This is a genomic window from Halorubrum laminariae, from assembly GCF_024494655.1.
Taxonomy (GTDB): domain Archaea; phylum Halobacteriota; class Halobacteria; order Halobacteriales; family Haloferacaceae; genus Halorubrum; species Halorubrum laminariae.
On sequence record NZ_JANHDL010000014.1, the window covers coordinates 1 to 54514 of the forward strand.

Here is a 54514-nt window from a genome sequence, read left to right on the forward strand (position 1 = left end):
GAACCGGTGAGCGCGTTGACGAGAAAGTTAAGAAGCTGGTCTTCGTGGATTTCATCGTCTGCTTGGTGGTGTTTGGACACACTTCAACAAGCAGACCTCTCAACTAACAGGCTTTGCGAGGTACTGATGTTAGGCCTTGGACCGCGAACACGTGATCGCTCTCTTATGGGGTCTGTATCTTCGCCAAGTGGATATACCGGAGAGCGATCGATCACCATAAGGTCCGAATCATCGTTACCAACACCGAAAACAGGAATATAAAATCCGAGAGGATCCAAGAACTCAGCTCCCTCTAACTCATTCTCATGACGAGCCCAATCTAGCAGGATTTTTTGCAGTCCCTCCGGTTCGTATTCTTTTGCTTCAATAACCTCCTCTAGAATCTCGATCTGGTCAAATAGTTCAGATCTTTTTTGTTTGAGATTCCCGGCATCGACGCCAACATTGTCTAAGTAAAACTCGAAGTCCTTTGTATCCCAGTCATCGAATTTTTCGATGTAGAGATCAATAAGATGATCTAGAACAGATTTCAGCCTGTTCTGATCTTCTTTATCGATCGAGACATCCGGGCCCTCATGCACCAATTTGTTACGCTTTTTTCTAGCACGCTGAAGCCTAAACTGGAATAACTGAGGGTTTTCATGTTCTAAGGGCGCCGCTGCACGTTGAATCACCGTTTTCATATCATCATCTTCATCAGCTAGCGTGAGTTGCTCGGCGCATCGCCAATACTCTAGAAATGAATCCTCGCGGCTGGGTTCTGAGATGGCGGTTTGGAAGGTTCTAACAGCATTTACAAATGTTTCTTCAATGTCATTATACGGTTGTTCCGGCTCTGGGAATTCGTCGAGATATCGGTCGAACTGAGATCGGCGGATGCTATGAACAGAGAACTTATCTCTTGGTGTGAAATCCTCGCTGTAGTAGAATTGCGTGTACTCATCTCCCTCAAAAACGAAATAAATGAAAGGAAGTTTAAGATCACTCCAGCCAGAAGGCCAAAACGAATTATCTATGCTTATTCCCTCTGTGGTACCTGAGTGAGCAGCGAAATTTAACTTGCCTAGGAGATACTCAAGGACTATCTCCAATTGGTCGATGGCAAAGTTTTGATCGCGTGCTTCGATATTGAACTTCCAATAGGTATAATTTCGGCGGAACTCATTCGGAGACTCAGCCATAAAACTCGAAAGTGGATCGTCACTCGGACGTTGGTGCTTCTCTTCTTCCGCTTCCTCGGCCACTTCTTCGAATTGAGAAATCCACTCCCGACGAGGTACTCGTTCGATTCGATAGCCTAGCGCGGTCAGTTCCTCCCGTTTTCTCCCGGGTGAGAAGTTAAGATTTAGAGGAAATGCAATTGTGTAGTCTTCGCTCTTGATAGCACGAATTTGCTGCTTGAACTCTTCGAAATTTTCGGGAAAGTATTCACCTGGATCAGCTTTGGGCTTAAGCCCGTCCAAGAATTCACGAAGTTCGCTCTGGGTGTGGTTTGAGGAAATATTGTACTCAATCAGGTCTTCCTCTATTCGTTCTACTAGAATAGGCATCAACTGTTCAAAACGTCGAACGTTTTCTGATCCAGAAATCTTGGCCGAATCACTTTCTTCATCAAAACACTCGACAATTAAGTCCACAAGTTCAGCTATGTCAAGATCTGGACTATCCCAAGCGACGCTCATTCTTCAGAGATAGTTACGTCTGACAGAACTTCAACCCCCTCGGTGTGCGATACGGCCCGCCCCGCTCGCCGCTGCCGCCCTCCGCGTCGCTCGCGACCGACCATTCCGGGCGTGCGGGCGCTCTCCGCACCGCCCGCGCCCGTTCCGGGCTAAAGTGAATCTGGTCTCGACGCCAGCGGGTAAGCGCGAGGGGTTGCGCGGCGTAGCTGCTCACCCCCCACGCTTTCTCCGCTGGCCGCTCGCTCCGGGCGGGTCGGCGCGCGGTGCTGGTTGGGTGGCCTCCCTGAGGTGCGCTCTCGCTCGCGCCCGGTAGGGCGCTCGCGAAGGCGCGAGCGAGAGCGCACAGATGGGTCTGTCGGGTTGTCATCGAGGAAATCCGCGATGTTGGAGCATCGCGGTGTCGGGCGCGTGAGCGCCTTCAAGGGTACAAGTGAGTACCAATGTCTAGTACTAACTCCAGTCGCAAGGTCGTTACGGTCGATGAACAGGCGTTCGAACAAGCGGAAGACGAGGCAGTCGATGAAGAGGGCTTCCCGGTCGTCGACGAGACACCCGAGTTCGAGGCGACGGTCGAAGAGGAAACGCAGGCGAAAGTGGATGCGAACCACCCGGACGGGATCGCGGACACGAGCGAAGACCGAATTCACGGTGTGACCCTCGAACAGGAGGAGCGCATTCAGGCGCGGGAAGCCGAACTGGAGCACATCAGTGCTCAGGCGGAACTGGGGACGCAGGACGGTCGAGAACAACGGACGCGAGATATCGCGGCGAAACGGAGCGCTGAGCGGCGTGTGGAGTTCCAGAAGCGGGCGGCGAGCGTGAATCCGATAGCGGACCCGGAGCGGGCTGATCCCCGTGCAGAGCTCGAACAGGAACAGTTGGCGGCTGTGAACGAACAGTCGATGCGGTTGGCCGAGCAGCTGGATGGCTGGTCGCGAGCAGCGATTGGCCGGCGGCTGGGTGAAGCCGTCGTCGGTGGGAAAGACCTGACGAGTGCGGTCGTCGGGGTGTTCGAGAAGCTGCAGACGGCACCTGGGACGGTGATTCCCATCGGGAAGATCGAGGATGTCAATCGCAAAGAGGTGAGCATCGAAGGTCGGGTCGAGGTGCTCTGGGATAGTGACTCACCAGCCATCGCGCAAGTCGGGCTGATCGCGGACGACAGTGGAAAAACGAAGGTGACGATCTGGGAGAAGTCGGATGCGCCGTGGATTGAGGAAGGCGAGCAGGTGCGTATTCACAAGGTAGCCCGGAACTGGTACGAGGGACGCGTCTCACTGGCCGTGACCGGGTGGAGCACCGTTATGTTCCCAGAACGCGGCCGCTGGTGGGAATAGCCGGGGCGACGCGCCCCTTTTTTTGCTACGTGCCGAACCGACCCAGGCCCCGCCGCCCCCACCCTCCGCTCCGTGCTCGCTCCGTGAGACTCGCATTTGCTCGTCTCACATGCCCTCGTTCGCGATGCTCACGAGGACTTCGCTGCGCGCGCAGCCACAACCATTCCGGAAATACACGCAGTATCTGTACTAACTGATTTGCGCAAAATCAGGCATCGGTAGTGGTACCTAACACCTGCAAACCGCGACCTGTTCCGGCTCACCTGCACCGCTGCCAGGCGGCAAGTACCGCAAGATTCCCGAGGTACGTGACGGAGAAGGCGCCGACTGGAGCCACCCACGAGATATCGATGAGCGCCGTCCCCGCGAGATACAGTGCGGTGAATTCGACTGCCGCGACCGCACAGGCAGCGAGTACCCACGCGACTGCCTTCGACGTCTGGTCGTAGTGGGGCCAGTAGTCGTCGTAGGCCGATGGAACACCGACTGCCAACGTCATCAACAGGAAGAAACTCCCCGCGAACGCATCACCGTCAACGGCCGATTGGAACCCATACGTCGTCGGAATAGCGACGATAATCGCCGCGAGAATCGCCACCTGGCGCTGTGCCGTGGCCCAGCTTCGAATCGTGACCACTGTACTCGTTTCTGACATTGCGAGGAAGTACGGTCGGCGGTGTGTTACCGTCTTCGCTCGGAACACTGCCCACGAATTGGGAGAACTCTCGAATCACGAACTCGAACCGCAATCCGCGTCTCGGCCATCGCCTACTCTTCTGAGCGCTCTCAGTCGGCGTCTTCGCCCCAACAGCGCAGGTCGAAACAACACCATTCATTTTCGTACTCCCCAAGAACGGTACCATATGACGGACTTCGACGAGCGATTTCGGCGTGTCCTCGAACGGCGGTACGGGACACTCTCCCGTCTCGCTGACGCGCCAGCTACGAAACCAGAACTGGTCAATGAGTTAGAACGCTCCCGGTCAACTGTCGACCGTGCGATCGACGACCTGACCGACATCGATTGTGTTACAGCCGAGAACGGACAGTACCGCGCCACGACAACCGGCCGGCTCGCGCTCCGTGAGCAGACACACTACCGAGAGGCGGCCCACGCCGTACAGGAAACGACTGACCTCGTCAATCACTTGCCAGCGGACACCGCACTCGATGTGCGTCTCCTCGACGGTGCGACGGTCACGATGGCCGCCGACCACGCCCCCGACCAGGCGCTCGTGCCGACTATCGATATCTTCGAGCAAGCAACACGTCTTCGCGGCCTCGCTCCGGTCGTCCTGAATCTCTACCCGGATCTCATCTCGAAGCGACTCGCGGAGAGTGACCTCACGGTCGAGATCGTCGCCGAGTCGGACGTTCTTTCCACGTTACCTGACATCCCGAGCCTGAGCGACGAATCACTGTCCGACATGGACGACCTCACACTCCACGAATCGGACGGTGCGCTTCCGTACGCACTCTGGCTGATGGACACCCCCGACGAATCGTACGCAGGCATCACGGTGTACGAGACCGGTGGCGTCGCCGGTGTCCTCGTCAACGACGCTGATAGCGCGGTTCAATGGGCACAGGCACAGTACGAGCACTACCGTGAGAACGCCCGACCGGTATCTGTGCCGGACATGTAGCGCAGAGGCAACCGGCTTCGCGACTGGCGGTGAATTCACCACCCGTCGAAAACTGCACGATGCGTGCTGTTATACGACGCTACCCCAACCGTCGAACGTAGCAGATGGTCTCCCGCATCGCATTACTGTCCGAGAACGAGATTCTCCGAACTGTCGTCGGCACAGCTGCCGTACTTGTCGTACTCGTGCGGTTCACGGAGATGACGCTCCGGACAGTGGTCCCGATAGCGTTCATATTCACGGCGGTGATGGCACACGACGCTCTCGACGAGGGTACGGCCTCCCCGGGGGGGACGAACTGGCTCTTCTACGGGGGTTCGCTCGTCATTGCAGGCATCTATCTGGCTGTCGTCGACCTTACTCCGTGGGTCGGTGGGCTCTTGGCCCTCGCCGGGCTCTGGTTCGTCTTCGATGGCGCGACAACGATTCGATACGGAGCGTCCGAGACCACGCACGAGTACGTGTCCGACTTCGACGACGAGTTGGGTGAAACGATGCTTCGAATGCAGACGCTGAACGGCGTGTATCAAGCGCTCAAAAACGCCCCGGAACCACAGACCACCGAGGAACTTGCGACCGAGCTTGACCTCACCGAATCACGCGTCGAACGTGCGCTTGGGTTTCTGGAAAGCGACGGGCGTATTGAGCAAACAGCAAATCAGTATCGTGCAGACGCTTCCCGATGGGGACGGCTAACTCCCATCGTCGAGTTCTTCGTCTGGCTCCCGCGCCGGGCCCTCCGCCCGTTTCGCCGGGTCGCCGCTACTGTGTAGAGAGATTCGACGGATATTGTAGAAGTGCCCACAGTATTGAGTAAACTGACTTCACCGGTGAACCGTTCGATAAGAACGGTTGCGAATTGACCGCTATGGTTGAGGTAATGTCAAGTTCTTCAGAGCCAGTTAGTGGAAAGTCTTATTAACATTGAGTAAATATACTTTTACACGATGTCAGACCTGCCCTTTATCGGGAGAGAAGATGAACGGTCACAGAAAATTGGTGGCCGTGCCGCGATGTTGGCTTATACAGCCCTTTCAGCACTCCTTTTAGCGATTATCGTTATGCACATTATTGAGAACGGATTCACAAACCTTGGAGCCATCCGTCTCGAAATCGCAGGGTTCGTTCTCGGGTGGATAGTCTACTTTGGGGCGGGACTGTACTATACTCGGAAGATGTGACCGATGGAGAACGACCTCAAAGTGCGACGAGCGAGACACGAATTGACACAGAGTGACCTCGCGGAGGCCGTTGATGTGTCTCGGCAGACGATTGGCGCAATTGAAGCAGGCCGCTATAATCCAAGTCTCGAACTTGCCTTCCACCTTGCGGAATACTTCGACTGCTCTATTGAGGATATCTTTGAAGCGCCTACGACCGAGGGATAGTCTCCAACTGTAATACTTGTCTTTTTGCTGACAATTCTGCAGATAGTCGCAGAGGCTATCGCGGAACTGTTCTATGTCCCCTCGAAACTCTAACCGAGTACCCCGTTACGAGTTGCGCTGTAAATAGGGCATCCGCAAGCCGTACAGAATACATAGAAGACCGACAATCTGGCTGATCTCCCCCAGCATTCCGTAGACGAATGGACCGACGAGCGGGACGAGATACGGGCCGGCGACGAGGAGTACCGGCGTCCAGAAGACGAGGAAGAACCCAACGGCGATGAACAGCATCGGTCGTTGTCGGCTCTGCCAGTACCCACGCAGCGCGAGATAGCCCACCGCAAGCCCGAGAAGCGTCGACGTGACCGTGAGGACGAACGCGATCTGGGACTGGAGACTCGGACTCAACTGGAGCGGGATCATCGGTCACGCACCTCGTCGACGAACTGTGTGAAGCGAGCGGCCATCCGCTCACGAAGTGAGAGAGTAAGGGTGAATCCGTCCGACGTCAATGCGATGACGACGCGGTCGAGCGTCGCAGTGTATACCTTGTAGTGATGGCCGTCGTCGTCTAGTTCGAGCTCTTCGGTGATCATGTCGTATTCGATCAGATCCTCCAGTCGCCGGTAGACGGTCTGTGGCGAGACGTCACAGGCGTCGCTCAGTTCGTCTGCAGACATCGGTTCCGTCGTCGTTTCGATGAGAATCTGCTGGGTGGTCTCGTCGGCCAGCAGTGCACCGATATCACGGACGTCCTCATCCACTCGTTCCATGCAATCTTCCCCAGCTAGCAGGATAAACGGGAATCCACAGTTCCACGTCTTGGAGTCGTACAGTTTCTGTTTATACCGTGGGCTGGTAGTCGTTTCGTATGCTCCCCAAACGCGATACTTCGACGATCGGCACCATACTCGGCCTCATCGTGGTCGTCATCGCCGTCGGTGGCTCCGTTCTCTTCGACTGGGAATGGGGTGCATTTCCCAACCAGCCAGTTCCCCTCGCCATCGGCGCGATCGCAGCGATTGCCGCAGTACTCATCACGATTCGACGGAATACGTAATGTTTCCGATGTCTTCGGCGGCGGAGTATCCCGAACTCCCGGATGGCGGTGAATTCACCGCGGCGCGAATGAGTGGCCAAGCCATGCTGTTATACGAACACGCTACCAACCAGCGGACGTGCCCGCTGGCAAATGGCTCTCCAAGGATCGCACTATCGTCGATCCACAGCGATTTATCTCACTGGTTGTGTTGGCACTCATCGTCATCGCGCTCGACCTCGCCGGGATCGACGTACTGGTGGGGGTCGACACGGTCTCCGATGCGGTCGCCCCCTTCCTCGGCATCACCGTCGGTGGCTATCTCGGTCTGACGCTCTCGGACGTCGTCTGGAACCGGCTTTTTGCATCGGGAGACTGAGGAGTAGATACGTAGCTACTAGGTGAGTCGTCGTGAATAGGAAATCGTTGCTCCGACACAGCCGCCAGATCGCCCGAATCGAGGCCACGCGGAGCCGACGGCAACTCGCGCACTCGTCGGTCCTTCGGGCGCTCGTCGTCCTCGTCGTCGTCGGACTCGCAATCGGCAGCGGTATCGCCGCGTACGGCTTCGGAACGATGGTTCGATCCGGGCAGGCGACGCTCCCGCTCGATACGCTGTATCTGGTTGCAACGGGTGGGGTTCTCGCGGTGCTCGTCGGAATCGTCCAGCGGACGTCACGGCTCGCTGAACGCCTCAACACCGACCATCTCCTGACGACGGTGTCGGCGCGTGCGGTCGTTCTCGGCGTGGTGCTGGCCGTCGCCAGACGGACTGCCGTCCGAATCGCTCCCACCGCGGTCAGTGTGACGGTTGGCTTTGCCGTTGGAGTCGGATCCCCGGTGACTGTCCTTACGCTCCTCGTCGCTGTCGCTGGGCTGTTCGCGCTCACTGCACTCGTCGGGGTCTGTCTCAGTTTCGCCATCGAACTCCTCACGACGCGTTCACCGCGATTCCGCCGGTACAAGAACGTCTTCGTCGTGATTGGGTTCTTTCTGGTCATCGTCGGCTGGTCGACAGTCGGCGGAGACCTCCTGACGGGTGGCGTCCTGGGACGGCTGGGGTCCGCGATGCCCCCAGCGTGGTTCGTCGACCTCGGACTACTGGGGTCGCCAGCGGGACCGGAAGGCTGGCTCCGTGGGCTCGGTGCGCTCGCGCTGGTCGTCACCGGACTCCCCGTGCTGACTGTCGTGACCACCGTACTGGCGACCCGCGTCTGGGAGACGGAGCCGGTCAGTGCCGCAGTCTTGCACCGCTCGCGGTCGCTCGTCGGTGCTGGACTCGCGGAGCGACTGTTCGCCGGCCACGTCTCACGGCCCGTGTTAACAGTCGCTCGGAAACGGTGGCTCCAGGAACGGCGCGTCCCGCAGGCGCTCCTGATGGTGGGCTACCTTCCCTTGATCGTGTTGTTCGTCCTCTTTCCGGCGCTCGCGGCCGGTGGTGCATTGCTCGCCCCGATACTGTTCGCATTTCTCTTTGCTACCGGTACTGGATTCGCGTTCGGGATGCAGCCGATCTCGACCGAGTATTCCTCGCTCCCGATGACGCTCACGACAATCACGGGCGACCAGTTCGTCCGCGGAACGATGCTCTCCGGGGTAGCCATCGGAACGCCGGTCACCACTCTCGGGACGCTCCTACTGGCAACCCAAGCAGGTTCCCCAGTAGGCAACCTCGAAGCGGTGGCGCTGGGCCTCACCGGTGGCGTCCTCAGCATCTGTGGCGTCGCCGTCGCCGCCGTGATCGGAATGCGTGTCTCGTCCCGCGAGCTGGTGCCGGCCCCGGTCCCGCTCACGAGTGTGACGATGTACGCGGAGGTCGGGAGCGCGGGATTCCTCAGAATGGGCTCCCTGCTGGGGCTACTGGCACTCGTCTGTCTGCCGGCAGTTTGTGGCTATCTCCCGGTCGTGTTCGAGTCCGGGTCGACGATGGTCGGCGTCCCTTCGGTCGTCGTTCGCGTCGGCTCACTCGTCGTGACGACCCTCCTCGCTGGCGGCATCTCGATCATCACGTATCAGCGGGCAGTACGACGATTCGATCAGTATACGCTATCGTGATCACGCGAACGAATACACAACTATACAACGAACTTCCCAGGCGAAATCACCACTCCGACACAGCCAATGAACGACTCACTCTCGATCAGCACGGACGGGCTCACGAAACAGTACGGGGACACCACGGCCGTTTCGGACCTCAACCTCGACATCCCTCGCGGGTCGATTTACGGGTTTCTTGGGCCGAACGGTGCCGGCAAGACCACCACGATCCAGATGCTGACGGCGCTTACGCAACCAACCAACGGGACGGGAGCAATCGTGGGGCAGCCGATTACTGACCGAACGGCCGTTATTCCACATATCGGCTATCTCCCCGAATCACCGCCAATCTACGACGAGCTCACTGCCCGCGAACAGCTCGAATACCACGGCGGTCTCCGTGACATGGAACCGACCGATATCAAGAGCCGAATCGAGGAGTTACTCGACCGCTTCGACCTCGCCGCTGACGCCGATAGCCGGATCTCGACGTACTCGAAGGGGATGAAACAGAAGACCGGCCTGATTCAGGCACTGATGCACGACCCCGACGTGGTCATCCTCGACGAACCGACCAGCGGGCTCGACCCGCGAGCCGCCCGGACAGTACGCGATACGATCACCGAACTGGCTGCTGGCGACACGACGGTCTTCCTCTCGACGCACATCCTCCCCGTGGTGGCGGACCTCGCGACCGAAGTCGGCATCCTCTACGAGGGTGAACTGGTCGCGGAAGGCCCACCCGAGGAACTCACCGACCGACTCGAAACCGGTGGAGACAGCACGCTCGAAGATGTCTTCCTCGACGTCACGACCGAGGACGCCTACGAAACCAACGAATCCGCACCCGATACCGGGATGCGGCAGTCTGAGTGACGCAATCCACCCGCTCCAATTCATGCTCACTGCGGAACGTTCGATGGGCGAGAACTCTCCCGGTTAGTGAGAACGTGTTCGACCAGTACCCTATTGGGACTCCTGACTGTTATGCACGTATGGTCTCCAGTATCGGTCGTACCGCCCGTGAACAGCTCACGGGCCGATACGTGCTCGCGGTCGTCGCGTTTCTCGCCCTCGTCTACGGCGTCACCCAGAACATCGGGACAGTTTTCGCCATCGCTCTCGGCCTCGCGTTCGTGGAGACCATCTCGATTCTCAGAGAGACGCCCACCGTCGATAGTCGCTGGGTGGGCGTTGGCCTCGGCGCGTTCATCACGATCGCCAGTCTTGGATGGCTCAGCTGGGAACTCACCGCTGCCGCCGGAACGGGCGGCCCGGCATGGTTTCCGGCGCTGACTGCGCTCATCGGTGTCTGGTTCCTCTTCGATGCCCGTGCGGACTTCGCCGAGGAGACGGACAGCGACTCGCCCGACGACATGACCGCCAGCGAGGTGATGCTGGTGATGAACCACGCGCACCTCGTCGTCGAGGAACTGAAACAGGAACCGAAGACCGTCGCCGAGCTCGCCGATGCGTGCGATTTGACTGAATCACGCGTCCGTGAGGCGCTCGATGTCGGTACCGACGACGGCATGATCTATCGAGTCAATGCCGGCACGGGCGATGATGCCAAACGGTACGCCCTCGACGAGTCGAAAGTCGGTGGCCTCGCGTTTGTCCGCTCGAACGGAAAACGCATTCTGCGACGACTGGCACGCCCGTTCCGGCGCTAATTCATGGTGGACAGCGATTCGTATTGATGATCGCTGGAGTCGGATCGAATTCCTAGAGCGCGGCCGCTGGTGGGAATAGCCGGGGCGGAGCCCCCTTTTTTGCTGGTGTGTACGCAGTCACCGCCACCTCCCACCACCTCCACGGTCCGGGCTGCTCACGGCGCTGCGCGCCGTTCGCCGTCGGACTGCGTCCGAAGAGGCCTCGTTCGCTCCGCTCACGAGACCGCTGCCGGGCTTTCGCCACTGCAACCCACCGGTGTCGGCACCGTCCCGCTGGGTGTTTGTTTGCCCCTTAACGGGTGAGGGCATTCCGAGAGACGCGATTTGCGTTGTCCCTCGTGAGCTATCATGGCAACCAGAGACATCTACGAGACGACGTTCGACGAAAACGTCCAGACCGAGAGTGACGCGAACCAATGTCCCGAGTGCGATGGCCGGGTCACCACCAATGCGGTTGAAACCGTCTGCGAGGACTGTGGGCTCGTCGTCGACGAGCATCAAATCGACCACGGGCCAGAGTGGCGAAGCTTCGACAAAGACGAGCGAGAACGCACGGGCGCGCCGTTGACGCCGACGCGGCACGACCGGGGGCTATCGACGGAGATCGGGCGCGGGGCCGACGCGAATGGCAACGAACTCTCCGGACAGAAGCGACGGCGGCTGACTCGGATGCGGCGTGAACAATCTCGTGGGCGGTTCCAGTCGAAAGCAGAGCGCAACCTCGCACACGGGCTCAGTGAAGTCCGCCGGATCGTAAGCAGGCTCGAGCTGTCCGAGTCGATCCGTGACCAGGCCTGTCAGCTCTTCCGCAGTGCTCAAACCGAGGACCTCCTCCGCGGGCGGTCCATCGAAGCGATGGCTGCGGCGAGCGTCTACGGCGCGTGTCGGTGCAACGGGCTGTCGCGAACGCTCGAGGGCGTCACTGATCCAGCGCGCGTCGAGCAGTCGCGGGTGATGAACGCGTACAAAACGCTGAATACGGAGCTTGGCCTGCCGGCCCAGCCCGTGACGCCGAGTGCGTTCGTTCCGCGGTTGGCCTCGGAGCTCGATGTCTCCGATCAGATCCGGCAGCGGGCCCGGCAGTTGGCGGACGCATCCGAATCGACCGAGGCAACGACGGGGGTTCAGCCGTCCGGGTTCGCCGCAGCCTGTCTGTACAAGGCAGGCCACGAACGAGGCCAGTTGCTCACCCAGTCGGACGTCGCCGACGTTGCGGACGTCTCGATGGTCACCGTGCGGACCCACTGCGACGCGCTGGACGAACTGGCTGTGTAACGCCCACGCTGTTGATTTTCGGCTGTCTGTAAAGGATGTCATAGAACGCTTTCAACGAAGTTGATTTCATCTATCTATACAGTGAACACGCTGATAAGTAGGTCTGCCTGCACACCGAATCATCGTCTTGAACTACACCCCAAACTCTTAGTACATAGTTCGCGTACTATAGACTATGTCGGACGCACCAGCCTCTGTTCAGCCACCGGATGCGGGACACACTGCCCACCGGTTTTTCGTCATCCAGGAATTACTCGGTACCCCCGAACTCGCCCGCTTCTACACGGACCTCCTCATCAACTCCCCGACGACGATTACCGCGGCCCGTGAGCGTCAGGACTTCTCGAAGAGTACCGCGTACAAGTACGCCAACATGCTGGCGGAGTTGGGCGTCGCGGAGGAACTGGACGAATACGAGGACGGTTCAGCGCTCTGGCGTGCCGACCCAGTGAGCGGCGATTGGACCGATGAGATCACCCTCGAATTCGGGCCTGCCATCATCGCCGTCTACGGCGCAACCAGCGTTGACGACGACCTCGGACTCTACGTTGATCGCCACGGGAAGGCGGCGCTTGCACCGGCGGTGATGGCCACGATTGCCTACCTAGAGGGTGAGACGACCCGTCGCGGTGTTGCCGACGACCTCGGCGTCCCCGCTGTCGAGGCCATCGCGGTGACGCAAGCGATCGAGCGGGTCCTTGCCGTCGTGAAGAACTTCGACCCGACGCTCAGCGACGTGGCCTTCGAGGTGGACGTTCACGAGCGGGCACTCGAACAGGGACCATACCAGCGCGCCGATGAGTGAAGCTCATCCGTCGCCGTTTCCAACGGCTCTGGTTCTCGATACGAGCTTCCTCCGAACCATCGGAGGAACTGAGAGTGATGCCTATCAGACCTTCATTCAGTACGTCAAAGCAGAGGGCGTCCACCTCTATCTGACTCCGGGTGTCGTCGAAGAGGTTTCGGAGCAACAGGGATACATCAGCATTGACTGGGTTGACCGTGCCGAGACGACGGAGTGGATTACGCTCCTTGACGCTGTCCAGCCGGGCGTCCGTGTTCACGACGGGCCGCGTGCCGGGGAGGTCATGGATCGTGTTCACGAACGACTGGCGGAGTTCGAGCAGACAGACCCGGATGAATTGCGGAAGACCGATTCAGAACTCCCAGCAGCTGCCGTACTGCTCCTTGGGTCAACCGCGCATGAGTCTGTGGGGATTCTCATCGACGACCGGAACGCTGAACGAGCGATATCCGGAGTGATCACCAACACGTACTACGACGGTCGCATCCGCGTACTCAGTATCTGGGACGGTGTCGAGTACATGGAACACTATCAGTACGACTGAGGCATATATTCGGGTATCTCGCCCTCGAAGGACTACCGTCCGTACTCGGCTTAGAGCTTGTACTTATCGTTCGTCGGAGAATCGCGGAGAAGGTATGCGAATCGTTCTACGACACCCTCTGTCTGTATGATAGTTGATGCGAGAGCTATTGTTTATACCTGAAGACGAAGCATGCTACGGCCAGACCATTCATGACCAACCAGTACGACGACTACGAGGCCCTCCGTCCGCTCGGCGAAGCGACCCACGTTCCCGACGACCAACTCGACAGTAGTGGCAAGCCCCGGCGGCAGCGATCTGATGGCGTCGACGCGGGCTATCCAGACGACCCGATAGCGGCTTCCCCCGAGTGCGAGTCCTGTGGAGCATCGATTCCCACGGGGCAGTCAAAATGTCGATTCTACCTGATAAATCATCTCTGTGACGACGTCACTGGGACGGACGAGTTAATGAAGACGGCGCTCCTCGGCGTCGTCCACCTTGTCGTCGAGTCGGCCACGTTCTACGGCGCCGTCGCGAAGGGCGGGGCTGCCGCGAACCTCCTCACCTCGAACAACGCGGAGCTGGCCGTCGACGACTACACCCTGATCTACGACCTCGACGAACCCCCTGCGCGGCAGCTGGTCGATAAATGGCCCTCGCTTCCCGATGCGGTACAGTGTGACTCAGCGGAGGGTGAGCAGCTGCTCGCAGCTGCCCGTGACCGGACAGGGTGGCACGGGCAAGGAGCGGTTGAACACCAGCAGCAAGCACCCACACGGCTCTACGACCATCGTGGGAACGGCATCCGTGATGAGTCGTACCTCAAGGAGATCGTCGACGACGCCGACGACGAGGCGTGGCTAGTTCCAGCGATCGCGCTCACCGCGACAGCAGGCGAGCGTGACTCGGACAGCCGCCCGTCGTCGATACCGACAACGGCGCGTCTCGACTGTCAGGACTGCGGCCGAGCGACCGACCACCAGTTCGAGTCCCACGAATCGATCCCTGACGAGACGTGGACGGGACAGCCGATCTGGAAGTGCCAAGTGTGTGGAGCGGCTCGCTACGGGCCCGCCCCCGAGTAGCGCAGCAACCTAACAAGTTAACCAACACAGACCGGGCATCTTCGAGGTTTGTTGGTTAACGCACTACGCTCTTGTGTAGAAACGTGGAATGAGATCGTTTGCTTATACCGACCACCGACTCAAGTGAGTGGATTGAGACTTAGATCGCCGGAAGGCGGAAGGAACTCAAAATGTCAAATCGTCTTTCCGCAGCTCTACACAAGAGCGACGCACTACCCGCCGTTGAGACCGGCAAGATTGACAGAATGAGGTCTATCTGCGCCGGCGAGCCGTGAGGCGCTTCCGATGGAGAAACAGTTCAAACAGGGCTACCGGATGCATTGCGTGCTCAGTAACCTCAATCGATTGGATATCGACCGACTGGACGATGCAGATCAGGAACGAGTCGAGACAGCGAGAGACCTCCTGGAAGAGGTGAGTCTCCTCACTCGACCGGCCAACGGTGACAGGGCAGACGCCCAAGCAGACTCCTAACCGACGTCTCCGTCCCCGGTCACAGGGGCACTCCTGAACGTGTTTTTTCGCCCCCGAAAGGGGGTGCGGGGGATACCCCGTGAGGTCCAGACATGGCGACACTACAAGCGGCGACAACGTCGACTGGCGCGATCGTATCGGATCCGCAGGCAGTTCGTGAGCTCTGCGAGACCTACTGCTTCGGGACGCTCAACTGGGAGGTCACCGAAGAGGGCGAGCTCACCATCTGGGGACACGACGACTTCGAGGTGTACGAAGCCAGGGAGAACGGCCTCCCCGACTACGACGGCGGAATCGTGACCCACGAGTTCCTGCGAGAAGTCGCCGACCACCTTGAGGTCGACGAGGAACTCGATATTCAGACGGCCGGGTTCACGAAATGCCGCTTCCCAGTCCTGGCGAAGCGGTACGTCGTTCGCGACGGCGAGGTTCTGCACGCGGACCTCAGCAGCCTCGAGCCGATCGACGAGTAGCTACTGGCCAACCCGCCGCGTGTGTCTAGAAGAGTATATCGGGGGCTGAAGGGCTGAGCCCCCTCGCGGGGGCGGTCGTGAAACTATGTCCGAACAAACTACCGACGACCCGTTCGAAGACTGTGAGCTAGGCCCCGAGGCGATCCTCGGAACACGAACCTACGAAGATGTCCTGTTCACCGATGAGACGGAGACACCCGTGAACGTCTTGACCGGTGAGACACCCGAGCATTCGCAAGCCACCGTCGACGAAGCTCAAGCCTTCGCATCGAGTATCGACACCGACACGCCACAGATCGCCCTGTCGGCATCGGTCGAAACACAGATCGAGACCGCAAGCAAACCGTACACGGCAGCCGCATTCTTCCACTTCAAGGCGACAGGATCGCTCAAACGCCACCGCGCCTACCACGCCGCCGAAGAGTCGGATGGGTTCGTGGTTTCGTTCGAGGCGAACTATACAACCGGGGACCTGACGATCACCGTCGAGGAAGTGAATGAATCGGAGCGAGACGACGGCTAGCGAGTGCTGCTTCCGGCGGCGTTTATCGAGCGCCGGCGATGGGTGCCGGCGCACCCAGGAGTGAGGCAGGGTACAGTCAGGGGCGTCGGCAGCCCAAGGTGAGACCCAATGCACATGGTCATTTACACGCTCGTAGAGGCATCGACAGAAGACGACGCACTCGCCACCGGAAAGACGGTGTTCGATCGACTCGTCGGCGCCGTGCCACACGCCAGCGCCGTCTTCGACTACTACGTCGCGTTCGATGAAGAAGGGACATCGGTCGCCGGCTCGGCCCGATGGGGTGACCTGCCGGTCGCGGCACCTGTGGACTCCGATGAAGGCGGTGAGCTGCTCGAACGCGGGTGGGAGGCGACCGAGGAGGAGTTCCAGCGGAATCTCGACCGGGTGAAGGAGGCGCTCGACGACCTCAGCGATGAAGCGATCATGCGCGACGAGGATCTCGCCCGCCACGCCTTCCACCAGGTCGGCGCGTACGACGGCCCTTCCGTGTTCCTGTACGACGAACACGCGAGCGGGATTCGCCATCGCGGCCAGCTGGACCGAATCCTCGACGAGAGCGAGGAGCTCTGGATCGTGCCCGCCGACGTCCACTTCTAGCAGATGTCCCGTATCATCAACTAGCGACGCGAGAGCCGCACTCCGGCGCTTGCTTTCCGGAATACCGAGACTGGAGCCCGAGCCGTCCTACATCGAGCGCCGGACTCCTACCGGTACAAATGGCGTGGCGCAATCCTCGTCGACGGCTATCCGGTATGGTCGCGTGGATACGAGACGAAGGACGCGAAAGCGTTCAGGAACGTTCTCCGCGACCAACCTGCTCCCGAGATGAGTTGTCCGGAGTGTCTGGACGGCGACGTGGTAGTCGGTGGTAAATCGGCTGACGGTGTGAAGGTCCGGCGCTGGTTCGAGTGTCGAAACTGTGGATACGAAGCGTCCTCAAAGATCGTGTACGGCGCCGAGCGCTGACGGACATACCCGTCTTTACCGTGTTAAAATTCGGTCTCGAATTCGTCTTCGTCAGGCAGCATCTCAAGTGCCTCCTCAGCAGAAACAGCTTCAGGAGACCCATTACCGTCTTCGTCTCCGGCTTCTTCGGCTGTGGGAGCGGACATACAAAACCAGACACAGTGTAGTCTGATAAACCTTTACCGGCAGTACAGCACCAAGTAACATCCCTGACGACGAAATTCCTGAAAAGTGCGTGCACCATTCGCAACCAGATCTGGACGCACGGCATCGCGACGACCGAGGCCGAAATTCCACTTGAGAAATACGGCTGCTACACCGTGCCCCGGACTCGTACAGATATCACTAGAGTCCCGTCCTCTACCGTGACCTCATACCATCGATAGAGTTTTTAGGATTCCGCGAAAATTGAAATACATGGCAGAATCCGCCATCTCACATTCACACCCCCTTGATACGATGCTGGCCGTCTCCGACGTGATTCGGAACGACCGGCTCGCCCAGCTCTATAGCCGTGTCCTCGAACACGACTCTCCAACTGTCGAGGAACTGGCCGAGGGCATCGAGAGCTCGACGACAACCGTCTACGAGGATGTCAAGCATCTCGTGGAGATCGGCCTTCTGGAGCGTGTCACGGAGACGCAGCCTCACCGCTATCGAGCAAGTCGCGTCGATATGACGATCCAGGCCGGCGGGGAGACCTTCCAGATCACTCCGACACTTCTGGTCGCCCTCGCCGAACACCAGTCGAACGAGAATCTCAGCCTCTACATCGACCGCCACGGTGTCAGCGGACTCGCAACGGCGATCGAATACGCTCGAGCGTACACGCAGTCGAAAATGAACGCCCGGATTATGGCCCGTGAACAGGATATCCCTGTTCTCGAAGCGGAAACCATCCTCCAAGAACTCCAGGAGATCATTCTGGAGACTGAGCCCGATACCGCTACGAGCCTCGACATCGAGGAGCTTGATGCTGCCGTCGATGAACGCCTGGACGAGTAGTAACCGTGTCAGCGCACCACTTCCCGTCTGTCGAGAGCCATATCATCGACGCGAACCTCTTCATCCGGTTCGAGCGCCACGACACCGTCGACCTGCTTGAGCGGGCTGTCACCGAGCAGAATGTCGTCCTCCTCCTGCCCACACGAGTATACGACGAACTCACGCCCGAATCCTATCCCCACGGGACTCCTCCAATAGAGGATGCAATCGAAGCTGGCTGGGTACAGCTGCTTGAGGAGGTTGACTATTCTAATCCGGTCGTTTCAGCGACGATGGATATGGTTCGCCAGTATATTGCTGCCGCCACCGACCGTCCCGAGCACACGATAGAGCAAGCAGATGCGGAAGTTGGTGGGGCGGCAGCAACACTCCTCGAACAGGGAGGGACAGACTCGATCGCCATCTACACGAATGACTTACCGGCGTTCCGCGGGATTGAACGAGCCCTCTCACAGCACGGCTACGAAGACCCGGTTCAGCTCGTCAAGGCCTTCGACTTCGTCACGTCTGTCGAAAATCGGTATCAGTTCTCTGGATAATCTCTTCCCCTATACCTCAGTACCTCACAAAGCATCCTCGGCTAGCTGTTTCTGAAACCTGAGTTCTGTGACGGAGCGGTTGTACTGGCGGTCTCGACGAGAGAATCTTGGGCGAACCGACCGAGAGCTGTCGCTGTCGGCGGCGGCTGCCGCCGACGCGACGGCGTTGCCACTCACGTTGAGGCGTACTTGGTCGGGAGTTACCGGTGGAACCGGTCGTCAGGTGGCCGGTTTGCGGGGACGGCCCGACGCACCGCGAGGGCCGTCCACGCTGCCCGGCACACCATCCTGATGAACTCCGTGAACGGCCACTTCCAGAGGCGACGCCCGCCACGGCGCGGCGTCGCCACGTACTCCCAGTGCAGATACCGCCACACGTTCTGTAACAGCAAGCTCACCACGACGTACAACAGCCGTACGACCGGATTTTGCGTTGTCGTGCTTGCGATACTTTGTTTGGAGAGCCGATAGCTGGCCTCGATACCGAAGCGTTTGGCGTAGTGGTATCGAGCCTCGCGTGGCGTGTCGATGAACGGCGCGTCAGCGGCGTAGCCGTGACGCGCAACGCCGTTCTCGTCGTACCGTCCATTCAGGTACGTACAGTCGATGTAGACGGGAAACTCGACGGTCCAGCTGTGACCGTCGAGTTTCGCCGTCAGGTCGTGTTGGATGACGCGGCTCCATCCTTCCGAGAGTTCCTGCTTGATCGTCTTTCCCCACCGGACGATCGGCATTACATAGGCGTGGTTGTGTGCCTGAAGCAGCGTGAGACACTTGCTATCGTAGAATTCCCGATCAAGATAGACGGCCTTGACGCTGAGGTCAAGGCCGTCAAGAAGCCCGAGAAACTCTGCGAGGACACTGCTGGCGGTGTCGCCGTCAACGAGACGGCGCACCGCCAGCGTGTAGCGTTTGTTCTTCACACGCGCGTAGAGGGTGGCGTAGGCGTGGAACGCGGTCGTTCCACGCTTGGCTTCTGAATGATAGAGACCGTCTGTCTCGTCTTCGTCACCGTAGTAGGGCCGCAGGTGGAGGTCGGCGACGACCTCCACCTGCTCAGGGAGGATCTCCAGCACGTCCTTCTGGAGAAGCGCGTTACCGACTCGTTCAACCGACGTGAAGTCAAGTTTCTCGCGGAGATGGTACAGAACCGTGTTTTCGTGGGGTGAGTCGTCACTGGATTCACAGAGTTCGGAGATTGAGGTCCCGTCGGCGCAAGCGCCGACGAGGACCTCATAGATGTCTTCAGAATCAATTTCTGCGTTGTTACCGAGGCTGAGCGAAACTTCCTCGTCAAGCGTGTTGACGAGAAAGTTAAGGAGCTGGTCCTCATGGATTTCACCGTCTGCTTGCTGCTGGTGCTTGGACACACCTCAACAAGCAGACTCTCAACTAACGGGCTTTGTGAGGTACTGATACCTACGCAATTGAGGGAGAGAAACTGTTGGCGCTGGCGGATTTCAACAGGCCCAGTGACGTTTATTTCTGGGCCGAAATGGGTGGCCCGTCGCAATCGGGCCAGATCCACAGATGAGTCTGGAAGTCATCGACCGCCACAGCGACGCACTGTTCGAGTGCCTCTGGTGTCCCGTTTGCGGGCACGAGGTCTTCACCCACATCCCATTCGAGGGCGTGTTCTGCAAGAACTGTAACACGCAGGTCGAACTCCAAGAATCCCGAGAGACACGCGGCTACGAGGAAGCCGTCCTCGCCTGCTTCGACACCCACTCAACGTGGAACCTCCACGTCGACGAGAAGTTGCGTCGCGACCTGCCCGACGGGTCGGCGCGGGTGAAAGTCTTCGGCGCACCAGACGCCTACGAGGTCGACTGGTGGAGTCCAGAACCGGGTGAGGACTGGGAGCCGGTCGAACGAGGCGAGTTCGACGACGTCGACGAACCGGCAGAGATCTCCCACCTCGCGTAGGGGGAACGCAGTCACCGTGGCTGTTTGTCGCCCCCTGAGGGGTGCGGGGGCGCTTGAAACGGCGTCTACCGTCGAACAACTCATGACTAGTACAGAAACACCATGGAGAGACGAATCGCTCCTCCAGGAACTCTACTGGGAGCAGCACTTGAGCACGAACGAGATCGCCGACGAATGGGATTGTGATCAAGCGACGGTCTGGAAGTGGATGGATCGCTTCGATATCCCTCGTCGTAGTGCCTACGAGGCAGCCACGAATAGACGCCTTCATCCGGCTGTCTTTACTGACCGTGGTTACGTAATATGCGCGTCGAACCACCGTGGAACAACCGATTCAGTTGGAATCCATCGACTAGTGATGGTCGCAGAGCATGGATTCGACGCCGTCGCCGGGAAACACGTACATCATCGAAATGGGATCCGGTTCGACAACCGACCAAGGAATCTCGAACTCCTAAGTCGAGGTGAACACGCCCAACGACACGGGTTTGGGACGGACATACGACCACCATCCGAGGAACTCATCTACTCAAATCGGGAACGCGATGACCGGGGGCGATTCAAATGACACCTGAGGCCTACATCGGGGAACGGCGGCAAGGCCGACTAGTCGTTATGCGGGTACCAGAAGGAACGCGGGTAACGCCTGATCGAAGCCTGGAACTCACAAATCACAGTCCGAGCGGATTCGAGGTTGGATACTGTGGCAGCGGCCCAGCACAGCTCGCGCTCGCGCTCCTCCTCGACTACACGGGTGACGAAGCGTTCGCCCTCGACCACTACCAGGCATTCAAAACCGAGGTCGTGAGCCAGCTGGACTGCGCTGGGTCTGGTGAACGCTGGCGACTCACCGCCAGCGAGATCGACGCAGTCCTTCACGAAACGCCTGACGAGTCGGTCGCACCGACCATCTAAGAACCAATCACCGAGAGTAATCCATGTCAGAACACACCCAGCCATCTCGTGCGGATGCCGAATCCAGTGAGCAGCCGAAACAAACGGAGTATGTCAAGCGCAGTGACGTCGGCGTCTCACTTACCGTGAAGCTCACTCGTGGCACCGGCACCCGTGACCAGGACAAGATCGTCGCGAAGGCGAAAGGCAAGACGCTCGAAGACGCCCGCGAGGACATGGAAATCCTCCGAGAATACATCCACGATCTCGCAGAGGACGCCCGCCAGATCCAGCCAACAGACTCACACGAAGAGTAATACTTTTGTCTGTTGCACAAATTTGTGTAACTATAGAATGTACGAAGTATGCGGTGAGAAGGAGCTCAAGGTCATCCTCGCGCTCGACTCGGGGGATTCCATCTCGGGCGTCGCACGGAAGATCGACGAGAACCGGGAGACAATCCGGCGCGTCGTGAACCGTCTCGAGGAGGCTGGGTACGTCGCGTACGATGATGGCCTCCAACTCCTCGATCAGACGATCCGCGATGTCGGGCTCGAGTTCCTGGCCGCAGCAGCGGCTACCTCGCCGCCGTCAATTCCGGAGGGGTACGTCCTTCCGCAGTTCGCCGGCATGGACTACGCATTCACCGCTATCGATGCAGTCTACGTCTGGACTCGCGGTGGCTACCAGGTCGCTCGCGAGCCGGAGGACTATCCGCTGTTCATCGCCGTCCACGAGCCCGACCTCGACGCCTGGACGGCGTTCTTCGACCGATTTGGGATTCCGACTGCGGAGGAACGCCAACCTGCGGACGAATTCGACGATGCCATCCAGATCGTTCTCGAGCCCTGTTCAGAAATCGAGGCTGAGATGGTCGACGGACGACCCGTCATCCCACTCAAAGAAACTGTGGCGTTCGCAAACGAGCACTACGCGCACTTCCAGTCAGCGCTCGACATGCTCGGCCGCATGTACGACACCGTCGACACTGACGCGAACTACTGTCCAAGCTAACTTGGAGTTCTGACAAGGAAATTCTTCGACTGGGAGTGGCCTGGCCACTGTTTGTTGTCGCCTTGAGAGGGCGGAGGCGAACAAAATGAGCGACTCGTCGAATCTATCCGTCGAATCAGACGGTCTCACACCGCAACAGCGTCTTGAACCACCAAACACCCGACTCATCAACGCCGGCATCGTGACGATTCACGATATGGAGACGTTGCGAGCGTGCGTCGCCTACGAGAACGCGAACCAGCAGCGCGTCCAGATCCTCCGCCGGCTCGAAGATCGGGCCAGCGAAATCCGCTCACAGAACGACTGACGCGACAGCTGGGGTTGTTTGTCGGAGCCTCGGTGGGTGGAGGCTCGATTCAAATGAGCGAGCGACCTGAAATCGAAATTCAACGACAGACCGCGTTCGGTGACGATGGCCAACTCGAAGTGACTGAGACGAGCGTCGAAACCTCCCTCGAGGACTTCGGTGCCGACGTGGATCACCGCGACCGTGATTCACGGCTTGATCGACCGAAAGCGAGTGAGTTCGGCGTCGACGACCGACCCGAAGTCAAGCACTCAGAAGAAGGCGATCAGTCGAATCTCTTCGCGGATACGGCCGAGGACCAGCAGACGCTCGCCGGCGACGACGCAGCGGATCGCTGTCTCTTCGAGGAGTAATCATGACACGACTCACCAATTGGACGCGAGAGAGCCGTACAACGACCCTGGCGTACCGACATACAGAGACCAACGCTCGAGCGGTACTACACCGAGCGCCGGAGTCGTACGTCCACAAATGGCGGGCCGCAATCCTCGTCGAGGGCTATCCGGTGTGGTCGCGCGGCTTCGAGACGAAGAAGGGCTCATCGCTTCGGGACGAACTCAAAAAGCGTTCCCAGCCGGAGCTCCGCTGTCCAGAGTGCCCGAACGACGAGGTCGTCGTCGGCCAGAAGAGTGCTGACGGCGCGAAGATTCAACGGTGGTTCGAGTGCCGGGAGTGTGGCTACGAGAGTCGTTCAGCAATCGTGTACGGTCCCGAACGCTAATTCTCGACCGATATGAGTACAAGACGACGAACCGCTGGGATGATCTGTACTGATCGGAGCATTCAACTCCCGGTGTAAGGAATTCTTACACAGGAGTTCCAATGGGTACTGGTGATCCTGACGTCGCGACGGTTACCGCAAAGGGACAGATCACGATCCCGAGTCGGCTTCGCGAACAGTTCGGCCTCGAACAAGGCACGAAGTTGATGGTTGTCCCGACGGACTACGGGATCGTGCTGAAGAAACTCGAACTCCCCTCTGTCGAGGAGTTCCAGCAGCGGGTCGAGGAGCGCGCTGAGACGGTCGACCTCTCCATAGAGGAGGTCACCCAGTTGGTGCAGGATGCACGGAGCGACGACAGATGAATCCGGGCGTCCCACCCCCGGAGCCCGACTGTTATTAGTCTCTACCCACTATTAGCACAGAGAGGATCTGAAGAACAATGGCTGGAACAGGCTTCACATCGGGCTCCGACAGCGCGATGCCGCAGATCGTGAAAACCGACGGCGTCCTTGGTGGCGACCCCCGTATTGAGGACCGCCGCATTGGGGTCTATCAGGTCTATCAGCGGTACGTGGAGGGCGACGAAACGCCCGAAGCAATCGCGAGCAGCTACGACATCTCGGTGGCCGAGGTCCACGCCGCCCTCGCCTACGCCTTCAGTAATCCCGAGGAGATGCGAGAGATTGAGGCTCGAAATCAGGCAGTCTCCGAAGAGACGGCGGCGACCCGTATCACCCCCGAGAATAGCGTCTGACCTTATCGATGGAGCTGCTCGCTAACAAGAACGACAGTTAGATGCTCGCCGGAGGGGCGTCGGTTGAACGAATTCGGACGGTGCACGATCAGAAGAACGGAGATTTATACTCTCTGAGCGGGTACGGAGGCATACGATGACCTTCGAGCGCCCCGTTCGTTCCTGAAAACAGCGCCGATACTACACCTTGAGCACGCTGTCGGGGCTGTGGATGGAACATCTTCTCGACGAAGGTACCACCGCACAGGTACACCTCCACCACACCCCGAAATATATGACACAACCACTGGCCCGGAAAGAGTTCAGAGACCAGTGCCGAGACCGCGACGCAGGCACTTGCGTCGTTCCCTGGTGCACTAACACCGCTGACGATGTCCATCACATCATCGAACGCGCCGAATGGAGCGACGGCGGGTATTACAAGCGCAACGGCGCGAGCGTCTGCAACGCCCACCACCAGCTAGCCGAGGCGGACTACATCCCGCCGCAGGCCTTCTGGCGGTGGCTCGACCTGCAGCCGCTCACACCAGACGGCATGTCCGAGCACGCCACCAAATGGGGCAATGAACTCCAGGTTCCGTCAGAGAAAGAACTGACACGCGATCTCATCAAATACCCCTCAACCGGACACCTGCCCGATTCACCCGACCAAGAGCACCGACGAAACGACTACTCCCACCAAGAACTCCAACAGTTCGTGTGCGACATGGAGCCGGACCTGCCCGTCGTCGTGACCGTGAAAATGGACGGGAGCAACGCGATGATCACTCGCCCGCCGGAGATCATGCCAGATCCGAGCCGACACCGCCCAGCGCACGGTGTCGCCGCTCGCAACGGGAAACACGCGACCCACGACTCGTTCGACCTGCTGAAAAAACGGAACCGAGAACAATACGGCGGCAAGATCCCACCCCACATCCAGATCTGCGGAGAATGGCTCTTTGCGCGGCACTCCATCCACTACGGCGATCGAGAAGACTGTGACGACCCAGAGTGCGATGACCACGCTGATCCGGTCCGGAACTACTTCCAAGTGTTCGGCGTGTACGACAACCGCTTCGACATCTGGTTGTCGTGGCCGGAAGTCGAAGAGTGGGCCGCGAAAATCGGGGCTGAGACCGTGCCGGTGGTAGACAAACGCGTGTTCGAATATCCGGACCAGGTCTACGAGATCTACCCAGAGGCAGACCGCCTCATTCAGAACGGACACGAAGGGATCGTGATTCGGTCGGCCCTGCCGTTCCATTACGGCCAGTTCGAATCTCGATTGGGGAAGTACGTTCGTGAGAACCACGTCACCACCGACGAACACTGGCGTCAGCAAGCCATCGTACAGAACGTCGAACGGTAAGAGCGTGTCAGCTGAAGAGGCAGTCTCCGTTGTGCAGCTACTGATGGGGGAGCTGCACACGCTCGTCGGCGCACTAGCTGCCAGTCAGCGTCTCTCCGAGGCCGATAATTGACTACCGGGTAGAGAGGGAAATGTTATAGTCTGAACTATAATAGTCTGAGTTCTAACTTTGGAGCAATGCTGAGGAGCTACTAGCCGGTGGTGGTTTTTCGACCCCCCGAGAGGGGTGCGGGGCATCCGAACGCCCGCGTTCAACCGATGGAGACGAACTCGACTACCGACCAACGAGCGGAGGTACAGGATGCAAGTAAGCGATACCAGACGAACACAGACCACGTCGAGTACGTCGGGATGCGCGTCGACGGAACGCCAGTGGTGCTGAACCTCACTGCACACGAACGCCTCACTCCGGATCGAAGCCTCGACCTCGTGCGACATAGCCCGGCGGGATTCGACTGGGGCTACGTGGGGAGCGGCCCGGCGCAACTCGCCTGTGCACTCCTCCTCGATTATACCGACGATGAGAGCGTCGCCCAGCAACACTACATCCAGTTCCGGAATGAGGTGATCAGTCAGCTCGTGTGTGAGGGCCCGGCCGACTGCTGGCACCTCACCGGAGACGATATCGAAACGGCACTCGCTGAGTGTGAGGATCACCACACACTCACGCCGGATGGTGGGAAGCCGTCGCTGCCCGCGAACTGGAGTGCCGTGAGTCGGGAAGATCGGGCGGTCTTCCAGCGGCGGGACATCGACCACTACGTCGTCCTCGGCGACGGGAGCGAGGAGTGGTTGATCATCCTCTGCGCGCAGGGCGACCGGGCGTATCCCGCCCCGCTCGATCATCGGACCCTCCCCATCGAGAACGACCCTGCTCCCGCCGTCCAGGAACTCGTCGCTGAGAGCAACGACCTCGTCGAACCCCAGGAGGATATCTAATGGAGAACGTCCGACTCTCGCGAACTACGTACCAGCTCATCAAACGCGCTGTCGAGGCGCTGGAGCGGATCGGCCGGGAACTCGAGCGATACAACGACCGGCACGAGCGAACAGCGGAAGAAGCCACAGATGAGACGAATCCAGACGAATCATGACCGGCGATGCGACGCTCGACGAGTTCGCGATCGAGACATCGTCCGGTGAGTCCCGCTCGCTCACGCTGGAAGAGCGACTCCTCACCCCGATCTCTCCGTCCATCGGTCTGCGAGTGATTCCCGGTCGCGGTGATCCGCTCTATCTCCAGAATCGGGGAAGAGAGCGGTATCTCTTCCGCGACGACCATGATCGGTGGTTCATCCTCCAACCGTCGGCGAAAGACTCGGAAGAAGCGTTCGTCCGCTGGGTGTATCTCCCAGCAGACCGGCCTGAACGGCTAGCGCAGTCGGCGCTTCGTCGACGGACGGTGATCGGATACGACTACGTCCAGCGGTCAGCCGCACCCGATCCGATCAGATCGACGGTGACAGCAATGTTCGTCACCGAACGCTGGCCCGAGACGACCTACATGTGTGGGTCGTGCGAGGCGCTGTTCGACACGGCACGAGACCATGCTCTCCACTGCTGGGACGCCCATCCCTGGGTACCGAATCCTGAGCAGGTGCGCCGGCGACGTCACCCCGAGGGATGAGATCAGGAGGTGAAGCCGGGTATCGAGGCCATTCAGACGATTAACCAACAGCGCTGGATTCTTGGGTGAAGTGTTGGTTAAGAGGTGGCTGTTTTTGCGCCCGTGAGAGGGGCGCAGGGCGCGTGATGAGAGCGCCGTCGCGAGTGACGAAGCCGATTTCGAGGTGACTGCAATGAAAGACCCAGAATCCAGAACCGTGTTCGCTGGCGTCGACGGACGAACCGACACAGAACTACCCGACTGGTACCGCCGGAAGAAAACGGTCGACGAAGCGAGGTCCTTCGCCGAAGCGGTCCGTGATCTCCCGCAGGCCGTCGAGACGACAGTGGCCTACCAGAACCCCTACTCCGACGAGTGGGTCGAAACGGAGCGCTTCAACGCCATAGTCGAGCCGACGAGAGCGCGTGACCACGCGACAGATGACGAGCCCGACGTGGATCCATTATTTCACGTCCCTACGGACAGTTACGCGATCATCAACCCTGTCGACGTGTACAGGCCCTTGGAAGAGGTCCTTCGTGAGGAGACCATCGACGGGACGCCGCTCGGGGACGTGATGTTCGGCGAGGTTCGACGCTACCGGGGCGGCGGCGAAGTTCATATGGACGTGATGTTCGACGGCCTCGAAGTCCGGCTCCCCGGCCGGGCGGATCCGATCACGATGGGCGTGACCTCCGGCTACGACTTCTTCGGTGAACACGCCGTCTACGTCGAAGGGTTCGCTCAGGATGGCTACTGCTCGAATTCGATGCGCTCGATCACCGACAAAGAGGTCATCAAACACGTCGGGGACGTTCGAAACTTCCGGGCCTGGTGGGAGGAGATCCTCGCACAGGTCGAACTCGTTGCCGATGACCTCTTCAAGTTCATCCGGGATGCCCAGGACATCGACCTCGATTTCGCCGAGCTTCCGTTCACCGTCACGGAATTCTACAGTCTGCTTGGGTTTCCGGACTATCTCGCAGAGCGTGCAGCTGAGGATGCCGAGGCGAACGCGGCGTCGCCATTCGAGATCGATATGTGGACACTGCATTCCGGCGCGACGTACGCACTCACTCATTTCTTCCAGGGGAAAGAGGGAGCGTCCCTCGACCAGTACGTCCGCGTCGCGAACGACATTCTGTTCAATCCCGAGGGCACCGTCGACCGAGCCGAACAGGGGTACGAACAGCAGCTGGACGCTGAGGACAGTGATGGGTCCCAGTCCTCGCTCGCCGGCGAGCGAGCGCTGGCGAGTATCGAACGTGTGGGTGACGACCTGCAGGCGAACGTCGAGCAATTCGAGGAGCGTGAAGACGCGCTTCGTGAACGATTCCAGCAGGTGACGAACTAGCGTACTCACGCGTGTTCGGGTTTTTACGATGACAGACGAGAACCCGACCAGCAGTGTCCAGTCTGTGCCCAGCGGATTACGAGCGTGACGGTCGTCGGCCCGAGTGAGGCTGTGGTCGCCCCGTGCGGTCATCGGGTGCATCCGCACCAACTCGAGTGAGTATCGGGGTCGCCACAGAATGGTGACGCGAGCATACGCCTTTTTCGAGTAGCTGAGAGCGGGGTCAGGGCCCAGAGGAGCACCGAATTAACCAACAGTTCTGGGTCTTCGGGACAGCTGTTGGTTAACGGTTGAGCGCGGCTCTGTCTTTCGTCCCTCCGAGAGGGTGGAGGGCAGCCGGATTCGCCCTCACAGAGCCACATTCATGTCGCTTGAAATCAGCCCCAGCAGCGGCACGAAACGTGAAATCGCCGCCGCCAGACAAGCCATTAGCGTGGCGTTCCTTCATCGAGCGCCGTTCGCCCTAGATGCGTATCAGCTCGGATTTCTGCCCGGGTTCCGAGAGGACTGTGGCTACCAGCAGACCCAGTATCAGGATCTGAACATCCCCGTCGGGATGCTCGACAACGACTTTCGCAATCCCGACCTCAAGCGGTACGTCGCCCGGTTTTTCGAACACGAACCCACGGTCGGCGTGATTGGGGACGTGTACGACCCCGATGGCGTCGACGAGTACGTGGCCGCAGCGCGCAAGATTCAAGCGAGCTATCCTGATGCAGAACTCGTCATCATCCCGAAGTGCCGCGCGGTGATCGACTCGATTCCCGACGACCTCGTGCTCGGCTACTCACGCGGGTACGCCGATCGATTGGCCCACGAGTTCTCCGAGCCGACCGACTGGCGTGGGCGCCGCGTTCACATCCTCGGCGGAAGCCCACCGAAACAACTCGACGTCATCAAGCAGCTGACCCGACCGACGCTCACAGACGACCCACCGGCCGACATCGTCGGCCTCGACTGGAACGGACTCCATCGCGGCGCACAGTTCGGGGAGTTCTGGACAGCTGAGGGATGGGACGACAGCGGTCGCGACGCCGACCACGTCACCGTTCGCAAGACGGTCCACCACAGTCTCGCCCGGGTCAAGGAATTCTGGCAGTCCCGCGGCGTCTGGCCCGAGTCGACACCACAGGACAACAACGTCGAGGTCGAGTATGAGGGCCCAGCACCGAGCGATCTCGATGGTGCCGCTTGTACCGAATGCGGAGCGAACGTCTGGACGACTCGCCGCGGTCCCTTCGTCGCCGAATACGACACCGGCGCCGTCTGTGGCTACTGCAGTTACGACTGCTACTTCACCCATCGCCATCGAAACAACCTCGAGGAAATCGACGGCGAGCAGAGCGTCTACATCCCGCCGGCGTAACGCAGCGTGCTGTTTTTCGTGCCCCCTGGAGAGGGCGGGGGCTCGATCCAGAGAGTCCTCCGAGAAGGTGATTATCGTGAGTCAACAACAGCGTCCGAACGACGTCTCAATCGACGACATCCCAGTCGACGTAGCGAATACCCAATCAGGCGAGGTCGATCCCGCTGAGGTACCCGAAGAAATCGAATCGATCACCCGTGAGCTAGCGAGCGAGCACCCACCGACGAATCCGCTCATCGTGCTGAAAGCGGCGCGCTGGTGGTACCTTCACGGCAAGGGTGGAACGGATCCCGCCTTCCAGTGGGCTATCGAGTGGGCGCGACACCTCGCGACCGACACGCCCAGCGACGTCGAACGCTTCGACGGCTTCCTCGACTACCTCGTCACGGTCGGCTTCGCTGACGAGACCCACGACCTCCGGTAACCGCGAGCGGTTTTTATACGCCCCTGAGGGGTGCGGCGCGTCCTGAATTGCCGCAGTCGCGGACAACTCGATTTGGTGACTACGATGGCTACAACCAGTGACTCGTCGGTGTCCTTCGAGGAGACCGACACACGGTCCGACGAGATGAACAGTACGATCGAACAGTGGATCGACGAGCTCGTCGCCGGCGTCGACGACGCGCAGGCCAGCGAGGAGTTCCAGGAGTGGCTCGATGTCCAGAGTCGGTTCTACGACTACTCCTACCGGAACACGCTCCTCATCAAGCAGCAGTACCCCGAGGCGACTCGCGTCGCGGGCTACCCGTGGCAGGAGGAGTTCGACCGACACGTTCAGGAAGGCGAGTCGGCCATCTGGATCTGGGCCCCGATCATCACGAAGCAGTACCCGGAGTGCGAGAACTCGCCGAGCTACCACGAGCAGAGCGACTGTAACTACGACGAGACGCCGCCTGAAGAGTGGTCGGAGGGGCTCGTCGGGTTCAAGCCCGCGCCGGTGTTCGACATCTCCCAGACTGAGGGCGAACCGCTTCCCGACCTCGACACGGAAGCGATTGGGGAGGCTGGCGACCTCGTCACTCGGCTGACGGACGCTGCTGACGAGATCGGCGTGACGGTGCGGATCGTTCCTGCCGACGAGTGGACGCACGGTGAGGCAAAGGGCATCTGCGAGCAGTTGAGCCTCGTCGACGCCCAGCCGCTCGTCGAGGTACGTGATCGGGAGAATGAGGCCGACCTTGCGCGGACACTAGTTCACGAGTACGCGCATGCCTTACTCCACTTCAACGTCGACGACGACACCGAGCGGTCGAAACGCGAAGTTGAGGCTGAAGCCGTCGCGTACGTCGTCGGGCGGTATTGCGGACTCGACACGAGCGGCTCGGCGTTCTATCTCGCGACCTGGGAATCGGACGATCCCGAGGTTGTTCGCGAGCGGCTCGGTCGGATTAGTCGGACGGCAGAGGAGCTCATCGACGTGCTCGAAGAACCACCTGTTCGATAAACTGGTTAACCAACAGATTGCCGGATTTCTCCTCTTTTGTTGGTTGAGTTTTCTGTGCCCGCGGAGGGGCGGAGGCGTATTCCCACCTTCGTCGGGAGCGTCTTGACATCTTCCAAGGTGCATTCCACGGGGCGCAGAAAGCCACGTACAGCGGTGAGGACAGCTAGGTATCGAACACATCATCGTCGGTGATTACAGCTGTGTGATTGGCACTCACGACCCACAATCAGTCACCCGCCCCGGAGAAGTACTTCCACTCCGCTCACCCGAAGTATAAGCCACAGAATCTCTAATTCTGAGCTGAGGGAGCAAAGCTGAGTCGGTCTCACCGACCGAACCAGATCCAAAATAGTGTCACACGCTCCCTCTCCCCCAGAAAAGAGCTTCCGCTCTCGTGAGAATGACCCCCGATAATCCAGAGACGGCTCGTGGCACCTGCTCGTTCTGCGGCGAGACAGTTACTGATCGACACGCGATAATCGAGTATGAAGCAGCTAGCGGTGAACCGGGCGTGTGGGCCGAATGCCCCGGCTGTGGCGAAATCGTCGATCCCATTAATGGTAAGTAAACAGTTCATCCAGCAGATCGTCAGACCTGAGCCGTCATCAACAACGCACCACGAATGCCGTCACTGTGGATACAGCGTGGAGAAGGACATCGATGAATGTCCACAGTGTGGCTCTCGCGAGATTGCGGCCTACGATCTCGAGTAATTGCTGAAGCGCTCACAGTTGGTAGAGACGGTTCAATACCTTATGTATCATCGGGATGCTAATATAGCTCTAGTTGTTACATAAGGTATGTGGCAGCCGTCACCACCCACCTCGCTCCCGAAGTATCTCGCAGAGGGGCTCCCAAAACAGGATACCGAGACCTCCAAGAGGTACAGAACTACATCGAGGCGCTGATCGAGTATCGCGACCAGTCAGTTGACGCCGACGAACTTCCCGAGACAGCCGAGCCTGTTGACGAGCCCGACAATTCGGAGAACGGAACGGTCGTCAAAGAGAAAGTCACCTGTGGCGACGACAGCTGTAAGTGCGCCAGCGGAGATCGTCAGGATATGTACGGCCCGTATCTCTATCGCTATTATCGTGAGAATGGGACGATGAAATCAGAGTACATCGAGAAGCCGGGAAGTGAGTAGTGGTGAGTCGGTCGACGTAACGAGGAAAATTAGACATGCTACGGTCGACGTCGACTAGCGAGCATCCCGGGGAGAGGTACGTTTTTTACCGTACGCCTACCTAGATAACGATATACGATGAACTGGGACAGTGAGCGAGAGATGGCGAAGGATGTCGAGGAGAACGAGGAACTATACGAGGCGCTCGCAGACGACGACACCGACGACGACGAAGAGTAATCAGCGATACTCTTCAGGAAGGACCTCGCCGAAGAACTGAAGCCAGACGCGATACAGCTCGTCCGTTTCATACAATCTGTCGAGATGGATCGGAGGTATCTCTCTTCGAACGTCGTGTGACTCAGCCCGTACCCGTTTGACCCGCTCCGTCGACCATTCTCCCGGTTCGATCCCGTTGTCACGGAGCAGCTTTCGCAATGTAACGATCGCAGTACGGTGGTTCGCATCCGGGAAGAAGTGTTTCCCTACGAGCGCGTGTATCCAGAGCGCGCACTGTTCGGGAAGCGGTCGATCGGTTGGAAACTCTTCGAGAACCCGTTCGATATCTCCATTTCTCACTCGCCAGATCTCCCTTCTCTGCTCAAGGAACGACTCGTCGTGTGGATTATCGTAGTGATGACCATCCGCTCTCAGAAACTGCGTATTCCGGAATTTGAGGTTCTCCGGCTCGATCGACGAAAGATCCGTGATACGAGGGTCTGGATCCGTCGAGTCTACCATTCGTTACACCCCCCAACTCACTCGATCTACATTACTTGTGGGGAGTGACGTGCGCATTCGACTCCTCTTCAGACCAGATCAAGATGGTCGTAGACTCGCTCATTCGTTTGGATCGTCGCGTGTCGCAGTCAGTTCTGTACGTCATAGAACGTGTTCCTCCCTGACGTTGAAGTTGAGAAGAATGACGTAGTCCACGTTTTTTGGCATACTCACTTCCGTAGCCGGAACAAAGCTGTTCGTATGAGTAACGACGTTCCAGATGAACAAACAGCGAGAGAACTCGCAAACACGTACGCTGACAGCGAGTGTGTCGGTCAACTTGGAGACATTACCGATATTGAAGAATACGACACTGAATGGCTTGTCGAGTTCGAGACCCACACACTCTCTGACACCTACACACACCATGTTCAGATCACAAAATCCGTCGGGAACGTGCTTTCACACGATAGGTCAAGCCGGTTCGACTGATTTCGCCAAGACAGATAACAAGCCGTCCACTGCTCTACTTGTCGACCGGATGGGCGGTGTGGAGCGTGAGTTCGCCTATCTGCCCGTGCTCATAGATTCCGTTCGGTCACCCACACCTCCACGTCCCCATTAGAAATAAACGCGATTCGACAGCCTCCGTCGAAATCTGTCTCCTCAAGAGGTGTCTCCCGGTCGACTGAGTCCTTGAATTCCACGAGGTAGTCGTCGAATAGTCCCGTGTTCTCAGTAGGTTCCTTGAGGATTCTCCCACAGAGGTAGGGATTCATCTTTTTGCCCGTTAAGATCCGAATATGGAACTAACACCTGACCATCTCCAACCCGAGTATCTCGATCCCACTGCCCTCTTCGGGTCCGATGATGCGACGCTCTGGCATATCGACACCACTCATCCGAGTGTTGTTGACGCCGAACACGTCACTGCCACGCTTGCTACGACCACGATCTGGTCGCTTGACGCGGATCGAACCTACGCCCTGCTCGTGCTCCGTGAGCGGTACACATGGAGCGACGAGGCGATCTCGGAACTGTTGCGCTACGTGGCCACTCAGCTACACGATCCGGACGCAGACGTGACGGACACGTTCTCCGTCGAAGTGTTCACGGCCACGCCGTTCAGATCGCCGGCGGGACGGACCGTCTGGTATCGGGAAGACTATATCGACGACTCGTCGGTGTGAGTTGGGTACAGAGAGTGATCTGAGGGCCAATCCGAGGAGTTACACGCTTAGCTAGGGAAAGGCAGGTATGGACCACACGCGCGAAGCCTTCGCCGACACGCTCTCCTCGGGGAACACCGAGCGCGTGAATCGCGCGATCGACGAAATCGAGGATATCGAACTGGAGGAGCGAGCCGCCCTATTCGACGAGTGCTTCGAGATGTGTCGTGAGCTCTACGAGACCGAGGATGGGTACCAACGACAGTCTGTGATCCGGTTTGCGGCTGGCCTCTACCCTCGGCTGGCCTATCGAACGATCGGATCGGACCTCACAGACGAAGCGTTGCCGGGTGAGTGGACGCTTGATGAGATCGCAACGCACCGCGAACGACTGCGGGATCTCTATCTCGACGCACTCCGCGACGATGACGGCCGTGTGCGACGAGCGGCGGCCAAAGCGATCAAAGAACTGGCTCTGACCGCCGAAATGCTTGATGCCGCCGACGAACTCCGGTCGATAATGGACGACCTAGAAGCGCTCGCTGAAGAGTGTGAGGCCTCGAAGCGAAAACACGTCGAGGAGGCCTACGAGAACGTAGCCTTTCACGCGGAAAAGCCGTTTTCCCTGCTTCCGGACGGGCTTCGGGACGTGCTCGAAAAGAAGGGACCTATCGATCAGGAGTAGTCGATCTGGGTCTTTCAAATATGATTCGTATAGATGTTATTCGACAACTATCCTGGCCGCGTCTCTATAAATAAGCAAGGCGAGTGCCTCGAGGCTTGACCCCGAGGCGGTTCACTGGCTGCTCACTGATTGCTAGAGAGCAGAACATAACACTGGCTCGGTCTAACAGTTCCTAACATGAGTAGCAGGCGGTGGCCCACTCTGACGGAAGCAACAATCAGAGAACTGGCCAGATCCAAATCTTACGAGCGGGGCCAATCATACTACGAACGGGGGGCTGTCAGTGATGTAGTTCGGCGCGGAGAGATCGTCCGGGCTGATGTCGAGGGGAGCCAGTACCAGCCGTATACGGTGACTATCGAATTCGACGACACTGGTATCGCCAGTACTGACTGTTCGTGTCCATACGACCATGGCGGTATCTGTAAACACCGCGTTGCGGTCCTCTTGACGTGTGGTCGAGACCCCGAGCGGGTTCGCGAACAACCCCCGATCTCGGAACTGATTGCCGACGCGGATCGAGAGACGCTACACAAATTGCTTGTCGATCTGGCCGAGGATCGCCCTGAGGTTGCTGACCGCATCGAAACTCGGCTCACCACTCCGGACGACGCAACCACCGATACCCCAGTGTCAGTGAATCTCGAGTCGATACGACGGCAGGTGAACCACGCTCTCCCGAAACCCGGACAGAAAGGACACAACGACGCCTACGCCGAGGCAGAGCGAATGGCCGATGAACTGGATGGCCTGATCGAGGAGGCGCAGAAAGCGATCGAGGCCGGTGATGGTGAGACTGCCCTCGACGTGCTTACAGCGATCACCGACGAACTCGTGAGTGGGAGATGGGCAAATCTTCTCCCCTACGACGTCCCTCGCGTGTTCGAGATGATCGATGATCTTAGTCAGGTGTTCATCGAGGCGGTTCTGACCGCCGAGTTGACCGAATCAGAGCGCAACGAGTGGGAGGACCGTCTCACCGAGTGGGACACACAGTTCGACTACTATATGGGGGGAGAATCGACATTTCTCGCTGCAGCGGACGCAGCGACCCAAAGCTGGGATGATCCTCGAGTCCAGCAGGCGATGGCAGGTGAACTCGACGAGGGAGCCTTCTGGGAAGACGACGATGCGTGGTACGGCGACAATATCGTCACTGCGCGTCTGTCACTTCTTGAACGAGACGGCCGAACCGAGGAGTACCTCAATCTCGCAGCGGCGGCAAACCAATCGGAAGCGTATGCGAGAATGTTAGTACAGGAAGACCGAATCGAGGAGGCAGTCGACTACGCTATTGAGCGGTTCTCGACACCAGACACAGCACTCGAACTGGCCAAGACGCTCCGCGCCCACGACGAGACACAGGCGGCACTACAAGTAGCTGAACACGGCTTGATACTTGATGGCTATCGAAAGGAGTCACTGGCAGCGTGGCTACGCGATCGGGCTGCCAGTGCAGGAGATCGTGAACTCGCAGTTGAGGCGGCGATCACTGCGTTCGAGGTGAGTCCGTCAATGAGGACGTTTGAGGCTGTCGAAGAGCTCACTGATGATGACTGGAACGCGATCAAAGCGGACCTATTGGAGACCCTCCGCACGGAGCGGCCGGGCGGCAGCAGTGCTGCCCAAGTCGTGGAGGTGTTTCTCGCCGAAGGTGAGTACGATGACGCGATCGACCTGGCGGAGCGAACGGAACGGACCAGCGTGATTGAACCCGTCGTTGAGGCCGTCATCGAGGAGCGTCCGCAGTGGGTAATGAGGATCTGTAAATCCCAGGCGGAACCGATCATCGAACAGGGCCAGTACGACAGCTACCAGACGGCTGTTCGTTGGCTCAGACATGCTGGTGAAGCGTCGCGGACAGCTGATGAACTCGATGAGTGGCGTGAGTACGTCGAGACGATTCGGGATGATCACTACCAGAAGTACAAGCTCCGACCGATGTTGGACGATTTACTTGAGGAGTTCTGAAGTACAGGGTGTCCGTTGTACCGGTATGGTCACAGTCAAATATGCGTCAGAACTCGATCCGTTGCTGGAGTTGTCGTTGCCTTCGGACTGGCTCGTCGCTGTTATTTTGGAGCCGGGCCAGGCACCGGCGGACTCGGACCGTCCTGAAGATCGCTTGCTTGGACAACTGCTCTCAAGCGGTAACGATCAGCAAATCGTCGCATCACGGGTGACATTTCTGTACTGCCGGGGATTTGAACCCGATCCTGAGACGCCGATACGAGACAATCAAATTTCGGTCAGATATGACTCCGAGAACGCGCAGTACGAACTCTCATCAGTACTCGCCGAGACGACTGTATCGACAGCTGACGGAGTGATAGAGTGGGTAGACGAGCAGTTCCCCGCGGTCGAAACCTTCGTAAATACATATCTGACCCTGATAGAGTTGGCTGATGATATTCACGGACTCGGACAAACTGGTATTCGTGGGCTCATCGAAACCTTCGAGACACTCGATACGATTCGGGCGACCGACCTCGATTCACTGGTAGATGTTCCATATATTGACGAAGAGAACGCAACAGCACTACAGACTGCCCTCGAAGAGACCAACAATATTGACCTGTCCCAACCGACACCACTCGAACAGGAGTTACGAACCGTCGATGGACCACTAATCCTCGATCCTCAGCGTGGACCGGTCTCGGGAGAATTGGTCCCGAGTGATTCATCCAACCCAAAATACCGCCCAGATACATTCAGTGCTACTGAACCGGATGACCGAGAGCTGCGCTGAGCCGATTGTGAGACGGTATCAGAGCGTAATATTTGTGCCACAGAACGACAATAACAGCGTATGACCGATACGTATACTCTCAGCATTCGAGTCGATTCCTCCGAGTTCGCTGGTGAATTCTACCTCCTTGGAGAAGGCTACAACACAGGTGAGGAGGTACTCAAGCATGTCGCAACAGACCACATCTTGGCGATGAAGCACCGCCCACACGTCGCTGAATACCTCCTTGAGACGCTCAGTGGCGGTGAGAACGTGAGTGAGTCGAAGTACAACCAGGCAGACCCAGATATTTCGTGTGGACTCCACTTCGATGTCGATCATCAAGGGTTTCGGTTCTGGGTTGACGACTACGGCGTCGAGATTGGGAGTCAACCGACCAAGAGCGAACTTCGATCAATCGCCGAAGACCTGCCATCGTAGGAACGCTTGTCGCTCTGGCTCCTGATGACGATAGACCGACAGACAGGGCGTTCTTGTTCGACCTTGACTACAGACGGCCTCAAATCGCACTATTGCTAGCTGTATGTCATTTCTATCGGACGAACCCGAGAAATCGATTTACAACCGTCTCATAGGTCTCTGTCCAACGATTCGCCACCCTGCTCTATAAGCTCCGAAAGCGGGCTCGTTTCGAGGTCTTGGAGCGTCCAGTCAGTAGGAAGGCTATCTGCAACACCGGTCTCATCTGCTAGCTCTCGAATCCGCTGTTTCACGTCCGGATCGATATCGATGACGCGAACAAGATCATCGTCTCCATCCCAGTAGGGCGGGGCGTGCGGGCCGAACAGTTCCTCCGTTTCGAGGTCAGCCACGACCTGAAAGTAGAACTCCGTGAGGTCGGTCTCTATCCCGAGCGTGTTGCGTGTTCCCGTGGCAACGTCCTCGTCGGTGACGATAGTTTCGAAGATGTCGAGAGCGGCGTGCTGGTCCACGTAGAAGGCGGTGTTGAGCGTGATCTTGACGAACTTTGGTTCATCCTCGGCGAGAGCGAACAGGTGGTCAGCGACGGAGTGATCGGGATGACCGATACCCCAGCCGTAAGTGTACGACTCCTCGTAGGCAACGTGGGACTCATCGACGTACTCGGGGATTCTACCGAGAAACGCCAGTGCGTCAGCCGGAATTGCGTCCACGCTATCGCCCTGGCGGGTACGGATTATCGACCGGCCAATCGCGTTGGTGATGACATGGCCAACCTCAGAGAACTCGTCTTGTTCGCGTGGGTCGTAGGCGGTGGCGAACTCGACGAGTACGTCCCAGCCGTCAGTCTCTGCGGCGGTGGCAAGCCCATCAGCGAAGGGTTCGTAGTAGGCAAATCGCAGGTCATGGAGAAGGTCTTCGCCGTCCCGTGCGTCACCTCGAGCCACTTTCGTCAGCATCCGTTCGTATTCCGCCATTGCACGGTAGAGAGTCGGGACATCACCCTCGCGGGCGTCATTGTAGAGTTCCGGGAGGTCACCGACCGCCGCTGGGTAGTCACGTTCGAGTTCTTGCCGGTCCAGACCGGAATCACCGAATGTAGCTTTTTCCGAGGAATCGTTTTCAGGAGGGACTACTTCATCAACGGGCTGGTCAGTGGAACAGTCATGGAGCCTAAGACGCGAGAGTGTGTCGAAGGATGTCCCGCAGTCCTCGCACTCGTAACTCATTGGCGAAGGTACAGTGACCCCGAAAGTAAGGCTTTCTGAGTCAGGGGCGCGCCTCTACCGTTCATCGGCGGTCGAGCCAGTAGTGCCAGTCGGCGATGGCCTGTTCGGAGTCACTGCTGGCATCCATAGGTTCCAATTGTTCGAGGGGTACGCCGAGTTCGCGATCCATCCACTCGACGGTCACGAACTGCTGGCGAAGAGATGGCTCCGATGATGGTTTGCCGACCACACGAACCGTCTCCCCTAACTCCAGCGGTGAGACCTCCTGCTTTTCGATACAGCGTGCCTCGAAGGGGAAGTCCATCGTCTCCTCCAAATAGATGTGCCACCCCATCGCTTGTTCATCTTGAGTGTAGGCATCGACGATAATCCGCATCTTAATGCGCTCTTCTCGCTCTTCGTCGCGCTCGGTCATGACTCACCTTCGGTGCGAGTGTGGAACGTTGTACCGGAGCTGAACTCGGTTAACTCATCGATACGACTCTCAAGCTCCTCGATTTCCTTACGAAGTTCTTCGGCTTCGTCACCGTCGGCCGCAGCAAGTTGGTCTTTGAGCCCCTGAAGCCGCGTCTCCTTACGCTCCTCGTCCACACCAGCCTTGCGGACATACTCTGACTTCTCAATATCGTACATATCACTCTCAGAAAGTTCCGTCACATCGAGTATAGCCTCTACCTTGTCGCGGTCTACACCCAACACGCGCTCACGGTCGATACCCGCCTCTTCAAGCGTCTCCAGTACTTTCGCGTCATCCTTCAACGAGCGGTTCCGACGCGTCGTCCGCTGGACGGAGCCAAAAGAGCCTGACACCGGCTGGTCGTGATGAAGACGAGCTAACAGGACATCAGCCACATCTTGACGGACAGCGTTAGCGTTGCGCTGGACGTCCGATAGCAGCGTGTAAAGATTGACCAGTGCATCCGTCTCCATCTCTTCGAGCGCAGTGACCGTATGGCGTTCAAGTGCGTCGACGAGGAGCAACGCATCAGCATACACGTCAAGATCCGGTTCTGTCCGCTCTGTCTCATCAGGTGAGTCGTCGCCACTTGCCAGTTGGGTCGTTGTGGGGCCGTCCTGTTCGACAATACTGCCAGCCTCTTCGTCGATCTCAAACCCTGGATGGAGACTCAACACAGCCGGGTACGGGGCAGCATCTGGTGGCAGTCGATCGAGTTCGAAGCCGCCTGACTCGTCAGTGACCCGCCGATACAGGCTTTCAAATTGTTCACGCTGGAGCGGCCGCGTCTCACCCGTCTCCTCAACGTCGATGATGATGCGATGTTCTTGGACGTCGGTGACACGAAACCGCTTGTGTGACATCGGCGTGAGCAGCGTCGCCTCTGTTGGGAGGTCCTCGAGTTCTTCCAAGAGCGTGTGCCACGAGGTACGGAACGACATATGCGGTGGTGAGGACAGCCAGATGTATAACATATCGCCGCTGGTGTGAAGCGTTAAATTACAACGGATGGTGGCGAGACAGTTACCGATCGACACGCGATCATCCAGTATGAAACGGCTAGTGCCGCTTCAATCTTGAACTGCTAGATACGACCGATAGACGGCCTGCAGAAGGAATCTAGCAAATCACGACTGAAGACACACTAGCGGCGAACTAGGCGTGTGGGAGGAATGTCCCGGCTGTGGCGAGATCGTCGATCCCATCAATGCTCAGTAAACAGTTCATCCAACAGATCGTCAGATCTGTGCCGTCATCGGCAACACACCACGAGTGCCGTCACTGTGGATACACCGTCGAGAAGGATGTCGAAGAATGTCCACAGTGTGGCTCTCACGAGATTGCGGCCTACGATTTCGAGTGATCGCTGAAGTGCTCACAGTTGGTAGAGATGGCCCAATACCTTATGCATCACCCGAGCGCTAAAAGTGGGTCTAGTTGTTACATAAGGTATGGAACAGCCGTCATCACCGGCCTCGCTTCCGAAGTATCTCGCAGAGGGCCTCCCCAAACAGGATACGGAGACACTCCAAGAGGTACAGCGCTATATTGAGGCGCTCATCGAGTACCGCGACCAGTCAGTTAACACTGACGAACTTCCCGAGACTGCCGAGCCCGTCGACGACTCCGATAGCACCGGAAGCGGGACCGTCGTCAAAGAGAAAGTTACCTGTGGCGACGGCAGTTGTAAGTGCGCCAGCGGGGATCCCGCAGATATGCACGGCCCGTATCTCTATCGCTACTATCGTGAGAATGGAACGATGAAATCGGAGTACGTCGGGAAATCAGGAAGTGAGTAAGTGAATCTCGACGACGCCGGCCCTACAGATAGTTATCAGTAAATCGACTTTACAGCGCCCGTGAGTCGTGTTCGACGATGCTGGCAAACGCAACGTTCTCTTGGACTTGCTCGATTTCGACCGTCGGCTCATCACCGGGTTGACCGCCGGGGACGATCACGACGTAGCCCCGTTCAACCTTCGCGATACCGTCACCTTGATCACCGGTCGTCTCGATTGTCACGTCACGTACTTCACCTTCATCTACGGGAGGACCGTCCGTTGTTGGAGTTGTCTCTTGGGCAGTCGATTGGTGTTGGTCTTGCTGAGCCTTCTGTTCTGTCGGGGATTTCGACGCCAAGATTGCGATGCGATACGTTTCGTCGGTAGCGAGCGCGTTATGTTTGATTTCACTCGCCGAGATATCGACGACATATGACCCATCACGTTCTTCGATTTGAGCACTGAATACAGAGCGAAGCGAATCAGAGATTTCAGTCATCGGGTATCAGTAGTATAGGCTACGCAAAGCACCTAAATCCCGTGTGTTATACTCGATTGGTCTTGTTGAAGTCCTTAGCAGTTGATAGCTTTACGGCCTATATTCAGCATGACCACAAAAAATATCACTTCTTGAGAATTTTATTAGAGCCGGCGATCGTTCTCCTAACCATTTGACAGTCTCCGGTAATCTGTTTTAACACGCTTGTCGAAGGTGAGTAGAGAGAACGACGACGACAACAAGAGAAGTGCCGTCGACATCAAGCAGGAGCGGCGGGACTTCTGAGCAACCTGTAGGGCGTATGTCCACCTATCGATGGGAAACGTATAATCAGCTAGCACTGTGACGGAAAGTAACACTGAACGGCTGGCTGTCTCGTTTCCCTTACTCTCCCACCCCTCGTTCCGAGTGTAAGTCTGCCGAAGTGAGTATCTCATCAGTACCAACTACAGTGCTGTAACAGCCGCTGTCTGGCTAGAGCAGTTGTGAACGTGGCATTTCTTCCGATTGGAGTCGCCGAAAGCGGCCTCGGCTTACCAATATGGCGAAAGTGCGCTACGGTAGCGGACAACACACACAATCATAAAGGTACGGGATCGAGATACGGTTCGAGAGGTAGAACCACCAACATCATCTAATTTACAGTCGGAACAAGGGGTGGGTGGGAAGCACCCGAACCAGACAATCGGTATCAAAACCCCCACGAGATACACTCGGAATGAGGGGGGTCCCCGGCGGCCTTGTTGGATACAGTCGGAACGAGGGGGGCATAACCACATTCCAACTGTACTACTCTCTGTGGTACGCCCACCGAGAATGAGCTTCACAACAAGATACAGTCGGAACGGGGGTAGATATATGTTGGTGGCCCGGATAGCCACAGCTATGCCTGACGACGAGCGTGGCGATCCCGCCGACGGCGGGCAGGAGCCGACGGGTGGCGATCCGCTGTTCGCCGAAGCTGGCGTCCTCAACCGGACGGAGTTGATCCGGCGTCCCGAACTGCTCGAAATATCGACGGTCCCGGGAAGCGACCGTATCGCTGGGCGCACTGAGCAGATCCAGTACGTCGCCAGCCACCTCGGGCCACTCGTGACAAATTCGGAGCCAACCTCAGTGATGATCTACGGAAAAACTGGGACGGGCAAATCTCTCGTAAGCAAACACACGTCTCGCCGCGTCGTCCGTGAGGCGGAGTCTCGCGGAACAGACGTGGAAATGGTGTACGTCGACTGCGCGCAACACAATACGGAGGCGCAGGCAACGTCAAAGATCGCCCGTGAGTTGAACGAACTGGCCGGCGAACCCAAGTCGATCCCGATTACCGGACTCGGGCCGTCGCACTACTACTCGTACATCTGGTCGCTACTTGAAGACCACTACGACGGTGGGATCGTCATCCTCGACGAGATTGATCAACTCCAGCCGATCGAGGACGCTAACACGCTTCTGATGCAGCTCTCTCGCGCTGGTGAAAGCGAGAAGACAGAAACCTACATCGGCGTCATCGGTATCTCGAACAAGGTTGAGTGGGGTGACGAATTAAACTCTCGCGTCCTATCATCGCTTGGCAACGAGGAGACGGTGTTTCCGCCGTACGACGCCGACCAACTCCAGAACATCCTCTCCGCCCGCGAAGATGCGTTTCACGACGGCGTCCTCGCTCCTGAGATTATTCCCCGAACAGCCGCCCTTGCCGCCCGTGAACACGGTGACGCCCGCAAGGCCGTCCGGATTCTGAAGAACGCCGGGAAACTTGCTGAAAAGGAGGGTGCCGAACAGGTACAGGAACACCACGTCAACGAGGCGCAGAAGAAAGCCGAGGTCGATCGGCTTCGTGAACTCCTCGCGACCGACACGCCACACGCTCGATACGTCCTTTTAGCGCTCGCGGAGCTAACGCAGAACACCGACGAGACGGAATTTCGGACGACGCGTATCTACGACGCCTACGTCGAGGTGTGTGAGCAAGAGGCTGCCGACCACCTCAAGATCGATCGGGTCCGCGACCTCCTTCGCGAACACGCCTTCAACGACACCGTCGAATCGACGCTGGAAAGCGGCGGCCGAGCCGGTGGGACCTACAAGCAGCACCGGCTCCTGAAAGACCCGGCCGTCGTCAAGGAGTCGGTCATGCGGGAGATGTAATCGTGTACGTCGAGTCTCGCCGGCACGCATATTTTATCCGTCCGACACGTGAATCAAAGATATGGCTGAATCGGAGTCTCAGATGATCTCTGTATCTCTCCCTGAGCCCACCGATGTTCAAGCAGTTCTGAATCGGGCCGGAATCAACCATGTCAGTGTCCACGAGCACCGGTTACTGGCCATCTATCACACGACAATTTTTAACGTACGCTCATATCCCTCTCCGTGATTCATCCGAATGGGGAATAGTTCGCGGATACTGTTGCTTGGACGCCCATATTTGCGGTCCTCATCGCCATAGTATTCCTCGAGTGGGGTGGTCGCTTTGGCAACGAGCCGTTGAGTGGTGTTTTTCACGTGGTCACTGCGGTCGACGACAACATCCTTGATGTCGTCCCAATCCCAGCCTTCCTTATCGAGGCGGAAGATTTCATTGACGACTCGCCGGGATTCGAGGGTGCCGTCTGTCAGGAGGGATGGATCACCTTCTCGAATGTCGAGTTGGAAATCGAGAGTGTGTGTGAGTCCATCCGCTTCCATAGTCAGTTATACGATATGTTCTCTTGTAAACCCACCGACTCAGATGGATTTACATAATGTTTGTCGGTATTCACCCTCGGGGTCAAGCCCCGAGGCACTCTGCCTCGAAATCTGTAGACGTAGATTAACCAACACTGGAGCGCGGAGCCGCGCCTTTGTTGGTTAATCTGCGATCGAAGAGCGCGTTAGCCGCTCAATGAGGAAATTATTCCTTGAAGTAAGAATTATATCCTTCACGCTGTAACGTCGAGTATGTCCGAGACAGACACTGCTGATGGGCCGCCCCCCTTCGAGGATGCGTTCAGCGGCGATGACGTCGAACAACGCATCTACGGCACTATCCTGCAGACCCGGGAGCCGACAACGGCGAGCGCGATCGCCGACAGCGCCGACTGTGACCCCAAGACCGCCCGGAAGTATCTAGGGTGGTTCGACGACCTCGGCATCGTCACCCGACACGACGGACATCCAGCCACCTACGAGCGCAACGATGCGTACTTCGAGTGGCGACGCATCAATCAGCTCGCAGCCGACCACTCTGTCGAGGACCTGCAGGATCGCGTTCGTGAGCTGACGACGCGCATCACCGAGTATGAGGAGGCGTACGACGCCGCGTCACCGGCCGCCGTCGATGCCGTCGCCGCCGCGGAGGGCAGCGATGAGCAAACCATCGACGACGTGTACAGCGACCTCGCCGACTGGGCGACCGCTCGCGAGGAGCGTGACCGCTACGAACGCGCCCGCCAGCAACGCACGGGTGGCGAGCGCGAACAGGCCTCCGGGTAGCCCGCTCGATGGCGCCACCGACAGGCGATGGCGGGAGCCCTGCCCCCATCGACCGCCCTATTCTCGAGTTCCTTCGGACACGGCTCCAAGCCACGGTGTATCCCAAGCGGTGCTCATTACGCGCACCTCAAATAACTTCGAGCCACGCCAGCATACGGAAAAGCTCATCCCGAAGTTCATCACGAACGCCGCCGCCGGCAAGTCGCTCCTTGTCTACGACGACGGCTCAAACCTCCACGAGTGGATTACGTCGAGGACAACTGTCGTGCGTTCGATCCCGACGTCGGAAAGACGACATCGGTGAGATCGACAACATCGGGAATCACGCCGAAAAAACGAATCTCGAAGTCACCGTGGCAATCCTCGACGCCGTCAGTACTGACGGCTGCTCCATACCTTATGTAACAATTGGAGCCATACAGTACCTAAGTGATACATAAGGTATAAAGACTATTACCACAAATTGTCACCCTCAATCACAACGCTTTCCCCCAACTACCCAACAGAAATGCCCATGCAGAACAACCGCGTCCTCGTTACGGGCGGCGCCGGCTTCATCGGGTCGAACATCGCGAACCACCTCGCCGACGACAACGACGTGATCGCCGTCGACGACTGCTACCTCGGCACCCCCGAGAACCTCGACGACGACGTCGAGTTCGTCGAGGCCTCCGTCGTCGACGAGGACCTCCCCACCGATGTCGACGTCGTGTTCCACCTCGCGGCGCTCTCCTCCTACAAGATGCACGAGGAGGACCCTACACAGGGCGCCCGCGTCAATGTTGAAGGATTCGTGAACACGATCGAACAGGCCCGCAAAGACGGCTGTGAGACCGTCGTCTACGCCACTACCTCCTCGATCTACGGTGACCGTACCGAACCCTCCCCTGAGAGCATGGACGTCGAAGCCCGAACCGGCTACGAGGCCTCCAAGCTCGCGCGTGAGCGCTACGCGGAGTACTTCCACAACTTCCACGGCATGACCCTCGCCGGCCTGCGCTTCTTTTCGGTGTACCAGGGCTTCGGCGGCGCCGAGGAACACAAAGGCGAGTTCGCCAACACCGTCGCCCAGTTCACCGACAAAATCGCCAATGGCGAACGCCCGGAACTGTTCGGCGACGGCAGCCAGACCCGGGACTTCACCCACGTCGACGATGTCGTCCGCGCCTGCGAACTCGCCGCCGATCACGAACTGCAGGGCATCTACAACGTCGGGACGGCCAAGAGCTACACGTTCAACAAGATGGTCGCGATGATCAACGACGAACTCGGTACCAACGTGGATCCGAAGTACATCGAGAACCCGCTGGCAGTGTACGTTCACGACACGATGGCCGACTACTCGAAACTCCACGAGACCACGGGCTGGGAACCCGAGATTGACTTCGAAGAGGGTGTCGCCCGCGTCTGCGAGTCCTACCAGTAGCCGACTATCGAGCCACGATCGACGACGCCTGGTGACGATACTACCCAACTATCGTTTTCTCCAGCAAAGCTAGTTACACATGTCGCCACGTACCCACCACCATGACTACCAGCGATCCCCCGGGAAACCTCTGGGAGGGCGACGTGATCGAACGGTTCTGGCGTTCGTTCGTCGGGCGGTTGAGAGAGAGTCTCTGGCCGTTCTCGGAGTATACGAACGGCTCGAATTAACGTGTGCTTAAACGCGTAATTTGGATTATACAGATTCGAGGAGAATACTGGTGGCTTTAGCCACCAGATGAATCCGACAACATCCGACACACACCACGCCCAGACACTCTGGTGAGAGTTCTACTCAGTAGTTTGAAGTGGCAGGCAATCCTGTATCCGAGTAGGAATCAGGCTCGGAACAGAGTGATTCCGCCTCGTCCTACGATGGCGGCCTGTTCGCCCCAAGCAACCAAGCAATAATCGGAACCAGTCAATGACCGCCCGATTCTCACAGAGTCGGTGCGGAGTTGACTGCTGTACGCAGACAAAGTAACTCCGAGTCCGTCGAAGTCTGCCGGACTCCCCATGGCAAAAACAACACGGGGAGTCCGAACACGACCGAGGCTAGGAGTACTGGGGGCTTGGCACTCCCAGCAGTCCCACCCGCTTAGACCGTGAGCATCCCCACGGATTCTTACCGTTCGGATGCTTGGTGGAACTGCAAACCTGAAATCTCCAACACTCAGGATTCCTCCGCGGTTACCCGGAGGAGGATGTCAATTCACAACTGTCAAAATGGTTTTTGAGATATCGGTGAGGGTTGGCTCCGCGATCCGTCGTAGTAGATAAGGAGACAGGCGAACGGACGGCAGGTCCGGCCTCAGTCCACTATCTCGTCGATCAGCTCGCGCGCGCTCCGCCGGACGGCCTCGTCGCTCTCGATCGACGGCTCCCAGCCGAGCGCGGACAGTTTCTCGATCGACAGCCGCATCTTCGGCACGTCGCCGGTCCAGCCGCGGTCACCGCCGGTGTACTGATACTCGGGGTCGACGCCCAGTTCCTCGCTGACGATATCCGCGATACGGGTCACCGACGTCGTCGTCCGCGTCCCGAGGTTGTACGTGTTCAGGTCGTCATCCGCGGTCTCGACGACGTGCTGGATGGCGTCGACGCACTCGGAGACGTGCATGTACGACTTCTCCTGCCGACCATCACCGAGTATCTCCAGCGCCGCGGGGTCGGCGTCGAGCTTCTCGATAAAGTCGGGGATCACGTTCCCGCGCTGGTGTGGCCCGACGATGTTCGCGAATCGGAACACCCACGACTGGACCCCGTAGGAGTGCGCAAACGTCGATATCAGCGCCTCGTCCGCGAGCTTCGCGGAGCCGTACACGGAGATCGGCTCCATCGGCGCGTAGTCCTCGGGCGTCGGCCGCGGCGCCTCGCCGTACACCGTCGACGAGGAGGTGAACGCGAAGCGGTCGACGCCGACCTCGCGTATCCGCTCCAAGACGTTGTACGTCATCCCGGTGTTGTCCTCGAACAGCGCGCGGTCGTCGTCGTAGTTCGTGTCGGTGTACGCCGCGAAGTGGAAGACGATATCGAGGTCGTCGGTGACCGCGCGAGCGACGTCGCCGGGATCGGTCAGGTCCGCCTCGACGAACTCTGCGCCGTCGGGGACGCGGTCGCGGGTCCCCTTCGAGAGGTCGTCGGCGACGTGGACGGTCGCACCGCGGTCAAGCAGGCTGGCGGCGAGGTGACTCCCGACGAGCCCTGCACCGCCCGTGACGAGGACGTTCGCGTCTGAAGGGTTCATGTCTCTCCCTGGCAGGAGATGTGTAAATGCGTTTGGAAGTTTTCCTGCTCCGCCCACCCCGAGTATCGGTATTGGTAATTTTCTCCCCGGATTTATGTGTAACCCCTGGCGGGGTGAGGTATGTCGATAGCGGGCGTCAGAACGGTGTTCGGCGCCGTCCAGTTCCTCGTGCTCTTCATCGTTTACGTCGCGGCGCTGACGGCGATGAGCGTCGTCAGAGCTGGGCGGGCGTCCCGTCGGTGGATCGTCAGGGCTCTCACCGGTTCCGGATCGGACGGCTCGCCGAGGCGAACACTGGCCACAGACGCGACTGAGAGTCCGTACCCGGCCGGTGACAGGGAGAGCGTCGAGGAGTCGGTTAGCCCCTGATCGGCGGACGCGACCGGCGGCCCGTCGCAGACGATCACGGACGTTGCCCTGCCTGACTCGTACGGAAAGATTCTTTTTATTATAACGGCAGGTCAACTCGTATGAGCGACGACTTCCCGGCGAGCGTCGACGTCGATTACACCGACGGCGTGGGCGAGGACCCCGACGACTACCCGTCGATCCAGCACAAACTCGAGAAGGCGGTCGAGGTCACCCGCCACGGTCTCGAACAGTACGACAACCCGGCCGTGATGTGGACCGGCGGCAAAGACTCCACGCTGACGCTGTACTTCATCAACCAAGTCGCGGAGGAGTACGGCTACGAGAAGCCGACCGCGGTGTTCATCGACCACTTCCAGCACTTCGATTCGATCACCGACTTCGTCGAGTACTGGGCCGACGAGTGGGAAATCGACCTGGTGTACGCCCGCAACGACGACGTCGGCGCGTACGTCGAGGAACACGGCTTAGAGCCGGGCGACGACATCCCCGTCGCGGAGCTGTCCGAACACAACCAGCACCACGTCCGCGACATCCTCGAATACGAGGAGGACACGTTCCCGTTCCTGCTCGACACCTACGTCGGGAACCACCTGCTGAAGACGGTCGCGCTCAACGACGCCCTCGAGGAGTACGGGATCGACGGCGTCATCTCCGGCGTCCGCTGGGACGAACAGGAGGCCCGCGCCGACGAGACGTTCTTTTCGCCGCGCCACGACCCCGATCTCTTCCCACCGCACGACCGCATCCAGCCCATCCTCCAATTCGCGGAGGCCGACGTGTGGAACGCGTTCTGGAACTTCGTGGTGCCCGACACCGTCGCGGCGTTCCCCGACGAGGGGTACGTCCCACAGGCCGACGACGATCTTCCAGAGGGTGTCACCCAAGCAGACGTCCCCATCTCGCCGAAGTACTTCGCCGGGTTCCGCTCGCTCGGCAGCGAGGTCTCGACCGACAAGACGACCGAGGAGCCTGCGTGGCTCCAGAACCTCGAAGACACCACCGAGCGCGCCGGCCGCGCCCAGGACAAAGAAGACCTGATGGAGCGCCTGCGCGACCTCGGCTACATGTGAATCGAGGACGCCCCATCTGCGGTCGACGTCGAGACTGAATGTTCCCGATTGAGCACTTCATCGTCGCGGTCGTCCCGGTCGTCGCGTACGTCCTCGTCCGCGATCGGCGGCTGCCGACGGGACGGCTGCTCGCAGTCGTGTTCGTCGGGAGCCAGCTGCCGGACCTGATCGACAAGCCGCTCGCCCACCAGTTTGGCCTGCTCCCCAGCGGTCGCGTCTTCGTCCACTCGCTGCCGGTTGCGATTCCGATCGTCTGTCTCGCCGGGTGGTACGCCTGGCGGACCGATCGGCTCCGAACGGGGAGCGCGTTCGCGTTCGCGTACCTCTCGCATCTCGTCGCCGACAACCGTCGGGCACTGTCGCCGCCGAATCCGACGCTGTCCGACGACATGCTGTGGCCGCTTCGACCGGCGACCCCACGGCCGGACGTTCCCCACTGGGCCGGCGAGGCGTCGATCAACGTCCGGCTGTGGTCCCTGTTTGCCGCGGTCGTGCTGGCGGTCTCCGCGTACCACCTGTATCGGGATATTAACGAGCAGTTCCTCTCCGACAGGACGTAGCCGGACCCGCATTGGGGCGGCGAATTGCCGCAGTCGCCTCCGAGCTTCCCGTCTCGCCGCGAGCCGGGAGACAGCTTCAGATAACTCTCGGTTGAACTATCCATATGACCGAGACCTCACTGCGGGCGACGGTGACACAGCGTGGCGTCGTCGTCACGAATCCGGTGACGACGTGTGTTTGAGTACCGGTTCCAACGACCGGACAGACCGACGATACACATATTAATCAACTGAAACTACTTGGATTCCTAATACGATTCATTAATATGAGATGATGTGACAGGGCGGCGTATACCTCTCTCCACTGTGTGTCCCGAGTGCGGTGATCTGAACGTCGACGTGGTCACTGTCCCGCCGGCCGGTCACGCCTACGAGGGGTGGCAGACGGCCCTTGAATGCGACGCGTGTGGCGAGCGTGTCTTCACCTGCGAGCTCGACGGGGAGTCCCGACCTGTCGCTCGCAGTCTCGCCGAGTCGTCTGGTCTTCTCTCTTTGTCGATTTCTCTCGCCCTCATCAAGTACTACGTCCCATCGGCTCACCGACCGCGTTCCGGCCACTGCCCGCGTCGAGCTGCCCACAGTCGCAAGCCGACAAACACGACGAGCGCGGCCACGACGATCTCGAGGTGGACCGCCGCAGCCGGCTCACGGTAGATCTCGAGGACCCGCACCCACGGCGCGATGTCGTCGCTGGGACTTCGCGGGACACCGAACAACGGGTACGCGAGAAAGCGTACCGAAACGAGGTCTCCACGGATCAGACCCTGCCACGCGTCACCGAGCAGATGCGCCGCGTACCCGATCGTGAACGCGGCGGGCGTGACCCGACGCAATCGATCTGGTACACGGTCGGTGAGCGGAACCGATTCGGATCGCATGACCCACCAGAGACCGCCACACACGACAACCAACGAGAACACCGAGTGCGCGAGCGACCGGCCATAGACCAACACGCCCCAGTAGGCGAGCGGCTTGTCGATCAGGTCCGGAAACTGGCTACCGACTGCCAGCGGCACGAGCGCCCACCGGGCTGGCAGCCGGCGGGAAGTCGCTGCCGCATACACGACGTACAACAGATACGCGACCGCGCCGTGCGTCACCGGATCCATACGGCGTCCGTTAGTCGGGCGCGGCTAAGCGTTGACGATCGACGGCGACGAGCAGGCGGATCGCTCGGCCGTCGTGCGCTACGGTACACCGCCGCCTTCCATCTGTAATATTTCTATCATTTGGTTAATGATTTGTGACGAGTGGCGGTATCATGACTACCCGTTCGGACGAGCTTCGGGTGCTCCACGTGGATGACGACCCCTAGTTCATGGAGATGGCCGCGGCCTTGCATGAAGCCGAAAGCGAATGCGTGACAGTTGAGACAGCGACAGCCGCTCGCGAGGGATCGACCGCCTCGACGCCGCAGATGTCGATTCTCTGGTGGGGGCCTCTGCGCGTCCGACTGCCCCTAGTTCACGGCGCTGAAAAAGAACGACGAGAACACGATCTGGACACCGATCACGATCGACGTGAAGGCGACGAGGGCGCTCGTCGTGAACGGCACGGATCCGAACCCGCTCAGGATCCAGTCGACGATCAGCCAACTCGCGTAGGCGGCGCCGGCGACGAACACGACGAGCCCGACCGTGGCACCGCGTTCGAGTGTCGCGTTCTCGGTCATCCACGAGGATACCATGTCGCCGGGCATTTGGATAGGATCGCTGGCGACAGTCGCGAACACGCCGAGAGAGCCGACTTGGACACCGAGGATCGTAAAGAGACTCCCAGCGATCATCGAGTTCACGCCGAGCGTCACCTCCCCGACCGAGACGCCGGTGTGGGCAATCGTCATCACGGATATGCCAAACAGCGCTAGCAACACCCCGGGCACTGAAAACAGGTATCCGGGCGCGTTCACGAGCATGAATCGGACGTGTCGCCAGCCGTCGCGAAAGCTGTCGAGCGTCTCCTCACCTTTGCGTTCGTGATAGATGATCGGCACCTCAGCGATCTGTAGCTCTTTTGCCCCGGCGTCCATGATCATCTCCGAAGCGAACTCCATGCCATCTGTCTCTAGATCCATCCGATCGTACGCCTCCCGCGTGAAGATCCGGAACCCGCTATGGGCGTCGCTCACGCCAGCCTCGTAGAACGCGTTCAGAAACTGCGTCAGCATCGGGTTCCCGATGTACTGATGTAGCGTCGGCATTGCACCGTCTTTGATCTCGCCGTCGAGTCGACTCCCCATTACCATGTCGGCACCCGTCTCCTTCAGGTGGTCAAGTAGCCGCGGGATCTGGGTGAAGTCGTACGTGGTGTCGGCGTCACCCATCACGATATACTGTCCACGGGTCCGCTCGAACGCGTACCGGTAGGCGTATCCATACCCCTTTCCGTCGGGTTTGACGACGATCGCGCCCATCTCTTTGGCAATTTCGGGCGTGCGATCTGTCGAACTGTCGCTGATGAGTATCTCCGTCGGGACCTGTAACTCTTCAATAGCGGCCTTGATCCAGCTGAGACACGTCTCGATACCTGCCTCTTCGTTTAACGTCGGCATGACGACTGACAGATACGGTGTGGTCGTCGAATCCTGGCCGACGAGTAGCTCGTCTGCACTGAGTGTATCTGTCTGTTCGTGTTCTGGTGGGGGGTCCTGTGGAGAGTTGAGTGTTGATGCCATGAGCTGCGAATAGAGTATGTATATCCTACTACAGTACAACCATATGAAATTTCGCTTCTGAGAGGATGAATCCCCCACCTCGTTCACTGCAAGGGAGATGCGGCAGAGACAATCTGTGTGGCCGCTATCGTAGTCGTCGAAGTATGACTGATGGACTACCTGTCCCCCCGACATCAATCGCTGGCTCTCACGCCGTCGCCTCACAGATTTTCGAAATATCTACACACGTCTTATGATGTTTGTTACGGAGAAGATATCGTTGTACGTACTGAGCGAGAGCGCTGGGGCCACCCGAGAGTAATGATTATGATTGCGTCGCAAAGCCGTTTAGAATTCTCAACTCCGCTCTGATCAGAAGACAAACATCGTTACGGATGGTATAATAGTAAAGTACAGATATAACGCCTCTATCCGCTGTTTTCTACTATCTCATCAGTCTATCCGATATTACGGTAACAAAGATTAAACGGCTTTGCGACGCGACCAAGTATTGTGGCTGGAGGACTAGTTGTCGCGAGTATCGGTGGGCTGCTTGGACCAATTACTGTGATCGGTCTCAAGGTGACATCCTCCGCGCCGTAAACGGCGCGGCTTCCCACGCATGGGGAATACCAGCTACGTGCGGCTGTTGCTGGCAGAGGGTTCCGACCCGTGGAAGACCGAGAGGCTCATCTGCGAGGGTTCCTCGCTCGTCTCTCGGTGGGTAGTGGCGCTGTCACAGGCGCTCCCATCCCGTGGGATGTCATCGCCCGCCGGTTTCAGCGGCAGGCTCTCACCCCACGGGTCGTGGCGGTCAGCGATGTTGACCGCCGCGTTGATGTCTGCGTGATACTCCGACACCCAACACTCATTGTTCGTACACCGGAACTCGTCGCCGTTCCGGTACCCGATGTGACCGCACTCGTGACACGTCTGACTCGTGTACTCCGGTCGAATGTAGCTAACCGGAAGTCCAGCCTCTCGTGCTTTGTCCTCGATACGCTGTTGGAGGCGAGCGAACGCCCATGCGTGGAGGCGTCGGTTCATCCACTCGCCGTAATCGAGGTCTTCGCGGATGTACGAGAGGTCTTCCAGCACGAGG

General features: G+C 58.7%; 70 protein-coding genes and 3 pseudogenes (1 of these 73 cut by a window edge). 56 read left to right on the plus strand and 17 right to left on the minus strand.

Annotation, left to right across the window (positions count from 1 at the left end; all coding sequences use genetic code 11):
* Positions 1-83 precede the first annotated feature (83 nt).
* Positions 84-1682 (minus strand): HEPN domain-containing protein, encoded by a 1599-nt coding sequence (locus NO887_RS16115; RefSeq protein WP_256419234.1) that lies wholly within the window; start codon positions 1680-1682, stop codon positions 84-86.
* Positions 1683-2122: 440 nt separating this feature from the next.
* Here NO887_RS16115 and NO887_RS16120 point away from each other — a divergent pair, with 440 nt between their 5' ends.
* Positions 2123-3019: a DNA-binding protein gene (locus tag NO887_RS16120; protein ID WP_256419235.1), complete on the plus strand. Its 897-nt coding sequence runs from the start codon at positions 2123-2125 to the stop codon at positions 3017-3019.
* 259 nt (positions 3020-3278) lie between these two features.
* On the opposite strand, the gene NO887_RS16125 is transcribed toward NO887_RS16120, so the two are convergent.
* Positions 3279-3674 (minus strand): hypothetical protein, encoded by a 396-nt coding sequence (locus NO887_RS16125; RefSeq protein ID WP_256419236.1) that lies wholly within the window; start codon positions 3672-3674, stop codon positions 3279-3281.
* A 208-nt stretch (positions 3675-3882) separates the two neighbouring features.
* Here NO887_RS16125 and NO887_RS16130 point away from each other — a divergent pair, with 208 nt between their 5' ends.
* The 4 genes from NO887_RS16130 to NO887_RS16145 all read left to right on the plus strand — a co-directional run bounded on the left by NO887_RS16130 (position 3883) and on the right by NO887_RS16145 (position 6053).
* Complete coding sequence (locus NO887_RS16130; RefSeq protein WP_256419237.1) at positions 3883-4665, plus strand: helix-turn-helix transcriptional regulator; 783 nt, start codon at positions 3883-3885, stop codon at positions 4663-4665.
* A 104-nt stretch (positions 4666-4769) separates the two neighbouring features.
* Entirely contained in the window at positions 4770-5438 is a 669-nt protein-coding gene (locus NO887_RS16135; protein WP_256419238.1) for a hypothetical protein, read from the plus strand.
* A gap of 174 nt (positions 5439-5612) precedes the next feature.
* Positions 5613-5846, plus strand: coding sequence for a DUF2178 domain-containing protein (locus NO887_RS16140; RefSeq protein WP_256419239.1), 234 nt, complete (start codon positions 5613-5615; stop codon positions 5844-5846).
* A gap of 3 nt (positions 5847-5849) precedes the next feature.
* On the plus strand, positions 5850-6053 hold the full coding sequence (locus tag NO887_RS16145) for a helix-turn-helix transcriptional regulator (protein ID WP_256419240.1): 204 nt from the start codon (positions 5850-5852) through the stop codon (positions 6051-6053).
* A 105-nt stretch (positions 6054-6158) separates the two neighbouring features.
* Here NO887_RS16145 and NO887_RS16150 read toward each other — a convergent pair whose 3' ends face one another.
* Both NO887_RS16150 and NO887_RS16155 read right to left on the minus strand, forming a co-directional pair.
* On the minus strand, positions 6159-6476 hold the full coding sequence (locus tag NO887_RS16150) for a DUF7521 family protein (RefSeq protein WP_256419241.1): 318 nt from the start codon (positions 6474-6476) through the stop codon (positions 6159-6161).
* Positions 6473-6826: an ArsR/SmtB family transcription factor gene (locus NO887_RS16155; RefSeq protein ID WP_256419242.1), complete on the minus strand. Its 354-nt coding sequence runs from the start codon at positions 6824-6826 to the stop codon at positions 6473-6475. Before NO887_RS16155 ends, NO887_RS16150 begins: the two co-directional genes overlap by 4 nt.
* A gap of 98 nt (positions 6827-6924) precedes the next feature.
* On the opposite strand from NO887_RS16155, the gene NO887_RS16160 reads away from it, so the two are divergent.
* The 14 genes and pseudogenes from NO887_RS16160 (at position 6925) to NO887_RS16225 (ending at position 16932) form a co-directional block, all read left to right on the plus strand.
* Entirely contained in the window at positions 6925-7113 is a 189-nt protein-coding gene (locus tag NO887_RS16160) for a hypothetical protein (protein WP_256419243.1), read from the plus strand.
* A 118-nt stretch (positions 7114-7231) separates the two neighbouring features.
* A complete protein-coding gene (locus tag NO887_RS16165) occupies positions 7232-7471 on the plus strand; it encodes a hypothetical protein (RefSeq protein ID WP_256419244.1) in 240 nt (79 codons plus the stop codon).
* 32 nt (positions 7472-7503) lie between these two features.
* On the plus strand, positions 7504-9147 hold the full coding sequence (locus tag NO887_RS16170; protein ID WP_256419245.1) for a hypothetical protein: 1644 nt from the start codon (positions 7504-7506) through the stop codon (positions 9145-9147).
* Between the two features lie 66 nt (positions 9148-9213).
* Positions 9214-10005 (plus strand): ABC transporter ATP-binding protein, encoded by a 792-nt coding sequence (locus NO887_RS16175; protein ID WP_256419246.1) that lies wholly within the window; start codon positions 9214-9216, stop codon positions 10003-10005.
* A gap of 119 nt (positions 10006-10124) precedes the next feature.
* Entirely contained in the window at positions 10125-10802 is a 678-nt protein-coding gene (locus NO887_RS16180) for a helix-turn-helix domain-containing protein (protein WP_256419247.1), read from the plus strand.
* A 348-nt stretch (positions 10803-11150) separates the two neighbouring features.
* Positions 11151-12077 carry a transcription initiation factor IIB gene (locus tag NO887_RS16185; protein ID WP_256419248.1) on the plus strand — a complete coding sequence of 309 codons (927 nt, stop codon included), beginning with the start codon at positions 11151-11153 and terminating at the stop codon, positions 12075-12077.
* A 175-nt stretch (positions 12078-12252) separates the two neighbouring features.
* Entirely contained in the window at positions 12253-12882 is a 630-nt protein-coding gene (locus NO887_RS16190; RefSeq protein ID WP_256419249.1) for a DUF7437 domain-containing protein, read from the plus strand.
* Entirely contained in the window at positions 12875-13426 is a 552-nt protein-coding gene (locus NO887_RS16195) for a PIN domain-containing protein (protein WP_256419250.1), read from the plus strand. Before NO887_RS16190 ends, NO887_RS16195 begins: the two co-directional genes overlap by 8 nt.
* Before the next feature lie 191 nt (positions 13427-13617).
* Positions 13618-14493, plus strand: coding sequence for a biosurfactant protein 1 (locus tag NO887_RS16200; RefSeq protein ID WP_256419251.1), 876 nt, complete (start codon positions 13618-13620; stop codon positions 14491-14493).
* A 285-nt stretch (positions 14494-14778) separates the two neighbouring features.
* Positions 14779-14967, plus strand: coding sequence for a DUF8012 family protein (locus NO887_RS16205; protein ID WP_256419252.1), 189 nt, complete (start codon positions 14779-14781; stop codon positions 14965-14967).
* Between the two features lie 92 nt (positions 14968-15059).
* Complete coding sequence (locus NO887_RS16210) at positions 15060-15440, plus strand: hypothetical protein (protein ID WP_256419253.1); 381 nt, start codon at positions 15060-15062, stop codon at positions 15438-15440.
* 85 nt (positions 15441-15525) lie between these two features.
* A complete protein-coding gene (locus tag NO887_RS16215; RefSeq protein WP_256419254.1) occupies positions 15526-15963 on the plus strand; it encodes a DUF8025 family protein in 438 nt (145 codons plus the stop codon).
* Between the two features lie 108 nt (positions 15964-16071).
* Positions 16072-16563 carry a DUF7995 family protein gene (locus tag NO887_RS16220; RefSeq protein WP_256419255.1) on the plus strand — a complete coding sequence of 164 codons (492 nt, stop codon included), beginning with the start codon at positions 16072-16074 and terminating at the stop codon, positions 16561-16563.
* A 3-nt stretch (positions 16564-16566) separates the two neighbouring features.
* Positions 16567-16932 (plus strand): annotated as a pseudogene (locus tag NO887_RS16225) (DUF7568 family protein).
* A gap of 23 nt (positions 16933-16955) precedes the next feature.
* On the opposite strand, the gene NO887_RS16230 reads toward NO887_RS16225, so the two are convergent.
* Complete coding sequence (locus NO887_RS16230) at positions 16956-17078, minus strand: hypothetical protein (protein WP_256419256.1); 123 nt, start codon at positions 17076-17078, stop codon at positions 16956-16958.
* Between the two features lie 271 nt (positions 17079-17349).
* Here NO887_RS16230 and NO887_RS16235 point away from each other — a divergent pair, with 271 nt between their 5' ends.
* Positions 17350-17937, plus strand: coding sequence for a DUF7437 domain-containing protein (locus NO887_RS16235; RefSeq protein ID WP_256419257.1), 588 nt, complete (start codon positions 17350-17352; stop codon positions 17935-17937).
* 5 nt (positions 17938-17942) lie between these two features.
* On the plus strand, positions 17943-18476 hold the full coding sequence (locus NO887_RS16240; RefSeq protein WP_256419258.1) for a PIN domain-containing protein: 534 nt from the start codon (positions 17943-17945) through the stop codon (positions 18474-18476).
* A 200-nt stretch (positions 18477-18676) separates the two neighbouring features.
* Here the strand turns inward: NO887_RS16240 and NO887_RS16245 are convergent, their stop codons facing one another.
* A complete protein-coding gene (locus NO887_RS16245) occupies positions 18677-19846 on the minus strand; it encodes an ISH3 family transposase (RefSeq protein ID WP_256419259.1) in 1170 nt (389 codons plus the stop codon).
* A 160-nt stretch (positions 19847-20006) separates the two neighbouring features.
* Between NO887_RS16245 and NO887_RS16250 the strand changes: the two genes are divergently transcribed.
* The 20 genes and pseudogenes from NO887_RS16250 to NO887_RS16340 all read left to right on the plus strand — a co-directional run bounded on the left by NO887_RS16250 (position 20007) and on the right by NO887_RS16340 (position 32363).
* Positions 20007-20402: a DUF7567 family protein gene (locus tag NO887_RS16250; RefSeq protein ID WP_256419260.1), complete on the plus strand. Its 396-nt coding sequence runs from the start codon at positions 20007-20009 to the stop codon at positions 20400-20402.
* A gap of 208 nt (positions 20403-20610) precedes the next feature.
* Positions 20611-20970, plus strand: coding sequence for an HNH endonuclease (locus NO887_RS16255; RefSeq protein WP_256419322.1), 360 nt, complete (start codon positions 20611-20613; stop codon positions 20968-20970).
* On the plus strand, positions 20967-21317 hold the full coding sequence (locus NO887_RS16260; protein ID WP_379811984.1) for a DUF6166 domain-containing protein: 351 nt from the start codon (positions 20967-20969) through the stop codon (positions 21315-21317). Before NO887_RS16255 ends, NO887_RS16260 begins: the two co-directional genes overlap by 4 nt.
* 23 nt (positions 21318-21340) lie before the next feature.
* Complete coding sequence (locus NO887_RS16265) at positions 21341-21613, plus strand: DUF7389 domain-containing protein (protein WP_256419261.1); 273 nt, start codon at positions 21341-21343, stop codon at positions 21611-21613.
* A gap of 37 nt (positions 21614-21650) precedes the next feature.
* Positions 21651-22310 (plus strand): helix-turn-helix domain-containing protein, encoded by a 660-nt coding sequence (locus NO887_RS16270; protein ID WP_256419262.1) that lies wholly within the window; start codon positions 21651-21653, stop codon positions 22308-22310.
* Positions 22311-22395: 85 nt separating this feature from the next.
* Positions 22396-22617: a DUF8129 domain-containing protein gene (locus NO887_RS16275; RefSeq protein WP_256419263.1), complete on the plus strand. Its 222-nt coding sequence runs from the start codon at positions 22396-22398 to the stop codon at positions 22615-22617.
* Between the two features lie 53 nt (positions 22618-22670).
* Entirely contained in the window at positions 22671-22970 is a 300-nt protein-coding gene (locus NO887_RS16280; RefSeq protein ID WP_256419264.1) for a hypothetical protein, read from the plus strand.
* A gap of 2 nt (positions 22971-22972) precedes the next feature.
* Positions 22973-23338 (plus strand): DUF7568 family protein, encoded by a 366-nt coding sequence (locus NO887_RS16285; RefSeq protein ID WP_256419265.1) that lies wholly within the window; start codon positions 22973-22975, stop codon positions 23336-23338.
* Positions 23339-23439: 101 nt separating this feature from the next.
* A complete protein-coding gene (locus tag NO887_RS16290; RefSeq protein ID WP_256419266.1) occupies positions 23440-23703 on the plus strand; it encodes an AbrB/MazE/SpoVT family DNA-binding domain-containing protein in 264 nt (87 codons plus the stop codon).
* 77 nt (positions 23704-23780) lie between these two features.
* Positions 23781-24095, plus strand: a complete 315-nt coding sequence (locus tag NO887_RS16295; protein ID WP_256419267.1) for a DUF433 domain-containing protein — start codon at positions 23781-23783, stop codon at positions 24093-24095.
* Between the two features lie 274 nt (positions 24096-24369).
* A complete protein-coding gene (locus NO887_RS16300; RefSeq protein ID WP_256419268.1) occupies positions 24370-25446 on the plus strand; it encodes an RNA ligase family protein in 1077 nt (358 codons plus the stop codon).
* Between the two features lie 258 nt (positions 25447-25704).
* A complete protein-coding gene (locus tag NO887_RS16305) occupies positions 25705-26385 on the plus strand; it encodes a DUF6166 domain-containing protein (protein ID WP_256419269.1) in 681 nt (226 codons plus the stop codon).
* The gene (locus NO887_RS16310) at positions 26385-26540 is read left to right on the plus strand and encodes a hypothetical protein (RefSeq protein WP_256419270.1); all 156 of its coding nucleotides are present in this window, start codon (positions 26385-26387) and stop codon (positions 26538-26540) included. Before NO887_RS16305 ends, NO887_RS16310 begins: the two co-directional genes overlap by 1 nt.
* A complete protein-coding gene (locus NO887_RS16315; RefSeq protein WP_256419271.1) occupies positions 26537-27073 on the plus strand; it encodes a hypothetical protein in 537 nt (178 codons plus the stop codon). Before NO887_RS16310 ends, NO887_RS16315 begins: the two co-directional genes overlap by 4 nt.
* 172 nt (positions 27074-27245) lie before the next feature.
* Positions 27246-28406 (plus strand): hypothetical protein, encoded by a 1161-nt coding sequence (locus NO887_RS16320; RefSeq protein WP_256419272.1) that lies wholly within the window; start codon positions 27246-27248, stop codon positions 28404-28406.
* A gap of 364 nt (positions 28407-28770) precedes the next feature.
* Positions 28771-29772, plus strand: coding sequence for a DUF6610 family protein (locus tag NO887_RS16325; RefSeq protein ID WP_256419273.1), 1002 nt, complete (start codon positions 28771-28773; stop codon positions 29770-29772).
* A 76-nt stretch (positions 29773-29848) separates the two neighbouring features.
* Positions 29849-30196: a DUF8013 domain-containing protein gene (locus tag NO887_RS16330; RefSeq protein WP_256419274.1), complete on the plus strand. Its 348-nt coding sequence runs from the start codon at positions 29849-29851 to the stop codon at positions 30194-30196.
* 84 nt (positions 30197-30280) lie between these two features.
* A complete protein-coding gene (locus NO887_RS16335; protein ID WP_256419275.1) occupies positions 30281-31216 on the plus strand; it encodes an ImmA/IrrE family metallo-endopeptidase in 936 nt (311 codons plus the stop codon).
* 400 nt (positions 31217-31616) lie between these two features.
* Positions 31617-31784 (plus strand): DUF7837 family putative zinc-binding protein, encoded by a 168-nt coding sequence (locus NO887_RS18825; protein ID WP_465261990.1) that lies wholly within the window; start codon positions 31617-31619, stop codon positions 31782-31784.
* 232 nt (positions 31785-32016) lie between these two features.
* Positions 32017-32363 (plus strand): annotated as a pseudogene (locus NO887_RS16340) (DUF6788 family protein).
* Between the two features lie 219 nt (positions 32364-32582).
* Here the strand turns inward: NO887_RS16340 and NO887_RS16345 are convergent.
* Positions 32583-33083 carry a hypothetical protein gene (locus tag NO887_RS16345; RefSeq protein ID WP_256419276.1) on the minus strand — a complete coding sequence of 167 codons (501 nt, stop codon included), beginning with the start codon at positions 33081-33083 and terminating at the stop codon, positions 32583-32585.
* 240 nt (positions 33084-33323) lie between these two features.
* Here NO887_RS16345 and NO887_RS16350 point away from each other — a divergent pair, with 240 nt between their 5' ends.
* Positions 33324-33554, plus strand: a complete 231-nt coding sequence (locus NO887_RS16350) for a hypothetical protein (RefSeq protein ID WP_256419277.1) — start codon at positions 33324-33326, stop codon at positions 33552-33554.
* Between the two features lie 89 nt (positions 33555-33643).
* On the opposite strand, the gene NO887_RS16355 is transcribed toward NO887_RS16350, so the two are convergent.
* Positions 33644-33841, minus strand: coding sequence for a hypothetical protein (locus NO887_RS16355; RefSeq protein ID WP_256419278.1), 198 nt, complete (start codon positions 33839-33841; stop codon positions 33644-33646).
* A 24-nt stretch (positions 33842-33865) separates the two neighbouring features.
* Here NO887_RS16355 and NO887_RS16360 point away from each other — a divergent pair, with 24 nt between their 5' ends.
* The 5 genes from NO887_RS16360 to NO887_RS16380 all read left to right on the plus strand — a co-directional run bounded on the left by NO887_RS16360 (position 33866) and on the right by NO887_RS16380 (position 38085).
* Positions 33866-34252, plus strand: a complete 387-nt coding sequence (locus tag NO887_RS16360) for a hypothetical protein (protein ID WP_256419279.1) — start codon at positions 33866-33868, stop codon at positions 34250-34252.
* 67 nt (positions 34253-34319) lie between these two features.
* Positions 34320-34916, plus strand: a complete 597-nt coding sequence (locus NO887_RS16365) for a hypothetical protein (protein ID WP_256419280.1) — start codon at positions 34320-34322, stop codon at positions 34914-34916.
* Between the two features lie 177 nt (positions 34917-35093).
* A complete protein-coding gene (locus NO887_RS16370) occupies positions 35094-36887 on the plus strand; it encodes an SWIM zinc finger family protein (RefSeq protein WP_256419282.1) in 1794 nt (597 codons plus the stop codon).
* A 25-nt stretch (positions 36888-36912) separates the two neighbouring features.
* On the plus strand, positions 36913-37665 hold the full coding sequence (locus NO887_RS16375) for a helix-hairpin-helix domain-containing protein (RefSeq protein ID WP_256419283.1): 753 nt from the start codon (positions 36913-36915) through the stop codon (positions 37663-37665).
* Positions 37666-37725: 60 nt separating this feature from the next.
* Positions 37726-38085, plus strand: a complete 360-nt coding sequence (locus NO887_RS16380; protein ID WP_256419284.1) for a hypothetical protein — start codon at positions 37726-37728, stop codon at positions 38083-38085.
* Between the two features lie 149 nt (positions 38086-38234).
* On the opposite strand, the gene NO887_RS16385 is transcribed toward NO887_RS16380, so the two are convergent.
* The 3 genes from NO887_RS16385 to NO887_RS16395 all read right to left on the minus strand — a co-directional run bounded on the left by NO887_RS16385 (position 38235) and on the right by NO887_RS16395 (position 40712).
* Positions 38235-39314, minus strand: a complete 1080-nt coding sequence (locus tag NO887_RS16385) for a DUF8137 family protein (protein WP_256419285.1) — start codon at positions 39312-39314, stop codon at positions 38235-38237.
* 61 nt (positions 39315-39375) lie between these two features.
* Positions 39376-39729: a calcium-binding protein gene (locus NO887_RS16390; protein WP_256419286.1), complete on the minus strand. Its 354-nt coding sequence runs from the start codon at positions 39727-39729 to the stop codon at positions 39376-39378.
* A complete protein-coding gene (locus tag NO887_RS16395) occupies positions 39726-40712 on the minus strand; it encodes a DUF7983 family protein (RefSeq protein WP_256419287.1) in 987 nt (328 codons plus the stop codon). Before NO887_RS16395 ends, NO887_RS16390 begins: the two co-directional genes overlap by 4 nt.
* A 266-nt stretch (positions 40713-40978) precedes the next feature.
* Here NO887_RS16395 and NO887_RS18830 point away from each other — a divergent pair, with 266 nt between their 5' ends.
* A complete protein-coding gene (locus tag NO887_RS18830; protein ID WP_465261991.1) occupies positions 40979-41134 on the plus strand; it encodes a zinc-ribbon domain-containing protein in 156 nt (51 codons plus the stop codon).
* Between the two features lie 88 nt (positions 41135-41222).
* Positions 41223-41570, plus strand: a complete 348-nt coding sequence (locus NO887_RS16400) for a DUF6788 family protein (RefSeq protein ID WP_256419288.1) — start codon at positions 41223-41225, stop codon at positions 41568-41570.
* Positions 41571-41619: 49 nt separating this feature from the next.
* On the opposite strand, the gene NO887_RS16405 is transcribed toward NO887_RS16400, so the two are convergent.
* Positions 41620-42051, minus strand: a complete 432-nt coding sequence (locus tag NO887_RS16405) for a TRAM domain-containing protein (protein ID WP_256419289.1) — start codon at positions 42049-42051, stop codon at positions 41620-41622.
* Between the two features lie 885 nt (positions 42052-42936).
* On the opposite strand from NO887_RS16405, the gene NO887_RS16410 reads away from it, so the two are divergent.
* Positions 42937-44199: a Cdc6/Cdc18 family protein gene (locus NO887_RS16410; RefSeq protein ID WP_256419290.1), complete on the plus strand. Its 1263-nt coding sequence runs from the start codon at positions 42937-42939 to the stop codon at positions 44197-44199.
* 186 nt (positions 44200-44385) lie between these two features.
* On the opposite strand, the gene NO887_RS16415 is transcribed toward NO887_RS16410, so the two are convergent.
* Positions 44386-44739: a hypothetical protein gene (locus tag NO887_RS16415; RefSeq protein ID WP_256419291.1), complete on the minus strand. Its 354-nt coding sequence runs from the start codon at positions 44737-44739 to the stop codon at positions 44386-44388.
* Between the two features lie 252 nt (positions 44740-44991).
* On the opposite strand from NO887_RS16415, the gene NO887_RS16420 reads away from it, so the two are divergent.
* The 3 genes and pseudogenes from NO887_RS16420 to NO887_RS16430 all read left to right on the plus strand — a co-directional run bounded on the left by NO887_RS16420 (position 44992) and on the right by NO887_RS16430 (position 46951).
* Complete coding sequence (locus NO887_RS16420; RefSeq protein ID WP_256419292.1) at positions 44992-45525, plus strand: DUF7342 family protein; 534 nt, start codon at positions 44992-44994, stop codon at positions 45523-45525.
* Between the two features lie 109 nt (positions 45526-45634).
* Positions 45635-45929, plus strand: a pseudogene (locus tag NO887_RS16425) (NAD-dependent epimerase/dehydratase family protein); the annotation flags it as partial.
* 110 nt (positions 45930-46039) lie between these two features.
* A complete protein-coding gene (locus tag NO887_RS16430; protein ID WP_256419293.1) occupies positions 46040-46951 on the plus strand; it encodes an NAD-dependent epimerase/dehydratase family protein in 912 nt (303 codons plus the stop codon).
* Between the two features lie 870 nt (positions 46952-47821).
* Here the strand turns inward: NO887_RS16430 and NO887_RS16435 are convergent.
* Positions 47822-48757, minus strand: coding sequence for an NAD-dependent epimerase/dehydratase family protein (locus NO887_RS16435; protein WP_256419294.1), 936 nt, complete (start codon positions 48755-48757; stop codon positions 47822-47824).
* A gap of 120 nt (positions 48758-48877) precedes the next feature.
* On the opposite strand from NO887_RS16435, the gene NO887_RS16440 reads away from it, so the two are divergent.
* From NO887_RS16440 to NO887_RS16450, 3 genes are all read left to right on the plus strand, one after another.
* Complete coding sequence (locus tag NO887_RS16440) at positions 48878-49126, plus strand: hypothetical protein (protein ID WP_256419295.1); 249 nt, start codon at positions 48878-48880, stop codon at positions 49124-49126.
* Between the two features lie 101 nt (positions 49127-49227).
* On the plus strand, positions 49228-50199 hold the full coding sequence (locus tag NO887_RS16445) for a phosphoadenosine phosphosulfate reductase family protein (protein WP_256419296.1): 972 nt from the start codon (positions 49228-49230) through the stop codon (positions 50197-50199).
* A gap of 38 nt (positions 50200-50237) precedes the next feature.
* Complete coding sequence (locus tag NO887_RS16450; protein ID WP_256419297.1) at positions 50238-50759, plus strand: metal-dependent hydrolase; 522 nt, start codon at positions 50238-50240, stop codon at positions 50757-50759.
* A 536-nt stretch (positions 50760-51295) separates the two neighbouring features.
* Here NO887_RS16450 and NO887_RS16455 read toward each other — a convergent pair.
* The 3 genes from NO887_RS16455 to NO887_RS16465 form a co-directional block, all read right to left on the minus strand.
* Entirely contained in the window at positions 51296-51868 is a 573-nt protein-coding gene (locus tag NO887_RS16455) for a metal-dependent hydrolase (protein WP_256419298.1), read from the minus strand.
* A 350-nt stretch (positions 51869-52218) separates the two neighbouring features.
* The gene (locus tag NO887_RS16460; RefSeq protein WP_256419299.1) at positions 52219-53433 is read right to left on the minus strand and encodes a glycosyltransferase family 2 protein; all 1215 of its coding nucleotides are present in this window, start codon (positions 53431-53433) and stop codon (positions 52219-52221) included.
* 615 nt (positions 53434-54048) lie between these two features.
* A protein-coding gene (locus NO887_RS16465; RefSeq protein ID WP_256419300.1) for an RNA-guided endonuclease TnpB family protein crosses the window boundary here: on the minus strand, positions 54049-54514 show its 3' portion. The gene runs 806 nt beyond the window's last position; 466 of the gene's 1272 nt are visible here — the last part of the coding sequence; its start codon lies off the right edge, out of view; it ends in the stop codon at positions 54049-54051.

Coding starts and splice junctions, on each gene's coding strand:
- NO887_RS16155 (WP_256419242.1), bottom strand. CDS start 6,826: ATGGAACGAGTGGATGAGGACGTCCGTGATATCGGTGCACTGCTGGCC.
- NO887_RS16345 (WP_256419276.1), bottom strand. CDS start 33,083: ATGGTAGACTCGACGGATCCAGACCCTCGTATCACGGATCTTTCGTCG.
- NO887_RS16265 (WP_256419261.1), top strand. CDS start 21,341: ATGTCAGAACACACCCAGCCATCTCGTGCGGATGCCGAATCCAGTGAG.
- NO887_RS16120 (WP_256419235.1), top strand. CDS start 2,123: ATGTCTAGTACTAACTCCAGTCGCAAGGTCGTTACGGTCGATGAACAG.
- NO887_RS16145 (WP_256419240.1), top strand. CDS start 5,850: ATGGAGAACGACCTCAAAGTGCGACGAGCGAGACACGAATTGACACAG.
- NO887_RS16210 (WP_256419253.1), top strand. CDS start 15,060: ATGGCGACACTACAAGCGGCGACAACGTCGACTGGCGCGATCGTATCG.
- NO887_RS16220 (WP_256419255.1), top strand. CDS start 16,072: ATGCACATGGTCATTTACACGCTCGTAGAGGCATCGACAGAAGACGAC.
- NO887_RS16185 (WP_256419248.1), top strand. CDS start 11,151: ATGGCAACCAGAGACATCTACGAGACGACGTTCGACGAAAACGTCCAG.
- NO887_RS16335 (WP_256419275.1), top strand. CDS start 30,281: ATGGCTACAACCAGTGACTCGTCGGTGTCCTTCGAGGAGACCGACACA.
- NO887_RS16445 (WP_256419296.1), top strand. CDS start 49,228: ATGAGCGACGACTTCCCGGCGAGCGTCGACGTCGATTACACCGACGGC.
- NO887_RS16300 (WP_256419268.1), top strand. CDS start 24,370: ATGACACAACCACTGGCCCGGAAAGAGTTCAGAGACCAGTGCCGAGAC.
- NO887_RS16150 (WP_256419241.1), bottom strand. CDS start 6,476: ATGATCCCGCTCCAGTTGAGTCCGAGTCTCCAGTCCCAGATCGCGTTC.
- NO887_RS16455 (WP_256419298.1), bottom strand. CDS start 51,868: ATGGATCCGGTGACGCACGGCGCGGTCGCGTATCTGTTGTACGTCGTG.
- NO887_RS16430 (WP_256419293.1), top strand. CDS start 46,040: ATGCAGAACAACCGCGTCCTCGTTACGGGCGGCGCCGGCTTCATCGGG.
- NO887_RS16390 (WP_256419286.1), bottom strand. CDS start 39,729: ATGACCGAGCGCGACGAAGAGCGAGAAGAGCGCATTAAGATGCGGATT.
- NO887_RS16295 (WP_256419267.1), top strand. CDS start 23,781: ATGGCTGGAACAGGCTTCACATCGGGCTCCGACAGCGCGATGCCGCAG.
- NO887_RS16360 (WP_256419279.1), top strand. CDS start 33,866: ATGGAACTAACACCTGACCATCTCCAACCCGAGTATCTCGATCCCACT.
- NO887_RS16280 (WP_256419264.1), top strand. CDS start 22,671: ATGAGCGAGCGACCTGAAATCGAAATTCAACGACAGACCGCGTTCGGT.
- NO887_RS16380 (WP_256419284.1), top strand. CDS start 37,726: ATGACCGATACGTATACTCTCAGCATTCGAGTCGATTCCTCCGAGTTC.
- NO887_RS16440 (WP_256419295.1), top strand. CDS start 48,878: ATGTCGATAGCGGGCGTCAGAACGGTGTTCGGCGCCGTCCAGTTCCTC.
- NO887_RS16190 (WP_256419249.1), top strand. CDS start 12,253: ATGTCGGACGCACCAGCCTCTGTTCAGCCACCGGATGCGGGACACACT.
- NO887_RS16135 (WP_256419238.1), top strand. CDS start 4,770: ATGGTCTCCCGCATCGCATTACTGTCCGAGAACGAGATTCTCCGAACT.
- NO887_RS16420 (WP_256419292.1), top strand. CDS start 44,992: ATGTCCGAGACAGACACTGCTGATGGGCCGCCCCCCTTCGAGGATGCG.
- NO887_RS16365 (WP_256419280.1), top strand. CDS start 34,320: ATGGACCACACGCGCGAAGCCTTCGCCGACACGCTCTCCTCGGGGAAC.
- NO887_RS16125 (WP_256419236.1), bottom strand. CDS start 3,674: ATGTCAGAAACGAGTACAGTGGTCACGATTCGAAGCTGGGCCACGGCA.
- NO887_RS16310 (WP_256419270.1), top strand. CDS start 26,385: ATGGAGAACGTCCGACTCTCGCGAACTACGTACCAGCTCATCAAACGC.
- NO887_RS16450 (WP_256419297.1), top strand. CDS start 50,238: ATGTTCCCGATTGAGCACTTCATCGTCGCGGTCGTCCCGGTCGTCGCG.
- NO887_RS16405 (WP_256419289.1), bottom strand. CDS start 42,051: ATGACTGAAATCTCTGATTCGCTTCGCTCTGTATTCAGTGCTCAAATC.
- NO887_RS16355 (WP_256419278.1), bottom strand. CDS start 33,841: ATGAATCCCTACCTCTGTGGGAGAATCCTCAAGGAACCTACTGAGAAC.
- NO887_RS16315 (WP_256419271.1), top strand. CDS start 26,537: ATGACCGGCGATGCGACGCTCGACGAGTTCGCGATCGAGACATCGTCC.
- NO887_RS16235 (WP_256419257.1), top strand. CDS start 17,350: ATGGCAGAATCCGCCATCTCACATTCACACCCCCTTGATACGATGCTG.
- NO887_RS16205 (WP_256419252.1), top strand. CDS start 14,779: ATGGAGAAACAGTTCAAACAGGGCTACCGGATGCATTGCGTGCTCAGT.
- NO887_RS16160 (WP_256419243.1), top strand. CDS start 6,925: ATGCTCCCCAAACGCGATACTTCGACGATCGGCACCATACTCGGCCTC.
- NO887_RS16260 (WP_379811984.1), top strand. CDS start 20,967: ATGACACCTGAGGCCTACATCGGGGAACGGCGGCAAGGCCGACTAGTC.
- NO887_RS16395 (WP_256419287.1), bottom strand. CDS start 40,712: ATGTCGTTCCGTACCTCGTGGCACACGCTCTTGGAAGAACTCGAGGAC.
- NO887_RS16385 (WP_256419285.1), bottom strand. CDS start 39,314: ATGAGTTACGAGTGCGAGGACTGCGGGACATCCTTCGACACACTCTCG.
- NO887_RS16435 (WP_256419294.1), bottom strand. CDS start 48,757: ATGAACCCTTCAGACGCGAACGTCCTCGTCACGGGCGGTGCAGGGCTC.
- NO887_RS16320 (WP_256419272.1), top strand. CDS start 27,246: ATGAAAGACCCAGAATCCAGAACCGTGTTCGCTGGCGTCGACGGACGA.
- NO887_RS16410 (WP_256419290.1), top strand. CDS start 42,937: ATGCCTGACGACGAGCGTGGCGATCCCGCCGACGGCGGGCAGGAGCCG.
- NO887_RS16115 (WP_256419234.1), bottom strand. CDS start 1,682: ATGAGCGTCGCTTGGGATAGTCCAGATCTTGACATAGCTGAACTTGTG.
- NO887_RS16140 (WP_256419239.1), top strand. CDS start 5,613: ATGTCAGACCTGCCCTTTATCGGGAGAGAAGATGAACGGTCACAGAAA.
- NO887_RS16175 (WP_256419246.1), top strand. CDS start 9,214: ATGAACGACTCACTCTCGATCAGCACGGACGGGCTCACGAAACAGTAC.
- NO887_RS16290 (WP_256419266.1), top strand. CDS start 23,440: ATGGGTACTGGTGATCCTGACGTCGCGACGGTTACCGCAAAGGGACAG.
- NO887_RS16275 (WP_256419263.1), top strand. CDS start 22,396: ATGAGCGACTCGTCGAATCTATCCGTCGAATCAGACGGTCTCACACCG.
- NO887_RS16460 (WP_256419299.1), bottom strand. CDS start 53,433: ATGGCATCAACACTCAACTCTCCACAGGACCCCCCACCAGAACACGAA.
- NO887_RS16305 (WP_256419269.1), top strand. CDS start 25,705: ATGGAGACGAACTCGACTACCGACCAACGAGCGGAGGTACAGGATGCA.
- NO887_RS16370 (WP_256419282.1), top strand. CDS start 35,094: ATGAGTAGCAGGCGGTGGCCCACTCTGACGGAAGCAACAATCAGAGAA.
- NO887_RS16270 (WP_256419262.1), top strand. CDS start 21,651: ATGTACGAAGTATGCGGTGAGAAGGAGCTCAAGGTCATCCTCGCGCTC.
- NO887_RS16325 (WP_256419273.1), top strand. CDS start 28,771: ATGTCGCTTGAAATCAGCCCCAGCAGCGGCACGAAACGTGAAATCGCC.
- NO887_RS18825 (WP_465261990.1), top strand. CDS start 31,617: ATGACCCCCGATAATCCAGAGACGGCTCGTGGCACCTGCTCGTTCTGC.
- NO887_RS16230 (WP_256419256.1), bottom strand. CDS start 17,078: ATGTCCGCTCCCACAGCCGAAGAAGCCGGAGACGAAGACGGTAATGGG.
- NO887_RS16195 (WP_256419250.1), top strand. CDS start 12,875: ATGAGTGAAGCTCATCCGTCGCCGTTTCCAACGGCTCTGGTTCTCGAT.
- NO887_RS16285 (WP_256419265.1), top strand. CDS start 22,973: ATGACACGACTCACCAATTGGACGCGAGAGAGCCGTACAACGACCCTG.
- NO887_RS16350 (WP_256419277.1), top strand. CDS start 33,324: ATGAGTAACGACGTTCCAGATGAACAAACAGCGAGAGAACTCGCAAAC.
- NO887_RS16400 (WP_256419288.1), top strand. CDS start 41,223: ATGGAACAGCCGTCATCACCGGCCTCGCTTCCGAAGTATCTCGCAGAG.
- NO887_RS16255 (WP_256419322.1), top strand. CDS start 20,611: ATGGATCGCTTCGATATCCCTCGTCGTAGTGCCTACGAGGCAGCCACG.
- NO887_RS16180 (WP_256419247.1), top strand. CDS start 10,125: ATGGTCTCCAGTATCGGTCGTACCGCCCGTGAACAGCTCACGGGCCGA.
- NO887_RS18830 (WP_465261991.1), top strand. CDS start 40,979: ATGCTCAGTAAACAGTTCATCCAACAGATCGTCAGATCTGTGCCGTCA.
- NO887_RS16200 (WP_256419251.1), top strand. CDS start 13,618: ATGACCAACCAGTACGACGACTACGAGGCCCTCCGTCCGCTCGGCGAA.
- NO887_RS16215 (WP_256419254.1), top strand. CDS start 15,526: ATGTCCGAACAAACTACCGACGACCCGTTCGAAGACTGTGAGCTAGGC.
- NO887_RS16415 (WP_256419291.1), bottom strand. CDS start 44,739: ATGGAAGCGGATGGACTCACACACACTCTCGATTTCCAACTCGACATT.
- NO887_RS16130 (WP_256419237.1), top strand. CDS start 3,883: ATGACGGACTTCGACGAGCGATTTCGGCGTGTCCTCGAACGGCGGTAC.
- NO887_RS16375 (WP_256419283.1), top strand. CDS start 36,913: ATGGTCACAGTCAAATATGCGTCAGAACTCGATCCGTTGCTGGAGTTG.
- NO887_RS16250 (WP_256419260.1), top strand. CDS start 20,007: ATGAGTCTGGAAGTCATCGACCGCCACAGCGACGCACTGTTCGAGTGC.